Below are 55998 nucleotides of genomic sequence, written 5' to 3'. Positions count from 1 at the left end.
GCTGGGGACGATATTCGACTCGTCCGGCAGCAGCAGCACATCGTCGAAGGTCAGGCCAACCAGGGCCACCTTGTTCGGATCATCGCCACCGGTGGACACTCGCTGATCGGTCATGCTGACTCCTTCTACATATAGATCATTACCGCGGTGACAAACACTTTAGTGTGTTCCTCCCTAAATCCCTATCCAACCCCGGTACAGCTCCCCGAGGGCATACTGTTGCCACTCGGTAGGGCGGAGCAATATGGTTACCGGTGTGAACTTCGATGCTCAAATGCCCCGCGACCCTTTCGCCGACGACCCGAATGATCCTGCATCATTCCTGGACGCCGATGAACCGATGCCGCCGCTGACGGAGGAAGAGCGCGAAGGAATTATCCAGGACCTCTCCCTCGTCAAGCGTTTCAAGGAGATTCTCAGCCCCCGTGGGATCCGGGGAATCTTCTTCCTCTGTGAGGACTGCGCAGTCAACCACTACTACGACTGGGAGATCCTGGCGGCGAATATGCGCGCCACCCTCGCCGATGAACTCAGCCCCGTGCATGAGCCCGGGGCTGAGCCGGAGGTTACGGCGTATGTCCCCTGGGACTACTGCCTCGGTTACCTCGACGGTATGGAACAGCGTTAAAGCAGCGGCTTACTCGCCGCCCGGCGCCCCGGCATTCCCCTCGGTGGGAGCCGGGGTGCCCGGCTCTGCGGTGGCGGTCGGCGCAGGCTGAACTGAGGTCGGCTCGACCGGTGCCTGCGGGTAGACGGTCACGGTGACGGTCTGGACCGCGGTCTCGGTGAGGGTCTGCTCCTCGACGATGGTCTCCCGGACGGTGGTGGTCGTCGGCTCACCAGGCTCAGGTTCCGGGGCCGGGGCCGGGGCGGTGCTACGCGGCTCCAGATCGACGGTGACGGTGGTGGTCGCGGTTTCGGTCAGCGGGGTTGCGGCGACGGCACGGCCATCGCTGGACAGCTGGGCGCGGGCGTCGGCAAGCAGGGCACGCATCCCCTCAACATCACCGGTTTCGGCGAAACCATCCATCTCATCCAGGGTGCTGGCCAGCTCCACAACGGAGGCGCGTTCACTGAACATGGTCTTGGACATGCCCCAGAGCGGGGAGCCCGGCTCCGCGTTGTAGACGGCCGCGCCACCACCGGCGATCACCAGGGTTGCGGCTGCCGCCCCGACCAGACCGCTGACCAGGCTGCGGCCGAAACCACCCCGACGGCGCATGGGGAGCACCTGGGCACCACGCTCGGGTTCCTCCTCGGGACCCAAACCCAGCTCTGCCAGGGTCGGCGCAGCTGGCATGGGTGCCTCAACGATCTCCTTCCGGAATCCCAGGAGAAGGTCAGACAGTTCGTCTTCCTCCGCCCGCACCCCTCGCGAGATGGCGGTGAGGAAGGCATCGTCAGCTACCACCGCAGGAAACTGGTAGGTGAAGTCACCGTTGCCGGTTTCATCTTCGCGACGCTTCGTCACTGTGTGTCCTCTTTCTCCAAAGCCTTACGCAGACTCGCCAATGCACGATGCTGTGCCACACGCACCGCACCCGGGGTACTCCCCACGACAGCGGCCGTCTCATCAGCCGAGAGACCAACGAACACTCTCAGAATCACAATGTCGCGGGCCTTGTCACTTAATGAATCGAGCAGGACGCGCACTCTGTTACTTCCATCGGCGATGAGCGCATACTCTTCGGGGGTGTCAACCTCATTCACCGATTCCGGAACCTCATCGGTGGGATTCGTCTTGTCCCGGGCCATGCTCCGATGAGCATCCGCGACCTTGTTGAAGGCGATGCCGTAGACGAAGGCCATGAAGGGACGACCCTGTTCCTTATAACGGCCGATGGAGGTGGCCACCGCCAGACAGATCTCCTGGGCGATGTCCTCCGGGGTGGGGGTCCTGCCCCCACTGACCCGGGCACGTGCATAGCGCAGCACCTGTGGGTGGATGATCTCAATGATCCGCTGCAGCGCCCGACGGTCACCCCGGACGGCCGAAGGCACCAATTCGGCCAATTCACTCTCGGAATCGGTCACGCCGCAAGCCTCCACTCAACAACTGCAATAAGGACACATTTTCAGATACCCGGATAAAGGAATCCTATTGGATAAGTATGGAACAAAGTCGGAGTATCACCCTACCCTTCGGCCCCGTTTTCTCCATGTCACGAAAATTCATTCACCTTTAACCTTCGCAATCCCCGCAGGTAGGGGGCATGAAAACTGAAGCAGAGCTAAGGTTTCCACCTTCCTGCCACTAATTGGCAACCAATTGTTCACTAAAGCAGATAACACTGCGAAGTGCACCGAATCAAAGGTGTGATCTGTTTGCTCTTGCCTTGAAGGAGAAATTTCACATGTCACAGCCCCACCTGCTTCCGGGACCGAACGCAGATTTCTGGGATTGGCAGCTCCACGGCTCCTGCCGCGGAAAAGAGTCTGATGTGTTCTACCACCCGGACGGCGAGCGAGGTCGTGCCCGCGCCCAGCGTGAGAACCGCGCCAAGGCCATCTGCAACGCCTGCCCCGTGTTGGCCTCCTGCCGGGAACACGCCCTCAAGGTCGCGGAGCCCTATGGCATCTGGGGCGGTCTGAGTGAATCGGAGCGTCAGCTGGTGCTGCGCAACAATAAACGCCCCAAGGTCAAGAAGGTACAGAAGGTCAACGCCTGATCATTCCCCTGGCCCAGCCACCGCGCTACCTCTCCCCCACCCCAGGGGGTTGCCTGTCAATGAAGCCGAGGAAGAACACACCGCCCCCAGTGGGCGATTTTTGCATTTCAGGGGCCGGGGAATGAAAACGGGGCCCAGATAACCACTTCTGGCTATCTGGGCCCCGTCAGCACCTCCGACTAGATCAAAAGTTCAGACCTAGTGGTGGTGACCGTGGACGCCCTGTCCGGCGGAGGCCGGCTCAGCCGGCTTCTCAACCACGGATGCCTCGGTGGTCAGCACCATGCGTGCCACAGAGGAGGCATTGATGACCGCGGAGAGGGTGACCTTCACCGGGTCGATGATGCCCTGCTCAATGAGGTTGCCGTACTCGAGGGTGGCGGCGTTGAAACCTTCACCATTCGGCAGCTCAGTGATCTTGGAGACCACCACGGCGCCATCCAGACCGGCGTTATCGGCGATCCAGTAGGCCGGCTTCACCAGTGCGCGGGACAGTGCCAGCACACCGGTGCGGGCCTCGCCCTCGAACTCCTCAGCGTAGGACTTCAGTCCCTCGGCGATCTGGACCAGCACGGATCCACCACCGGCGATGATGCCCTCCTGGGCGGCAGCCCGGGCAGCGTTGATGGCGTCCTCGACGCGCAGCTTACGCTCTCCGACCTCGGTCTCGGTGGGGGCACCGACCTTGATCACGGCGACACCACCGGAGAGCTTGGCCAGACGTTCCTCGGCCTTCTCCTTGTCCCAGGTGGAGTCGGTGTTCTCGATCTCGCGGCGGATCTGCTCGCGACGCTCCTCGACGGCCTCGGCGGTGCCGGCACCGTCAACGATGATGGTCTCATCCTTGGTGACGGTGACACGGCGGGCGGTACCGAAGTGCTCCGGACCGGCCTCGGTGAGGTTGTAGCCAACCTCCGGGTCGATCACGGTGGCACCGGTGACCACTGCCAGGTCATCCATGAAGGCCTTGCGGCGATCACCGAAGTACGGGGACTTCACGGCGACGGCCCGCAGGGTCTTGCGGATGGAGTTGACCACGAGGGTCTGCAGCGGCTCGCCCTCGATGTCCTCGGCGATGATCAGCACCGGCTTACCGGATTCGACGACCTTCTCCAGCACCGGAAGGAAATCCGGGAGGGAGGAGATCTTGTTGCGGACCAGCAGGATCTGCGGATCCTCGAGGACCGCCTGCTGAACGTCGGTGTCGGTGATGAAATAAGGAGAGAGGAAGCCCTTGTCGAAGGACACACCCTCGGTGATCTCCAGGGAGGACTCGATGGACTGGGACTCCTCGACGGTGAGGACACCGTCCTTGCCCACCTTGTCCATCGCACCGGAAACCATCTCGCCGACGATCTCATCGCGGGAGGAGACGGTTGCCACGTTGGCGATCTCCTTCGCGGAGGAAACCGGGGTGGCGCGAGCCTTGAGCTCCTCGATGACCTTCTCGGTACCGGCGGCAATACCGCGGTTGAGTTCGATCGGGTTGGCACCGGCGGCCACGTTGCGCAGACCCTCAAAGATGATGGCCTGGGCGAGCAGGGTCGCGGTGGTGGTGCCGTCGCCGGCGATGTCGTTGGTCTTGACGGCCACGGACTTCACCAGCTGGGCACCGAGATTCTCGAAGGGATCCTCGAGGTCGATGTCGCGGGCGATGGTGACACCGTCATTGGTGACGGTGGGGCCACCGAAGGCCTTGTCCAGGACGACGTTGCGGCCGCGGGGGCCGAGGGTGACCTTCACGGCGTCGGAAAGCGTATCGACGCCGCGGAGGAGACCTTCGCGGGCCTCCTGGTCAAATGCAATGAGCTTTGCCATGGAGGTGTCGCCTACTTCTCGACGATGGCGAGGATGTCACGAGCGTTGAGCAGCAGGTACTCGACACCGTCGTACTTCAGCTCGGTGCCACCGTACTTGGAGAAGACGACGGTGTCGCCCTCCTTGATGTCCATCGGGACGCGCTCGTTGTCATCGCCGAAACGGCCCGGGCCAGCGGCCACGACGGTGCCCTCCTGCGGCTTCTCCTTGGCGGAGTCCGGGATGACCAGACCAGAAGCGGTGGTGGTCTCTGCCTCGTTGATCTGGACCAGGACGCGATCCTCGAGCGGCTTGATGTTGACGTTCGCCACGATATTCCTCCGTGTGTTCAGTGAAAAGAATGATGATTGTGCCGGTTGCGATTAGGGCACAGTCGTCGTCGCGGGTGAACAACTGTGTGTCAGACAACCAATTGGCACTCTACCCCCGAGAGTGCCAGCACTCAACCTCTGCGGGTGCCAAAGTGAACTTTTTGGGGTGCCCTTCCCCCGCCTGAGGTCGAGAGCTGAGGCAGACTGAAGGGCATGAAAACTCTCTTCCTGGATGTCGACGGCACCCTCATTGATTCTTTCCCCGGAATCCGGGCGTCCTTTCTCCACGGGCTGGAGACCGTCGGCTGGCCCAGACCCAGCGAGGAACGCATCGCCCTGATCGCCGGGCCCCCGATGGAACAGACCCTGCAGTCCCTGGGCATGTCCCCGGCGCAGGTCAAGGCCGCCTTCGCCGCCTACATGGACCACCATGCCCGGGAAGGCAGGGCGAATTCCCAACCCTATGAAGGCATGCGGGAACTACTGGCCGAATGGAAAGAGCAGGGGTTCCGGCTGTGCACCGCCACCAGCAAGGGTGAGGGATTCGCCCGCATCTCCCTCAGCGAATTCGGGATGATCGAGTACTTCGACTTCATCGGCGCCGCCCAGGAGGCGGGCCCTCGCCGCACCAAGTCCGCGGTGATCTCCCACGTCCTGGATTCAGTGGGGCTGCACGACCAGAAGGATAAGATCCTGATGATCGGGGACCGCAGCCACGACATCGACGGGGCCGCCGGATTCGGCATCGACACCGTCGCCGTCACCTGGGGTTATGGCACCCCAGCGGAACATGCCACCGCACGCTACACGGCCACCGACCCGGGCGACCTGGATGCCGTGGTGCAGCGCTGGGCCGGCAGGGGCGCTAATCTCTGACCTCGCCGGAGATGTCCGGCCTGGGTTCCGCGGAGATGAAGCGGTAGGTCGCACCGGCGATCAGCGCGCCGATGATCGGGGCCAGCCAGAAGAGCCAGAGCTGCCCCGGGGCGCCATCCCCATTGAAGAACGCCACCGCGGTGGAACGGGCGGGGTTCACCGAGGTATTGGTCACCGGGATGGAGATCAGGTGGATCAGGGTCAGCGTCAGACCGATCGAGATGCCGGCGAATCCCTTGGGTGCGCGACCATCGGTGGACCCGAGAATGACATAGAGGAAGATGGCGGTGAGCACGATCTCGATCACCGCGGCGGTCATCAGGGTATATCCACCCGGGGAGTTGTCCCCGAAGCCATTGGCAGCCATGTTGCCGGCCGCCTCGAAGCCCGTTTTTCCGCTGGCCACGAAATAGATAACGGCACCGGCGATCAGTCCGCCGACAACCTGGACAAGGATATAAGGAACAACGTCCTTCCACTCGAAACGTCGACCCATGGCCAGTCCGATGGTGACCGCCGGATTGAAGTGCCCGCCGGAGATATGCCCGAACGCGTAGATGCCGGTCAGAACGCTCAAACCAAAAGCGAGGGCCACTCCGAGGAATCCGATTCCCATCTGAGTGCCCTCGCTATTGAGGAAGAGTGCGGCAAATACCGCGGAGCCACAGCCGCCGAGAACGAGCCAGAAAGTGCCTATCGCCTCAGCGCCGAGACGTGAAGCCAGGGGTGGAGTATGCATGGGTGGTTCCTCTCAGGAAAAAGGTTTTCAGAGATGGGAAACTTTCATGATCTATCTCAGAGACACTCTAACCTGGGAGCATCAGTGTTGGCCCCCACCTAAATAAGGGCCCCCGATTCTCAGGGGAACAGGTGCTGGAGCTCAGCGGATTTAGAACTGGCGGGCACCCAGGTTAAGGACGGCCGCCCGCCAATAGCGGTAGTCCTCCTCATTGTCCTTGATGTAGTTGCGGGCCGCCCGAATGCCATCCTTGATCTCGTTGACCTCATCGAGGGCGATGTCCTCCCCCTCCGAGCCGACGAAGATGACCGGACCGGAGATGGCGCGGGTCGGATCGGAGATGAAGGCGGAGTTTCCGGTGTCAGCCTCATTACGCCCCAGTGAAGCCACCGGGTTCGGTTCCGCGGCATTCACCTTGGCTTCGGCGTTGAAGAGGGCGACGTAGGTCTTGTTGTTTTCCGAGAACGCCACTGAAACACGGTCATCGATGACCCCACCGAGGAACTGCGCAGCCTGGTCAAGCTCGAATTCGATGATGCGGGAGGTCAGATCGGGGCTGACGAGGAATCCAGTAGTCATATGAGATCACTTCCATGGATCAGAAATCTGCCTGGGACAGATTTACCGTACGTCAGCTTCCCCACCTTCGCTGGATGAGAATGGTGCCCCCGAAAGTGGAGACCGCATGGGTACACCCCTGGGGAAGGGATCCGCTCAATCCATGCATGGCTGCATCACTAACGTTCTTGTCTTAGGGAACATGAAAGAAAGTTATCCAAGATCACATGGCCACGATACCGCTGAGAGAATTCACCGGGTGCTGGAGAACCTAGAGCTGCGGCACCTCAGCCGGCAGGGAGGGATCGGTGGCCACCCCGAGGTCGGAGGCACCGGCTCCTTCGGCGATACGTTGGGCAGCCAGGGCTGCGATCATCACGCCATTATCGGTACAGAGGTTGAAGCGGGGGACCCGCAGCTCGATGCCCGCGGCCTCGCAACGCTGCCGGGTCAGTTCGCGGAGCCGGGAGTTCGCGGCCACACCCCCGCCGAGCAGCAGCACCTTCGCCCCGGTGTCCTCGCAGGCGCGCACCGCCTTGAAGCTGAGTACATCGCAGACCGCTTCCTGGAAGCTGGCGCAGACATCCTCCACGGAGATGACTCGGCTTTCCCGCTCGGCGGCCTCCACATAGCGGGCCACGGAGGTCTTGAGTCCGGAGAAAGAGAAGTTGTGGCGGTGGCCGCGTTCCTCATCCACCCGTTTCATCAGGCCGCGGGGGAATTTGATTGCGGTGGCATCTCCCCTGACAGCCAGGCGGTCAATGACCGGGCCGCCGGGGTAGCCGAGGCCCAGCAGGCGGGAGACCTTGTCGTAGGCTTCGCCCGCGGCGTCGTCAAGCGTGGCTCCGAGTTCGCGCATCGGTTTGCCCACGGCATCGACCTCAAGCAGCTGGGTGTGTCCCCCGGAGACCAGCAGTGCCACGGAATGCGGCAGGGTCTCACCTTCGAGGTTGGCCACGGCGACGTGCCCCCCGAGGTGATTGACGGCGTAGAAGGGCACCCCCCAGGCGGCTGCGTAGGCCTTGGCCGCGGCGGCACCGACCAGCAGGGCGCCGGCAAGCCCGGGGCCGATGGTGGCCGCCACCGCATCGGGCTTCTCGATGCCCGCCTCAGCCAGCGCGGCACGCATCACCGGGCCCATGGACTCCAGGTGGGCGCGGCTGGCGATCTCGGGGACGACGCCCCCGAAGCGGGCGTGCTGGGTCATGGAGGAGGCCAGGGAGTCCGCCAGCACCTCCATCTCCGCACCGTTTTCACCCTGGCGCAAGCGGATGATGCCCACCCCGGTTTCATCGCAGGAGGTCTCAACCCCCAGCACAATAATGTCGCGTTCCTGACTCATCTCTCGCTCCTGCTGGGTCGGCTCATGGTGTAGGCGTCCGCTCCGGACGGCTGATAGTAGTTGCGGCGGATCCCCTGGTTTGTGAAGCCATAGCGTTCGTACATGGCGATCGCCGGCTCATTGTCGGTGCGCACCTCCAGGAAGACCTGGGCGTCGAAGTTATCCGCCACCAGCATCAGGTTGTCCATCAGCAGCCTGGCGATGCCACGGCGCTGGTGTCCGGGGTCCACGCCGATGGTGTGAATCTCAAATTCGGGGTCATCCCGGGGGCCGAGCATCGCCATTCCGGCATAGCCGAGCAACTGGCCCTCCGCATCCCCGTCCTGCTCGAAGGCGCCCAGATAGAAGGTGTGTGGGTGGGCGAATTCCACCATGAACACATTCTCCGACCAGGGGTTCTCATCGGGGAAGAGGATCTTTTCCAATTCGGCGCATCTGGCGGCGTCACCGGGGCGCAGTTCCCGCATCTCCATCTAGAGCTCCACATCCGGGATTGCCGGGGACTTCGGTTTGGGGGCCGGCTCCTTGGCATCGGGGCGCCGCAGGTAGAGCGGCTCCAGGGGTTGAGGTTGAGCACTCAGGTCGGCGACCTCCACCAGGGAAGCGGCATTCGGGCCGAGGTGCCGCTTCTCCACATGCTGCAACTCGCTCAGCTGCTCGGCCAGATGCTCCGGAACCACGACCACCGCAACGGGATGGCTTGGGGTGAGGGTGCCCGGGGCCTGGACATTCGGGCCCTCGGTACGCGTGAGGTTGTGATAGGTGGCCCAGTAGACCTCCCGGCGGCGGGCATCGGTGGCCACCAGGACGGTGTCGGCAGGAACCCGCTGCGCAATGGCATCCAGGGAGCAGACCCCGTGTACCGGGATGCCGAGGGCATCACCGAAGGCGGCCGCGGAGGCCATGCCGACCCGCAGTCCGGTGAAGGGCCCTGGGCCACAGCCGACGACCACCGCATCCAGGTCCGCGAAGGTCTTGCCTGCGCCGGCCAGAACCTGCTGCACCGTGGGGGTGAGCAGTTCATTGTGGCGGCGGGTGTCGGGGATGATCTGCTCATGGAGCGTCCCGGCGGCGGGGTCGACCACGCCGACGACGAGATCCGGGGTTGAGGTGTCGATAGCTAGTACAAGCACATCTCCCAGGCTAGTCGTTGCACCTGAGGGGAAAGGAAAAGGCTGCCCAGGGGGCAGCCTCCGACTAGAACAGCAGTGCCCAGCCACCCTCGGCGTACTTGCCCAGGGGCATCAGATCATAGGTGTTGAAATAACCCTCCAACGGCTGCGAGCAGAAATCAACGGTGTCGATGTCGACCTCATCAAAGTGGGCGGCACCATCTGCGGTGCGCAGCAGCAGGTAGCTGCTGCCCGCCGGCACGCCCTCCGCACCCAGGTTCAGTTCACCGGCATCAACCTCCAGGGACTGGTTGATGGATTCGGTGGTGGCACCGGGGCAGATGAAACTACCGGCGACGTACTCCTCGCCGTAGATGTCCGCCATGGACAGTGCAGAGAGCTGCAGACCCTGCTCATCGAGGGCGGTGACATTACGCTCCAGTGCGCCCTTGGCCGGGAAGTCGACATCATTCTTGCCGGCGGCGTTGATCACCAGTGCCGCAAGGCAGATGATCCAGATGACGATGACTGCGGCGATGATGCCCTGACTGATCTTTGAGAGACGCACTCGCGTTCCCCACCTTCCCACTGCGGTTTACTGACCTGTTCAGCGTAGCCGCCTCCCCTGGGTTCCCGCGCCCCCGGTCCCTGCCAGTTTACTGCGAATCTTCATACCAGCAGGAGATAAAGCATCTGGGCGACCAGGATCTTGCCGATCATCGCCGCCGGATAGGCGGTGGCATAACCCCGGCTCGCCAGCTCCGTGCCGGTCTGCCCATTGAGGTAGGTCAGCACCGCCGGGTTGGTGGTGGTGCCCGCCGCCACACCCATCGCCTCATCCCAGCGAAGCTTGAACAGGCTGCGCCCCACCAGCCCACAGACCAGTGCCGAAGTGAGGGTGATCAGCAGTCCACCACCCAGGTAGACCAGGGAGAAGGGGTCGGTCAGTGCCTGGCGGAAACCCGCCCCGGCTGAGGTCCCTACCCCGGCCAGGAAGAGGGTGAGCCCCAGGGTGGAGATGGTCCGGTTGGCGTGGAAGGGCAGTTGCCAGGTCACCGGCCCACTGCGTTTGAGCGCCCCCAGGATCAGGCCCATCACGATCGGGCCGCCACCGAAACCCAGGGAGAGGGTGACGCCACCGGGCAGTGGAATCGGGATCGCCCCCAGCAGCAGCCCCAGGGAAAGTCCCAGGGCGAAGGGCAGCAGGTCCACATCACCCAGTTTTTTCTCGGAGTCCCCCATGAAGCGTCGTACCTCAGCCATCCGGCCGGGTGCGGCGATCACCCGGATGCGGTCCGAGTAGTTGATCACGGTGTCCCCGCGCGGCACCTCCTCGGAGTCACCCTGTCGGATCCGGGCGATCATGAAGCCGTGTCCCACGGTGTCCAGGTCCTCGACCCTGCGGCCGACGATCTCCGGGTTGGAGACGGTGAAACGGGAGTAGACCAGGTCGGTGTCATCAAGCCCGATGTGGCGTTCCTCCCCCAGTTCCGCGATGGCCGCCGCCACGGCCTCCGCCGTGCCGTTGATGACCAGTTCCATCCCCTCGGTGATGGGTAATCCGGGATCCGCCAGCTTGTGGGCGTGGGCATCGATGACGATGCGGGTGGCGATGATCTGCTGGCCGGAGAACCGGGGCAGATCACCGACCTTGCCGCTGAGACCGGGGCGTAGTTTCACACCCTTCCACACCAGGGGCGCGGTGATCAGTCCCTCGGCCTCCGCATCGGCGTGGTGGTTGACCTTGAGAAGTTTCGCGCCGAGGGCGGCCACCAGGATGGAACCGATCACCGCTCCCGGGTAGGCCAGGGAGTAACCGACCACGGGTTCACTGGCGATGTCCGGGTTCAGCTGGGTGAGCATCTCGACGACCGCGGCCATGCCCGGGGTGGAGCTGAGCGCCCCGGTGAACATACCGACACCGGTGGTGGCCGCGAGATCAAGGCCCCGGATCAGGAGCATCGCCAGCAGTGCCAGCCCGACCAGTAGGAGCAGGACGAAGAGGGTGATCTTCCAGCCCCGGGTGCGGAATTCACGGAAGAAGAGGGGGCCTGCGGAAAGCCCGATGACGTAGACGAACATCGCCAGGCCCAGCTGGTAGATCAGCGCCGGGATCTGAATCTCGGGGTTGACGGTGGCCAGGCCCAGGGCGACGAAAAGCACCGCTGCGGCACCGAGGGAGATCCCCAGCAGTCTGATCTTTCCCAGGGCCAGGCCCAGGGCGAGGATCACCACCAGGGCGATCAGGGGATTGTCGGCGAGAAAATCAAGCACGGCGGGGCCTTTCCCAAGAAGGATGACAACGTCACCTCATGGTTGTCCCATGCTCGGGTTCCGGCAAACCCAGGGGGGCGCCTTTAGTTTCGGCGTATTTCCCAGCTGAAGATGCGGGCCTCGGATTCCGGGTCCTCGAGCACCGCGCTTTCCCGGTCAATCTGGATGAGCAGGTAGCGTTCACTGATCTGCTCCACCAGGTCACCACCCCATTCCGCGATGACCACCGCCTCAGTCAGATCGGTGTCCAGGTCGAGGGCATCGAGCTCACCGAGGGGATCTCCGGAGCTGCCCTCCCCCAGCAGGCGGTAGGCGTCGACGTGCACCAGGCCGGGGCCGTCGGTGGCGGAGCGGTGTTCCCGGGCGATGACGAAGGTCGGCGAGGTCACCCTGCCGCGGACCCCCATGCCGGCGGCAATACCCTGGGTGAAGGTGGTTTTTCCCGCCCCCAGGGGGCCGTCGAGAATGACCAGGTCACCGGCTTCGAGGGCGGCCCCGAGCTCGGCTCCGAAGGCGCGGGTCTCCTCGGGGTCCTCAAGGCGGCGGGTTCCAGTGGCCGGGAAGCTGTTCTTCATCGCTTAATTCTCCTCCAGGATGGTGCGGACGGTGCGGCCGGTGGGCCGGCACACCACTTCATAGTTGATGGTGCCCAACCCATCGGCAAGCTCGGTGGCGGACATGCCGCCCTCGCCGAAGATGGTGACGGTGTCCCCGGGGCTCACCTCCTGTGGATTCTCCCCCAGGTCCACCACGAACTGGTCCATGCAGACCCGGCCGACCTGCGGGTAACGCTGGCCGTTAATTCCCACTTCCAGGTGCCCCTGGGCGGCCCGGGGCAGACCATCGGCATAACCGCAGGGCACCAGCGCCAGCTGCCCATCCTGTGCGGCACGCCAGGTCAGGCCGTAGCTGCTGCCTTCTCCTGCGGCGATGGGTTTGATGGCGGCGACGCTCGCCTCCCAGCTCATCGCCGGTTTCAGACCGTGGGCGAGGCCGGGAACAGGTTCCAGGCCGTAGCAGGCAAGGCCCACCCGCACCTGCTGGAAGTGCAGGTCAGGACGGGTCAGGGTGGCTGGTGAATTACAGAGATGGTTGCAGGGGGTCTCGAGTCCGATATCCCGGGCCAGGTTGAGGGCGCTGCGGAAACGTTCGGCCTGGCGGTCGGTTTCCGGATCAGCCGGGTCATCAGCGCTGGCCAGGTGGGAGAAGAGGCCGGTGACCTCAAGATGTTCCGCGGTCTTCAGGGCCCGGAACACCGGTTCCCATTCGGTTTCATCCAGGCCGGAGCGGTGCAGGCCGGTGTCGAGCTTGAGGGCGACGCGGGCGGGGGCCGCGGCATCGATAAGCGCCTTCGCGTGGGCGGTGGTGGGGATGCCGAGTTCGATGTCGGCGGCGATGGCTGCCCGGAAGTCCTGTTCCGGGGACCAGATCCAGGCCAGCAGGGGTGCCCTGATGCCGGCTTCGCGGAGGGCGTGGGCTTCGGCGAGGGTGGCTACGCCGAGGGCGTCGGCACCGTTGGCGAGCATGGTGCGGGCGACGTCGACGGCTCCATGGTTGTAGCCGTCGGCTTTGACCACCGCCATGAGACGCACAGCACCCACCAGCTCCTTGAGCAGGCGGGTGTTGTGGGCGATGGCCCCCAGGTCAATGCGGGTTCTCAACAGGTCCATGACAGATATTCTGCCATTGCCCGGGGTCAGGCTGTCGCGGGGACCTCTGCGGTGACGATGTCGAGGACCTCGATGGTGGCCAGGGGGCGGGTGAAGTTGTTCAGTCGCTGGGTGACTTCACCGATGCGGAAGCTTTCGACGTGGCGGATCAGAGCCTCGAGGAGGCCGTTGATCTCCAGCTTGGCCAGGCCCTGGCCAGCGCAGGCGTGGATGCCGTAGCCGAAGCCGAGATGGTCGACCGGGTTGCGGGTGATGTCGAAGATCTCCGGGTTCTCGAACTTACGGGGATCCATGTTGCCGGAGCCGTACAGCAGGGCGATCTGGGCACCGGCGGGGATGGTCTGGCCGGCCACCTCGACCTCGCGAGTGGTGACGCGGCCGAAAACCGGGGCGGGGGTCTTGGTGCGCAGGACCTCGGCCAGGGCGGCGGCCGCCAGGGAGGGATTCTCACGCAGCTGGGCGTACTGCTCGGGGTGGTTGCCCAGCTGGACCAGGAGGTTGCCGATGGTGGTGATGGTGGTGTCCATGCCGGCGGCGAGGATCTGGTGGACGATATAACCGAAGGATTCGTGGGAGATCTCGCCGCGTTCGGCGGCCTCCCAGATGTTGCGGCCGATACTGCCCTCGGCGAGGTCCTCGCCCTTCATCTCCTCGTGGGTCCACTTGAAGAGCTCCCCGGCGATCGGGAAGCTGGCCTGGGCACGCTCATTGAGGGGACCGAGCAGGTTGAAGGCGGCTTCACCCCAGGGCAGGATCTTGGCGCGGAGTTCACCCTGGACGCCGATGAGGTCGAGGACGATCTGCACCGGGAAGGCGACGGCCATGTCGGTCATGCCCTCGAAGCTGCCGCGGCCGGCAAGCTCGCGGACCAGGGCATCGGCCTTGGCGTAGATTTCACCCTTCATTTTGCGCATCGCCCGGGGGGAGAGATTGTCGGTGAGGACGGCGCGCAGGTCACCGTGCTGCGGCGGGTCGGCGGCCAGGCTGGTGCCGGAGAGGATCTGGTTCATCTGCGGGTTGAAGGCGACCTGCTTGGATGAGAAGGTGGCGGGGTCACCGAGGGCTTCGCGGACATCCTCGTAGCGGGTGATGGCCCAGGCGTCATTGGCCGGGAGGTGAACCACCGGGGCGGTTTCGCGGAGTTCGGCGAAGACCGCTTCGGTGTTCTGGAGGGTGTGGTCGGAGAAGAGGTCGATCGGAGAGGTGATGGGGCTGGTGACGGTGGTCATGTTTGGCCTTCCTGGGTGAGCGAGCCGTGACTGTTCTTTGATCTGCGTCACAGTTAAGCCCATGCCTAGACATCACACAAATGAATACTGCTAATTATCTCCATTCACAAACTGAATATCGCAGGCCCGGAAGAGCAGCTCCCGGAACCAGCCACGGAATTTCTCCTCCCGCAGCCAGGGGTTCCAGACCATGTCCACCCCCAGCCCCAGGATCGGGAAGGGAAACTCCCGCCAGTAGAGCGGTTCCCCGTGCTCCATCACCTCCATCACCCGCCGGCGGTGCAGCGCAATCTTGCGCATCCCGGAGACATACTGGGGCAGCAGCAGATAGTCATTGACCCGCACCTGGACCTTCGCCGCCACCCCGCGGTGACGCAGCACCTCATAGCCCCGGGACATCCGCTCCGATTCCAGCGCCACATGTGGCCAGTCCTGCAGCTTGGAAATGGCATCACCCTCCAGCAGTTCCGGAACACCGCCGATGACCACCCACTCATCATCAAAGAGCCTTTCCCGGGGATGGGAGGTGGGATAACCCTCGGCCAGCAGAAGCAGGTCCACCCCATGGTCGGTGAATACGGCATCACCGATCTCATCGGTGGTGATGATCTCCAACTCCATGTGCGGAGCAGATTCCTCCAGCAGCTTCAGGATCACCCTCCCCAGCAGGAAGGCCATGGAGGTCGACATGGCGATGGTCACCGCACGCCGACTGTGTTCCGGGATGAATTCCTCCTCGCCCAGCAGCCGGGAGGTCTGGCGCAGCAACTCACGCAGGGGGCCGAGCAGCTCCCTGGCCCGCGGGGTGAGCACGCTCCCCCCGCCCTGCCGCACCAGGATCTGGTCGTCGAAAAGCTTGCGGATGCGACGGAGGGCATGACTCATCGCGGGCTGGGAGAGTCCCACCCGCCGCGCCGCCGACGTCACCGACTCCTCCTCCAGAAGGGCATGGAGGGAGACCAGCAGGTTCAGGTCCACATTGGCCAGGTTCGCCCCCAGCGGGCGGCGCGGCGAGATGGACTGAACCCCAGGGAGCGAAAAAGTTTCATTCATACTATGAATATAGATCATTTTCATTATTCATTAGACAGATTCCCTCAAGTCTGAAAAGCTCAGGCACATCAGAACATGACTCGGATCACAATGATGGCCAAATCTCCTCCACCTCTCAGGGAGGGGCCGTCGCCGGGATCCGAAGAGCAGAAGGAGAACTCCCATGAGCAGCAACCCGACCCTCATCGAACTCGACCGCCCGCGCTGCGAAGGTCACGGCCTCTGCGAGGAAGCCGCCCCGGCGCTGATGCACCTCGATGACGAGGGCGAGCTCATCCTCGACAAGGTCGAGATCGGCCCCGAGGACCTCGATGCCGCCCGCGACGCCGTCCGCGTCTGCCCCGTCGCCGCCCTGAAGCTGGTTTAAGCATGGACAACATCCTCATCCTCGGCAATGGTGTGGCCGGACTGACCGCCGGGGACACCCTCCGCCGTCTCGGCTACACCGGTGCCATCACCATCGTCGGTGATGAAAAGCACGCCACCTACTCCCGCCCCGCACTCTCCAAGGCGGCCCTGGCACCCGGGCCGGAGATGGAACTGAACTTCCTCCCCGAGGCCACCCACGGCGGCACCGAACTCCTCGGCCGGAGCGCCACCACAGTGGACCCCGAAGCCCGGCGCGTCACCCTCGACGATGGCACCGTCCTGGACTATGAGGGGCTGGTCATCGCCACCGGCACCCACGCGCGCCGCTTCACCGATTCGGAGCGGGAGTACACGCTGCGTTCCCTGGATGATGCCACCGCCCTGCGGGAGCGTCTCAGCTCAGCACCCAAGGTGGCGATCATCGGTGGCGGCCCACTGGGCATGGAGGTCGCCTCCGGTGCCATCGGCCTGGGTTGCGAGGTCACTCTCATCCACCCAGGGACCCCCATGGAGCCCCATATCGGACCGCAGCTCGCCGGTATCCTCACTGAGGTTGCCCTTGAAAATGGTCTGGACATCGTGGATGATTTTGTCGCTGCGGTGGCGGAAACCCCCGGGGGCATGTGTGTGCGGCTGAGTTCTGGCCAGGAGATCACCGCCGATGTGGTGGTTTCCGCGGCCGGTGACATTCCCAATGATTCCTGGCTAGCGGATTCCGGTCTGCTTATCGACGGCCGTCTCATCGCCGATGAGCGCTGCCGGGTCCGCCCCGAGATCGTCGCCGCCGGTGACGTGGTGTGGCAGCAGGGTGCGCGGGGGCTGCGCCGCACCCCGATCTGGACTGCTGCCATCGAGCAGGCCAAGACTGCGGCCGCCGCCCTCCTCCAGGGTGATGAGGCGGCACCGCTGAGCTACCACTCCTATTTCTGGACCGATCAGTGGGGCATGAACCTCAAGGTTTCCGGCCCCATCCCGGATGGTTCCGAGGAGCCGCTGGTGGTCAAGGGGTCCCTGGCGGAGCGCTCCGCTGTGCTGCACTGGCCCGGTCAGGGTTGCGCGGCTTCCCTCAACATGCGGATGCCGATTCCCCGGCTGCACAAGCTGGCGGCCTCGGTTCCGGCGGAGGTTTAGAGACCGCGGCATTCTAGAGTGGGGAAAACGGCCCTTAAGGTCCCCACCTCACGTGCTTAAGTGCCCTTTTCCCCACTCTAGAATGCAAGAGCTCCCGCTCCCCCTGTTATCTCTCAGGGGGATGCGGGAGCTGTTGTCATTGAGGGCGACTTATTCCACGGTCACGGACTTCGCCAGGTTACGGGGCTTGTCGATGTCATCATTACCGCAGTTGCGTGCGATCGCCGCAGAGAGGAACTGCAGCGGCACCGTCGCCAGCAGGGGCTGCATGATCGACGCGGACTCCGGGATCCGGATCAGCCAGTTGGCGTAGGGCTCCACCGAGGTGTCGCCCTCTTCGGCGATGACGATGGTCTTCGCACCACGGGCCCGGATCTCCTGGATATTGGAGACGATCTTGGAGTGCAGCTGCTTCACACCCTTCGGGGAGGGCACCACGATCACCACCGGAAGATCATCCTCGATCAGGGCGATGGGGCCGTGCTTGAGCTCACCGGCGGCGAAACCCTCGGCGTGGATATAGGCCAGTTCCTTCAGCTTCAATGCCCCCTCCAGGGCGACCGGGAACCCGACCCCACGGCCCAGGAAGAGCATGGTCTTGACCGTGCCCAGGTAGTCGGCGATCTCCTTGACCTGGGTGTTGACCTCAAGCAGTTGCTCGATCTTGGCGGGGATCTCCTCCAGGCTGGCGTAGATCTCGGCGATCTCATCCGGGTATTTGGTGCCGTGTGCCTGAGCGAGGGCCAGGCCGACAATGTAGTTCGCGGCGACCTGTGCCAGGAAAGCCTTCGTGGAGGCCACCCCGATCTCAGGACCGGCGTGGGTGTAGAGCACCGCATCCGACTCGCGCGGGATCTGGGAGCCGTTGGTGTTGCACACCGCCAGGACCTTCGCACCCTGGGACTTGGCGTGACGCACCGCTTCAAGGGTGTCGGCGGTTTCACCGGACTGGGAGATGGCCAGCACGAGGGTGCGCTCATCGAGCACCGGGTCGCGGTAACGGAACTCGGAGGCCACCTCGATCTGCACCGGGATGCGCACCCAGTGTTCGATGGCGTACTTGGCCAGCAGACCGGAATGGTAGGCCGAGCCACAGGCGACGACGAAGACCTGGTTGACGTATTTCAGATCCTGCTCGCTGAGGTGCTGCTCATCCAGGATGATCTTGCCGTCCTGGAAATGACCGGCCAGGGTGTCACGAACGGCCGCGGGCTGCTCGTGGATCTCCTTCATCATGAAGGAGTCGAAGCCACCCTTCTCTGCGGCGGCGAGATCCCAGTCGATGGTGAAGGGCTTGCCCTCGGAGGTCGAGCCATCAAAGTTGAGGACCTCATAGCCTTCCCTGGTGATGACCACGACATTGTCCTGGCCCAGTTCCACCGCGTTGCGGGTGTGCTCGATGAAGGCGGCGACATCGGAGCCGAGGAACATCTCATCCTCACCGACACCGATGATCAGCGGGGTGGAGCGACGCGCCGCGATGATCTGGCCGGGATGTTCGGCATGCATGAACAGCAGGGTGAAGGCACCCTCCAGACGGTTCAGCACCTTCAGCGCACTGGCGCGGAAATCCCCGGCGGTATCACCCTCGTTGTAGGCCAGTGCCAGCAGATGGGCGGCCACCTCGGAGTCGGTCTCTGAAGCGAACTCGATGCCGTGGCCCTCAACCTCCTTGCGCAGGGCCGCGAAGTTCTCGATGATGCCGTTGTGGACGATGGCCACTTTCTCGTCGAAGGAACGGTGCGGGTGGGCATTTTCATCGGTGGGACGGCCATGGGTGGCCCAGCGGGTGTGGCCGATGGCGGTGCCACCGGTGAACTGATCAGCACCGATCTCGGTGATCCGGTCCTCCAGGTTCTTCAGCTTTCCAGCCCGCTTGACCAACTTGATGCCGGCACCCAGGGGATCGTCGGGAGCCGTCACTGCGATACCCGAGGAGTCATATCCCCGGTATTCCATCCTGCGGAGTGCCTCAAGCGAGACCTCCAGGCCCTGTCGGTTTCCGACATATCCAACGATTCCACACATGCAGAAAAGAATAAACGTCGAAGTCCCCTCATGCACATTGATCCCAGAATCTCTTCCGATGGCCTTCTTCGACCCACCCTGGGGCGGCTTCGATTATCCTTGAGGTTGTGTCTGAGAATCTGAAGAAGCATCTGGCAAAACTCTCCAAACGTGGCCCCCACCGGGTCTTGGTCGGTTCCCTCGATTACGCGGGAATTCAAGGCAAGGTGTACACCCCTGCGGAGGGCAACGGCAGGCCCGGCATCGCCTTTGGACACGACTGGATGAAGGGTGTTGAGAAGTACCACGCCACGCTGCGTCACCTGGCCAGCTGGGGCATCGTCGTAGCCGCCCCGGACACCGAAAAAGGTTTCCTGCCGGATCACCGCGGTCTCGCCAGCGACTTGGAGAGCTGCCTGCAAATCCTCGCCGGGGTGAAATTGGGGCAGGGCAATGTCACCGTAGCCCCCGGCCGCCTCGGCATCGCCGGCCATGGCATGGGCGCCGGGGCCGCTATCCTGGCCGCCACCGACAGCCCCAAGGTCAAGGCCGTCGCTGCGCTCTACCCTGCTGTCACCTCCCCCTCTGCGGAGGAAGCCGCCAAACACATCACCCGTCCCGGTCTGATCATCGGTTCTGGGCAGAGCGGGATTGTCGACGCCGGGAACCCCGCCCGCGTCGCCACGAACTGGGCAGGACCGGTGACCTACCGGGAACTGAGCAACGGCAACCAGCAGGGATTCACCGAGGACCTCATCTTCAAGCTGACCCTGGGCATCGGCCGCCCCCAGTTCGCCGGCCAGGAACTGGCCCGCGGTCTGCTCACCGGTTTCCTGCTGCACCGCCTCGCCGATGAGAACAAGTACTCCGGTTTCTCTGACCCGGAGGCAACCGCCAAGAACGTCACCTCCTATACCGGCCCCGAGCTGGCTGAGCGGGCGAAAGAAATACCCACCACCCGCTAACTAGAACTTCTTCAGCACCCCCTGGATCGGGCCGGCACCACGCCGCCCCCGACCAGGGGTTTTCCTTGTCTGGGACATCATCAGGTTCGGCGGAAGGGGTGCGGAATGTCCCTTCCGGTGCCCCGACACAGATTTCCCTTCCTGACGTTCCATCTCAGCCTGAGCCTTGGCCAATGCCTTCTCGAACTCCACCATCCGCTGCGCGGTGCGCTCCCGGAACTGCTTCACGAACTCATCAAACTCCATGCTCACCAGACACCCGCCTTCCGTGCCGATCCGGCCGTCATGGGTGCTGGCTCAGGAGTCGGGACCGGAGCGGGGGCCGGAGGTGCCAGTGGTGCAGCAACAGGTGCAGGGGCTGGCGGTGGGGCAGACATCTGCTGGGCTTGAACATGCGCCACCTTCTGTGCCGGTGGCGTGGGCTCCGGCACCTGGGAGAGATCAGGTTCCGGGGCAGGGGCAGGTTTCGGTGCTGGTTCCGGTTCGGGTTCTGGCAGCGGACCTGGTTCCGGAATCGGCATCTCATATTCGGAGATGTACTCCACCAGGAAACTGATCGTCAGGATTGCGACACCGATACCGACCAGACCGAGCACACCGCAGCAGATATCGCCGCAATCATCCGAGTCCACGACTTCCATATCGTCGACCGGCTCAACCACAGGTTCCTCGGGTTCTTCCGGTTCGGGTTCCTCAACATCCTCAGGTTCAGCAGGTTCCTCGGGTTCTTCCGGGATTTCCGGGATTTCCGGGGTCTCTGGGGTCTCCACCTGGTCCAGTCCATTCGGGGTGGTCACCGGATCCTCCGGCGGGCACTCCCTCTCAGTAGGCTCCGGAACAGGCTCAACCTCCGGCGGACACTCGCCCTTCGGCTCCGGCACCGGCTTCTCCACCGGCTCCGGTTCAGGCTCCGGTACCGGTTCGGGCTCCTTAACAGTAGGCACCGTCACCGGATCCTCCGGCGGACACTCACTCTCCGTAGGTTCCGGAACAGGCTTAACCTCCGGCGGACACTCACCCTTCGGCTCCGGCCCCGGCTCCTCCACCGGTTCAGGTACCGGCTCTGGTTCAGGAGCAGGCTCCTTAACAGTAGGCACCGTCACTGGATCCTCCGGCGGACACTCATCCTTCGGCTCGGGCTCAGGATCCTTCACAGTAGGTACCGGCTCCGGTTCAGGGGCAGGCGGCAGGACTGGCTTCTCTACGGGAGGTGTACTGCTGCCACCGCCGATAGGTGTGCTGCTGCCCCCACCAATGGGTTTGCTGACCGGTGGGACTTCCTTGGCGCACTCCTCCACCTCCGGGGGCAGCTCCGGGGCGGGTTCTCCACAGATCTGCTCCGCCTCGCAGATCAACTGCTCATAGCAGCTCTCGATGATCTCATCACGCTGCCCGCAGGTGCCGATGATCATCTTCGCGGCGTTATCGATGATCTCGGCGGCGCAGCGCACCGCGCTGAGGAACTCATTCGGGTACTGCGAAGGGTCAAGGGAATTTATGTACTTGAGCAGCGTATCCAGCAGCTGCAAGGCCTGAGTGAGCACCGCATCCATGGCGGTGTCGGCGTCCTCCACCACCGTTTCCACCGCCTCTGCGGCATCCTTGGCGTGTTCCTCCAGCTGTTCAGTCTTGTTCTTGCCGGAGAACCAGTTGCCGACCACATCCCCGAGCAGGTCACTGATCAGCCCGAGTGCGACATCTCTCAGGATCCCGATCACCAGGGGGCCCAGGCGTTCCACCAGTCCCCCGCTCTGACTGCTTCCCTTCGCTACCGCGAAACCACTGCTCAGGAGATTGGTGTCCAACCCTTCGACGGTCTGCAGGGCAGCATTGACCGCCTGCTCCGGGATTGCGGGCCCGCCATAGACACCGCGGGAGGCGCTGGAGAGTGCGCGGACCGCGGAGCCGTAGGAGGAGGCGTCGATAAGCGCGCTACTCATGCCTGCGCCCCCAGCTCCACACCGAAATCCTCATCCGTGACGTGATAGACCTCCACCTGCCGGGAAGCGGCGATGGTGGTCACTGCAACGGCGTCGAGGCGCTCACTGCCGAGGTCATGCAACCTGGTGAGCATATCCCGCAGGCGCACCCCATGAGAGGCAAAACCGGCACCTGCGGCGGACACCGGGAAATCCGGTGTCCGGGCAGCATGCCGGTGTCTTTGAATATCAGTTTCCTCAGACATCTCCCGCAACGCAGAACGTGCCGCGGTGATGTCCAATGAGATCTCGGACAAGATTTCCCCCTGTGTTTTCAGTCTTGGCATTCACCAGCTTTGACTGAATACAGTGGGAAATGGTTCCCCCGGGGATTTAGACCGCAGCCACCACAGCCGCCAACTTCCCGGCGATACGACGTGCCTCCTCGCCATCGGCGGCCTCCACCATGACGCGGAAAAGTTCCTCGGTGCCGGAGGCACGCAGCAGCACGCGGCCCTGGTCACCCAGCTCGGTTTCCGCCTCGGCGATGGCCTGCTGCACAGCCTCCGACTTCAGGATCATGGCTTTGTCAGAGACCGGGACATTGATCAGGACCTGCGGCAGGACCTCCATGACGGCAGCCAGCTCAGCCAGGGATTTTCCGGTCTCAGCCATCCGGGACATCAGGAAGAGACCGGTCAGGGTGCCGTCACCGGTGGTGCCGTGCTCCGGGACCACGATGTGGCCGGACTGCTCGCCACCCAGGGAATAACCCCCGGCGTTGAGCTCCTCCAGCACATAGCGGTCCCCGACCTTGGTGGTCTCCAGCTTGATGCCCTCACGCTTCATCGCCAACTTCAGGCCAAGGTTGCTCATCACGGTGGCGACCAGGGTGTTGTGGCGCAGGGAGTTGTGGTCCTTCTTGCCCACCGCCAGGATCGCCATGATCTGATCGCCATCAACCACATTGCCCTGGGAGTCAACCGCCAGGCAACGGTCCGCATCACCATCATGAGCCAGCCCCAGGTCGGCACCGTGCTCCACGACGGCGGCCTGAACCTGGTCAATGTGGGTGGAACCGCAGTTGTCGTTGATGTTGTAGGAGTTCGGCGCATTATGGATCGCGATGACCTCGGCCCCAGCGGCGGCATAGGCCCGCGGGGCAACCTCAGAGGCCGCACCATTGGCGGCATCCACCACCACCTTGATGCCCTTCAGGTCGGTCCCGACAGCTTCGCGCAGGTGCATCAGGTAGCGGTCCTGGGCGTCAGGGGACTCCTCGATGACCCGGCCGATGCCGTGGCCGGTGGGGCCGGTCTCGGGGAGGTTCTCCATGACAGCCTCGATCTCATCCTCGATCGCGTCGGGCAGCTTGCGGCCACCGGCGGAGAAGAACTTGATGCCGTTATCGGGCATCGGGTTGTGGCTGGCCGAGATCATGACACCCATGTCGGCACCATAGTCATCAGTCAGGAAGGCAACAGCCGGGGTGGGGATCACCCCGACCCGGAGCACATCCACCCCCCGGCTGGCCATCCCGGCGGCCAGGGCGGCGGCGAGCATCTCACCGGAAACACGGGGGTCACGGCCGACAATAGCGGTGGGGCGACGGCCGTCGCTGCGGTTGTCAGCGGTCAGGACATGCGCTGCCGCGGCGCCCAGACGCAGCGCCAGGGAAGCGGTCAGGTTCTTATTCGCTAGTCCGCGGACGCCATCAGTGCCAAAAAGTCGAGTCATGCCGTTCATTATGCCTGTTGTGGCGGCGGGAAACCTGATGTGAAACCCGGACGGACCCAGATCACACCCCCTTGTTATGGGGGCAGAGGTTTCAGAGGGGGATCATTCGAGCCCCGGCGGCGTGGAAAACAGTGTTCCGGCAGCCTCCCGGTGGGCAATCTCACCCCAGAAACGGCGAATGCCGCCCCACCGGAAGGTAAGACGGCATAAGCGTGAAGCGGAGAAGAATCAACGCTTGGAGTACTGCGGGGCACGACGTGCCTTGTGCAGACCAGCCTTCTTGCGCTCAACTGCACGAGCGTCACGGGTCAGGTAGCCGGCCTTCTTCAGGGCGGCGCGGTCTGCCGGGTTGTACACGTTCAGTGCACGGGCGATAGCCAGGCGGAATGCACCAGCCTGACCGGTCGGGCCACCACCGGAGAGGGTGGCCTGGATGTCGAACTGGCCCTCGCGCTCAAGCAGGGTCAGCGGCTCCTTGATGAGCTGCTGGTGAAGCTTGTTCGGGAAGTAGTCCTCCAGGTCGCGGCCATTGCACTTGAACTCGCCGGTGCCGGGCACCAGGCGAATACGCACGATGGCGCGCTTACGACGACCGACGGTCTGGATCGGACCTTCGTGCTGGATCGGGGCCTCATCGACCTCGTCCTCAGCGGATTCGACAGCGATGGAGTCACCGATGGTGTTGGTGAATTCCTCGGTCGCAGCAGCAGCGGCAGCGATGTCGGCGGCGTCAGCTGCCTCGAACTCTGCGTTGTTCTCGATGTTGTTCTCGGTCACTGGGACACCTGCTTGATCTCGTAGGTCTCGGGCTTCTGGCCAGCGTAGGGGTGCTCGGCGCCAGCGAAGACGTGAAGCTTCTTGGCGGAGGCAGCGGAGAGCTTGTTGTGCGGCATCATGCCGACGATGGACTCTTCGATCACGCGAGCCGGGTGGATCTCGAGGGAGCGACCCAGGGTCATGCTCTTCAGACCACCCGGGTAACCGGAGTGGCGGTAACGCATTTCACGATCACGCTTGTTGGAGGAGACGTGAACCTTGTCGGCGTTGATGATGACGACGTGGTCGCCGCAGTCAACGTTCGGGGCGTAGATCGGCTTGCCCTTGCCGCGCAGCAGATCAGCTGCGTGGGTCGCCAGGCGACCCAGGACCACATCAGTGGCGTCGATGACGTACCACTTACGGGTAAGGTCACCGCTCTTCGGGTGGAAAGTAGACAAAATGACTCCTTAAAAGTCTGTCTAGGACTGCCGGCCAAAGCACTTCAGGGTGAAAATGTCCCTACGGCGGCCGGTGGAGACCCGCAGGGAATTGCTGTCCGGGAATTAACCCGGACTTCACACAAGACCATTCAATGCTAGAGCATGACCGTCTAATACACCAAAACGTCTGTGGGTACATATTCAAAACAGAAAGAGCTTCCGCCACTGTGGTGGGGGATCATCAGAGATCCCCCCGTTGCAGTGACGGAAGCTTCATATCCATAAGGTGCCGGGGCGCACTAGCCCCGGTGTGCGCAGCCTGCTGGCCAGGGGGTGCTCTGCCCCATCATTGCCCTGCCAGCGGCCCCTGGTGAACCGGCACCTTCCGGGCTTGTCAGGGTGGTTTATCCCCAGCTGGCGGCAGCCATCCGGTTGACGTCACTCATCCTGTCATTGCCTTGAGAGACGGTGCGGGAGATGGTGGCGAGGATGGTGTTCAGTTCAGCTGCGGCATTGTCCCACTTTGCCTGCGCCTCGTTGTAGGCAATGGCGGAATCGCCTTCCCAGGCGGCGACCATCGGCTGAATCAGGGTCTTGAGGTCTTCCAGCAGCTGGTTGATGCGGCCGGAGGTGGAGTTGATGTCGGCGGCTGCGGTCTCGATCGCGCCGAACTGATATTTGATCTGGCTCATGTCAGTGTGTTCCCTTTCCCGATCTGGTGTTTTAAAGGCTCAGGCCCTGGCCGCCGACTGCGGCGAAGGACTGGGCGTTCTGGGCTTCCACGCCTTCGAAGTTCTTGGCGTTGCTGCGGATATTGCCTCCGATGCTGTCCAGCGCCTCCTGGAGCTGACGTGCGGAGGTGTCCCAGCGCTGCATCAGCGCGTCAAAACTGACCTGTGCAGAACCGACCCAGCTGCCGCGGATACCGTCCACGGTGTTGCGGAGTCGTCCCAGTTCCCCCTGGACCTGGGTGTTGGTGTCATCGACGCGGCCTGCCGTAGCGACCATGACGTCGGCTTCTGTCCGGAACATGTTGCTGGACATTGTGTATTCGCCCCTCCCCGAGTGTGGCGTTGTTCTCTGCAATGGAAGAAAAGGCCGATGTTCCGGCCCTCTCACCCATCTATGACTGCGCCCGGTGGCAGAAGGTTCCCCCGTCCCCCAGGATTTTTCCGGGGCCCCGGTACGCTCACTCCCCCAGCCCCAGGGATTCCACCGCCATGCGGCAGGCCGCCTGCTGGGGCAGGTTCGGGCTCTGCCTGGTGTGACAACCCACGCTGAACTGATGTTCCGGGGTCACCCAGGTGCTCCAGCCCACCTCGGAACCATCCCCTGGTTCCTCTCGGTAGAAGAGACGTCCCTCCCCGTCCCCGCCCCCGTGGTGCAGGGCCGGATCATCATTGATCATCCGTTCAATCTCCTGGTAGACGGCATCGGCTGGCACGGAGTGCACCGGGTCAGCGGAGATGAGGATCCGCAGGTCCGGATCCGGGCCCACCACCATCACCATGTCCTCCCGGGCCTCGGCGCGGAATCCCTGCGGCACCGAAACCCGCAGGCCGGAGTGTTCCAGCACCACTCCCGGGGCACTGCTCGGGGTGCTGGCGGGAGTGGTGGCCGAGGAGCTGGCAGAAGCCGGGGTGGAGGTCGGGGCGCCACTTGATACCGGGGTGGCCACCGCGGCCGTGTCTCGGGGGTCGGATGCTGCCCTGGTGGTGGCGCTGTCAATCGCCCACCAGGCCACCCCCGCCACCACCAGGATGACGGCGGCGATCACCACATGCAGGGGGTGTATTCCCAGGCTGCGGTGCGTGGATCCGGAGGTGGGTCTTTCGATCTCCAATTCCTCAGCCACCGGCAGCGGAGTCTCCCGCATCGCCTCCTTCGGGTAGGCGGCCACCCCCTTGTTCAACAGGGTGCGGGTCAGAATGTCGGTGGCGGCTTCATCAGCATCGACGATCACCTCGATCTCGGGCCAGTAGAGGGAAGTCAGCTGTTTGATCTGGTCCACCACCGCGGCCAGGGCCCAGCCCTCCGTAACCCCGGAACCGGGGAGGTCATAACGGTAGACGGTGTCCGGCCCCTCGAAGATGGTGGCGTTCTCCCCCACCGTCACGGTGACCTCGGTGGCATCGAGCACCTCCTTGACGCTCGATATTTTCTGCGGTGTACCCATCACTGCTCCCCCTCGTTATCTGAACCACCTGAATTAGCTGAACCCGCCGAAGCACCTGTTTCCATTTCACTTCTCGCCACCTGACAGATGCCCACCTCTGAGCCACGGAGCTGCCAGATTCCCCTTCCTGGTGGCTGCGGGCTGGGCCTGATGCCCAGCACCGCGCCCTCCTCCCGGTCCGCATCCAGCAGGAGCACCGCCGGCTGCTGATCCTTCAGGGTGCTCAGGAAGGGGGCGAAAAGGGCCCGGCCCATCCCACCGGCCTTCCGCGCCAGCACCACATGCAACCCGATGTCACGGGCATGGGGCAGCAGCTCCACAAGCTCCTGCAACGAACCCTCCGGGATGAGGTCGAAATCATCGATGAGCAGATAGAGTTCCGGCCCGGACCACCAGGAACGGGAGGCCAGTTCCGCGGCGGTGATCTCCGGACCAGGCAGCCGGGACCGCAGGGTGGCCACCAGATCCGCCACCACCACCGCCGTGCTGGCGGCCGCAGCGGAATAGGCAGCCACCAGATCTTCGGGGAATACCCCCAGGTGGGTGCGACGATGGTCGATGATCACCAGCCGGGCGGATTCCCTACCCAGGTGTGCGATACCCAGCCCCAGGGTGCGGATCAGGCCGGACTTACCGGAACCCTGACTCCCCAGGCAGATCAGGTGGGGGTGGTGACCCGGATCCCAGCACAGCGTGGCCAGCCGGGGCCCACCCACCGCGAAGGGGATGCCGGGATCATCGCTAAGCGCCAAGTCCCCCACCGCGATATTCGCGGGCAGCATCTTCAGGGCCGGCACCGGCGACTCCCCGGCCTGCTCCGCGGTGGTGGTGATGTGTGCAATGTCCTGGTTGGCGGTCAAGGCCAGCAACATGTGCTCGGCATCCGCTGTCAGACCCCGGCCCGGCGCGGCGGGCAGTTTCTGCTGGGCTTTCCGGTCGATGAGGGAGTCCATGGCTTCGCCGAGGCGCAGTTCGATGCGGTGGTGGATCAGGTCGCGGATGGAGGGTCGCAGTACGGTCCAGCGGGGCACGCTGAGCAGGAGGTGCACCCGGGCGGAGAGGCCGTCGGCGGCGATGGCGCCGATCCTCTCCACCAGCTCTTCATGTTCGGTGGCGAGGCTGTGCCAACCGTCGATGACGAGAAAGGTGTGGTATTCCTCGGGTTCCGCCACGAAGCCGCTGACCTCGTCGATGATGCGGTTGATTTTCTCGGTGTCACCCCGCCCGGCGACTCCGGCGACATGTGGGAGGCGGGCCAGGGTGGCTAGTTCCCGGGCGCCGAGGTCGAGGATGTAGAAGCGGATCCGGGTGGTGGAGTGGGTGGCGGCGAGGGCGGCGACGATGGTGCGGAGCCCATTGGATTTTCCGGATTGTGGGCCACCACAGATGGCGGCGTGCCCCCCGGCCCCGGAAAGGTCCAGGACATAGGGGTCCTGGCGTTGCTGGTAGGGGCGGTCGATGATGCCGACCGCCACCGCCAGGTCCCGTTGTTTCTCCGCCACCCCGGCCAGTTCAACCACCGGGGGCAGGGGTGGCAGCCAGATGCGGTGGGCCTGTTGGCCACGTTTTTCCCCGGCTTCGGTGGCGACGTCCACCACCGCGTCCAGCAGGCTCAGGGATTCATCGAGGATGGTGTCCACCTCCTCGGTGGGGGTGTCGATGTCCTCCCAGCTGTTGAAGGCCCGCACCTGGTGTCCGGCGGGGAGTTCGGTGCTGACCCGGCGCGGCAGGGGCCCGGAGACGTAGGAGGCCTGAAAGGCGGTGAGGGTTTCGGCGTCGGATTTGAGGAAACCTGCGCCGGGGCTGGCGGGCAGGTGGTGGGCGTCGACCACACCGAGGACCTGCCGGGATTCCGCAGCGGAGAAGGTTTTTAAGCCGATGCGGTAGGAGAGGTGGGAATCCAGGCCCCGCAGGCGACCCTCCTCCAGGCGTTGGCTGGCCAGCAGCAGGTGTACCTGCAGGGAGCGGCCGAGGCGGCCGACGGCGGCGAAGAGTTCGGCGAAGTCGGGGTGTTGGCCAAGGAGTTCGGAGAACTCATCCACCACGATGAACAGGGCCGGGAGGGGTGGTAGTTCGGGTCTGTCCTGCCGGGCGGCGGTGTAGTCGCTGACATTGGCGAAGTTGCCGGCCTGGCGGAGTTGTTCCTGGCGGCGGTTCATTTCCCCGCTGATGGCCTGCTGCATCCTTTCGACCAGCACCGCCTCCTCCTCGAGGTTGGTGATCAGAGCGGAGGTGTGGGGCAGGGATTCCAGACCGAGGAAGGTGGCCCCACCCTTGAAGTCGACGAGCACGAGGTTCAGGTCATCGGGAGAGTGGGTGGCGATCAGGGAGAGCACCAGAGTTCTCAGGAGTTCTGATTTTCCTGATCCCGTCGCCCCGATGCACAACCCGTGGGGGCCCATCCCACCATGGGCTGATTCCTTCAGGTCGATGAGCAGCGGGGTGCCGTTGTCACTCAACCCCACCGGTACCGCCAGGCGTCGAGCCCCACGTGGGGCCCACATGGTGTCCGGGGTGAGTTCGGTGATGTCCCGGTAGCCCAGCAGGCTGAGCAGGTCACCACTGCTGGTGCCCTGGGTGCCGGCGGGCCGTCGATAAGCGCTCAGTGAGCGGGCGAGCAGCACCGCCTGCTCGGTCCCCATCTGCTCGGGGATCCCGAGAATTTCCGGGCCACCGGCGGTGTGAACCACCAGCTCAGGGTCCGCACTCAAGGCCAGCCCCTCCTGCTCCGCACGTTCCGCCAGGGCGGTGTTCCCACCCGGGGAAATGTCGATGATCACACTCCAAAAACCATCCTCGATGAACTCCTCCACCCCGGTGGTGGGCTGATCAACCACAAAGAGCACCCGGTGTGCCGCGACCTCCGGGTTGCGGGTGTGCGGCAACCATTTGCCCCACTCCCAACCCGAACCCAGCACCTGCACACCCACGGTTTCCGGGCCATGGTGGAACACCAGCTGGGCCAGGATGGCACGGCCCAGCGCCTCCGCCCCGGGCCCGGAGAGACTCAGGAAACGAAAAGCCTGCAGGGCCACCACCACCGGCATCCCCGGCACCGTCCCCACCGCCGCAACGGTATGCCGCAGCGAGACCGCACACACCGGATCCAGGTCTTCGGTGGCACCCGAATCCGGCACCACCACCGGAGTGCACAGCGTGGTGGTGCCGGTGCCGATGCGCACCTCCAGCACATCCGGATCCCCGGTGCCACGTTCCCACATGCGGCGGGAACCACAGAGCTGCAGCAGGCGCGCCGGGTCCGGGTGGCGGTGGAATTCATGGGCGCGTTGGGCGGCGGCATGGGCCAGGGCCTTCTCCCGCAGCAACGCCAGGTGGCGGAGGAAGGTGCGTCGGGTTTCATCGGTGTCCTCCCCCTGTGGTGGGGCGAACATCATCAGAAATCCCATGGCCATCATCAGGGGAAAAACGAGCATCATCGGCGAGATGGGACCATCCCCCGAGTTCAGGAACATCATCGCCACCAGGGCGATCATGGCCGAGATCATCACCACCGGCATGAGGATGCGCAGCAGCGGGGTCGGCCCCGGTCGGCTGGCGGCCGGCACGGATTCGGCGTTGAGTTGCCCGCTGGGCAAGGGTGGTGCCGGTTCCCTTTCGGTGGTGCTCAATGGTTCAACGACATGATTTTCTGCCACGGCAAGCACGTGGATCTCCCCCTGAAAATTCCCCTGAAAACTTCCCCGTCCGATGAGTCGGCCCCATCCCCGGTCCCCCGACCGGGGTGTGCCACCCCACCATGTCCCACAACTGTGGACACAGCGCAGAGCATAGGCCATGATGTGGACATCGGACAGTGGGGGCTGTCCGGCGCTGAGGATTTCCGCCCCGGGAACACTGCCCGGGGAGTCAGCGTCCTTCGATTCAAGCGACAAAGATCCGGGGGGATCAATTCCGTGCTCATCAACCATGCGCTGCGGCTCTGCGTGCGCGTCCATGTCGGCACCTTCCACCGTGAGATGGATGTGGCGGTGCCGAACAGTTCCTCCCTGGCGGAGATCCTGACGGAGGTGCTCGAATTATGTGGCGCCCCGATGATCTCCCTGCCCTGGCAGGCCACCACCGCGGCCGGCCAACCCCTCGACCAGAGCCTGCCGCTGGGGGAATCCGGCCTGGAGCAGGGCTCCGTGCTGGTGCTCCAACCCGAAACCGAAAGTGCTGCACCGGTGGTCCGGGATGCCGCCGAAGCCCTGGTGGAGGGGACCGCCGCCCGCCCCGCCCAGGGCTTATCGACGCTCGCCGCAACCATCGGGGCCATCCTCCTCGCCCTGGTGTTGCTCAGCTCCCCGCTGCGCGGTCCACTGCCCGCCGCACTGCTCTCCGGAGTGGTCGCCCTGGTCTGTGTGACGGTGTTGACCTGGCACCGGAGATTGCCCTCCCTGGCGATCATGGTGGTGCTGCTCAGTGCCCTGAGTGGGGTACTGGCGGTGGCCGAGGGGCTGGCCTGGACCCCGGAGGTCGCGGCCTGGGCCTTCGGGGCCGGTGCCTGTGGGGCCGTGGTCGCCATCGCCGGACTGAGTTTCCTCAGGGTGCTGCCCCTACGCAGTGCCGCCACCCTCTACACCCTGGTGGTGCTGGCACTGGGGGCCGCCTCCGCCTTAAGCTTCGGCATCACCCCGGAAGGGACAGCCGCCGCGGTGGTGGCCGCGGTGCTGCTGATCCTGCTGGCCGCCCCGGCAGCCGGCAGCCAACTCGCCGGACTGAAGGTCCCCGCGCTGCCCTCCGCCGGGCAGGACCTCAAAGCCAGCGACCGCCCCGACCCGGACATCATGGACCGGGCACACCGCGCAGTCCACATCCATGAAGGAATCATCTTAGGTGCACTCCTCGGACTGCTCCCCGCGGTCCTGATGGTCGGGCTGAGTGGAGGTGGTTTCGCCCAGGCCCTGGGAGTGTCCACCGCCGGTGCCCTGCTGTTGCACTCCGCCCGGCACCGCAGCCCGCTGGCCACCTGGGCCCTGTTCCTCGGCGCCCTCGGCGGGTTGGCCGCGGTGGTCCTCGCCGCAGTCCAGGGCCCCGGGCATCCCACCCAACTGGGAGTGGCCATGGTGGCTGCGCTGGCCACCCTCAGCGCTCCACTGTGGGCCGGGAAGATCCCGGAACTGGAACCCACCACGGTGGTGTGGCTGGAAAGGGCCGAATCCCTGGCAATCATCACCCTCTTCCCGCTGGCCGCCCAGCTGATGGGCATCTTCGCCATGATCCGGGGGTTGGGATGAAATTGAAAAAAGTCCTCCTGTTTCCCGCACTCAGCCTGCTCCTGCTGATCCCACCACCGCCACCCGCTGAAGCCCAACAGCCGGTCCGCTGCTCCCAACCCGTGGCAGCCACCCCGGAACTACTCGCCGAAATGCCCGCCCCCACCCTCGATCTGGCCCCCTCCCATGCCCTGGCCACCGGAAAGGGAATAAGAGTGGCGGTCATCGACACCGGAGTCAGCCCCCACCCCAGACTGGGCGGGGTCATCGACGGCGGGGACCTGATCGACATTCCGGCAACCGACCACCCCGAAGACCCCGGCGGTGCCCTACAGGACTGCGATGGCCACGGCACCGTCGTCGCCGGGGTGATCGCCACCCGCCCCGACCCCCGGGATGACTTCATCGGGGTGGCCCCGGACGCCGAAATCCTCAGCATCCGCCAAAGCAGTGCCCGCTACCGCGCGGCCGATGACTCCCCGGTGGGAACCCTGGGCACCCTGGCCACCGCAATCCACCGCGCGGTGGAACAACAGGCCCAGATCATCTCCATCTCAGTGGTGGCCTGCGTCCCCACCGACATCGCAGCCGGACTAGACACCAGCACCCTGGATGCGGCACTACACCGCGCCGAAGCAACCGGGATCGTGGTCGTTGCCGCCGCCGGCAACCACGGCTCCGGCTGCGAACCCGGCGCCGTGGTCTACCCCGCACATTCCCCCACCGTACTGGCGGTTTCCGGCTACCGGGATCCCCACCAGATCGCCGAATACTCACTCCCCGTTCCGGAACAGGCGCTGCTCTCCGCGCCGGGACTGGTGCCCGCCGCACTCTCCCCCGATGGGGAGGGGCTGGCCCTGGGGTTGGCGGGAGAGCAGGGGGCGGTGCCCTTTGAGGGGACCAGTTTCGCGGCCCCGGTGGTGGCCGGCACCGTGGCATTGCTCAAAGAGCACCAGCCAGAGCTGAGTTCCGCTGAGATCCGGGAGTGGATACTGGCCACCGCGGATCCGGCTTCCGGGGCGGTTGATCCCCTCCGGGTGCTCAGCCATCTGCCTCCGGAGAACAGCACCTCGGCCCGGGTGCTGGAGGTACCGGCCCTACTACCCACCCGCCCGGTGGCCGCCCAGCGGACCCTGGGGCTGCTGACCGCCCTGGGGGTGGGGGTGCTGCTGACGCTGACCTTCCTGGGTGGACGCCGCTAACCTGGGGAACCGGCTCAGCGGCTCATCCCCAGCTCTAAGGCCACCGGGGAAAGAAAGTCCAGGCCACCGGCATGCCACCAGCCGATGGCGATGGCGGTGAAGATCCCCCAGATCACCAGGATCAGGCTGGACACCATGAGTATCCGGCGGGTCAGGGGCTGACGGTGGAACCAGGCGAAGAAACGGTCATAGAGGTGCACTCCCCAGCCCAGCAGGTCATGGGCCCATTTCTGTTCCAGGGAGAGGACGCCGACACCGACGAAGGTGGTCAACCAGCCCTGCCCGGGCAGGGGGATGGTGATCAGACCGATGATCAGCACCGTCCACCCCAGGATCAGGGTGAGGGGGCGGACCAGGAAACCATATCTGGCTTCCTTGGATTTCTGATGGGTCTCGGAGAGCCGATGGACTCGATCGCTGACCATCTCGCGCATCGTTGTCATACCGTTATAACTCCGCTCTTTCCAGGGAAGTTCCCGTACCTTCCCCTGCGTTCCGTGTCAGCTACCTAGACACTCCACCACATTCTTTCCGGCAAGTCCCCCCGGGAGCCATCTTCCAGCAGTTTTACCCCCAGCACCTGGTGCAGCTGGACCACATTGTGCTCAAAACCCCATTCCGAACCAGCCATGTACAGCCCCCAGAGGCGGGCCGTCGGCTCCCCGGCCAGCTGGACCGCCGCCTCCCAGTTCTGCTTGAGGTTCACACACCACTGGTGCAGGGTGCGCTGGTAGTCGAAGCGGAGGTTCTCGGCGTGGAGGACCTCGAAACCGGCGTCCTGCATGTGCTTCTGCACGGTGCCGGAACCACTGAGCTCACCATCCGGGAAGATATAGCGGTCGATGAAGGCACCGGCCTTGCGGGGGTTATTGTCCGGGTAGGTGATGCAGTGATTGAGCATCCGGCCACCCGGCTTCAGCTTCTCATGGAGGCTTCCGAAGTAAAGGGAATAGTTGTCCACCCCGATGTGCTCCAGGATGCCGATCGCGGAGATACCGTCGAAACCGGATTCGGCCACATCACGGTAATCCATGCAGCGGACCTCCGCCAGATCCTGCAGCCCCTCCGCCGCGATCTTGTCCCGCCCCCATTCATACTGCTCCTGGGAGAGGGTGACACCGATGGCCTTCACCCCGCGGCGGGCGGCGTAGCGGACCATCCCACCCCAGCCACAGCCGACGTCGAGAAGCGTGTCGCCGCTCTTCAACCGCAGTTTCTCGAAGATCAGACGGTACTTGTTCTCCTGGGCCTCCTCTAAGGTTGCCTCCGGGCTGGGATAGTAGGCGCAGGTGTAGGTCATGGAATCGCCCAGGAAGAGCTCATAGAACTCATTGGAGATGTCATAGTGCGCGGACACCGACTCCTTGTCCCGCTCCTTGGAGTGCCGTGTCAGGCCCTGCACCAGGCGTTTTCGCCACCAGCTGGTCTGTTCGACATCCGGGATCGGCTGGATCCGCAGGGCGCCCAAGTGCCGCAGGGAACGCACCAGGTCCACCATCTCGGCCGCCTCCGGGCGGCGGACACAGTCGTAGAGGTCACGCAGGGAATCAAAGAGTTCATAAGGGTGCCCGGGGTGCTCCCCATGCGCCTTCAGCCCACCCGATATATAGGCCCGGGCCAACCCCAGGTCACCGGGGGCCGTCGCAATATAGCTCAGCCCCTCCAGGGAGGTCACCTCGAGGGAGTACTCCGCATCCTCCGGCCCGGTGGCACTGCCGTCGAAGGCGGTGATCCGGAAGGGGATGGGTGCTTCGGTGACGGCCTCCACCATCTCCGCGACAGTCATGGGGATAAAATTCTCTGCCATTATTTCCTCTGATTCCTGATTTTTCCTGAGGAGCTCCACTGCTCCTCTTTTTTCTGACCACCGGGGTGAAGCTGACGCTAGGCACCCCGCACGGTTTTTTCGTAGAGCCCCGGGAAACGGCCCGCCGGGTCAAATTTCTCCTTCAGCAGGGCGGGGATCTTCCCCCCGTAAAGCGCCTCGAACTGTTCCGGGGTGTAGAAGGCCTCCGAATAAAGGGACTTGTGGCCACCCAACTCGGCAACGCGGGACTCGATGAGTTTATTGAAGGCCCCCTCCCCCGCATCCTGGCCCAACTGATCCACGGGCACCGAGGACCAGAAACCAAGGTTGATCCAGGTGGTGTCGGCACTCAAGGGGTACAGCGGCCAGGGATGCTCCCCCGCCCCATCACGCAGCGCCTGCTCACTCTGCAGCAGTTCCCCCTCCGCGGTGAGATCAGCCACCCCGGAACGCAGCCGGATCGGGCACAGCCACACCGGTTCAATATCGCTGGCCCCGAAGAACCATTCCAAGAACTCCGGCACCTTGTCCACGGTGACCTCAACGTCCTGGACCACCCGTTCCCGGGCGGCTTCCCCCTGCCGGGCGTTGATCCGGTCGGCGATATCATATTTCCGGTCCAACCCGATCAGCTTCCAGTAGAAACTGGAGCGCAGCAGGTGGCGGGGCCAGAGCTGACGGATCACGGGGTGCTGGGCGCCGAAAGCCCGGGAGCACCAGAACCAGTCGATGTCCCAGCGCCAGATATAGTCCCGGATATTCAACCGGTCCCGGAGAATGCCCTCGGGGTGCTGGAGGGAGCGGTAGTAGATCAGGTCCCGGCTGTAGTCACTGACCGGGCCGGGCTCATCGGTCTGCCGCCCCAGCACCAGATAGGACTCACCGGGGCTGAAGGAGACACCATCCAGATAGTCAACCCGCTCCCCTTCGTATTCCCGCGAGATGGCGACCTCCGCCAGGGTCCGGGACATGGATTCCAGATCGTGGAAGCGCACATGGCGTAGCGCCACGACAGGTTTGACCTCCTCCAGCTCGATCTTCAACCGCACCGCATAACCCAGGGAACCGTAGGAGTTCGGGAAAGCACGGAAGAGATCCGGGTTGTGGGTGGCCGAGCAGTTCAGGATCTCCCCGGTACCGGTGAGCACATCCATCTCCAGGACCGACTCATGGGGCAGGCCATTGCGGAAACTACTGGACTCCACCCCCATGCCGGTGACCGCACCCCCCAAGGTGATGGTCTTCAGCTGCGGCACCACAAAAGGCATCAGGCCATAGGGCAGGGTGGCATCCACCAGGTCCTCATAGGTGCACATCCCCTGCACCTGGGCGGTACGGGTGAGCGGATCAACCTCGATCACCCCACCCAACTGGGCCACATCCAGGCCGGGGACCTGGCTATTCTGCCGGCCCCGGAAGAGGTTGGAGGTCTTTTTCGCCAGTCTCACCCGCTCCCCGGCCGGCACCGCCGCAAAACTTTCCAGCAGTGTCTTGACCGCCTGCTCATGGCGGTACCAGCCCACCGGCTGGACCCGAACCGCATCGAGTCCACGCCCCGGTTTAATCAGGTTTGTCGCGCGCCCGGCCACAGCCAGGGCGGTGTCAAGGAAGCTCATGAAAGTCCAGCTTAACCCCAAATTCCCACTTCTGCCCAGGGAGCCCTGCACCAAAACCCCTGCCCCTGGCCCTGTGGGCGCTGTCTCAGGGGGTTGCTGAGCTGTGAGGATCAAGCCGAATAATCACGGCATCAAGACTCCCCCACCCCCTCCGCGGAAGGTCCGGGAAACTGAATTCGGCGGGCCGCCACCGGATCCAACACCGTCCCCTGCGGCAATAACTTCAGGATCGGCCAGGGCGCGGACACCTGCTCCGGGGACAACCCCAACACCCCGAACACCTCCGGGTCAGGAACGGGGTGCACCAACCCGCTCTCGGACACCACCCGGTATCCCGAGCCGGTGTCCACCGCGAGGGTCCCCGTCACCGGCCCCGCATAGAACTGCGCCACCGAGACCCCGGGGAGCTCCACTGCCCCCGGTAGTTCCGCCAACCTGCCGGGATGCCCTCTCTCCCCGCTCAGACACAAGGGGCCCGCCGCCGGATCAACCCAGGTGTACCGCCGTTCCGGGAGGTTCAGGGGCGGTGGGTCCGGGGCATCCGGATGATCCGCCACCAACTCCCGGGGCACCTCCTCCACCGGGGTCCCCAGATCACCCAGGATCCGGGACTGCACCTCACTCAGCTGCACCAGACCCGACGGAGTTTCCAACCAGGCCAGCTCCGCCGCCAACAGCACCCTGCGGGCCTCCGCCGGAACGGCGAAGTCGGGTCCCGCAACCGCCACCTCCAGGACCTCCGGCCGGGGTTCCCAGCGTGGGGTGTCGCTGGTGATCCCCAGGGCCCGGCGGATCACCCGGCCCTCCCGGGAATCCGGATCCGGCAACCGGAACCTGCCCTCGGTGTTCAGCAGATAGCTGGCCCCGGAACTCTCCACCAGCACCGCCTCCTCCTCACCCAGGTTCTCAGGCCGCACTCCGGCCACCACCCCGAGTCGCTGGGCGGACACGTCCTCGCAGACCGCCCAGCCCACCTCCCCGGGAGGAGCGGCGGGGAGGACCGCAGGGGCGTCGATAAGCCCCACCGGGGCACCCAACTGGTGGCTGAGCAGCACCTCATCAGAGATTTTCGCCGGGTCGGCGGCCTCCCCCGCCACCAGGCGGGCAGAGGCGAGATTGTGCACCGGATGAAGCCGCTCCTCCACCCGCACGAACAACGCCCCGGAATCAGCCCGCAGGATCGCCGCCTGCCCTGGGTCCGCAGCTGGGCGCACCAATGCCAACAGTCCCGCCCCCAGGCCGATCATCACCATCGCCACCACCCCGAAGAGCAGGGCACGCTGCCGTCGGGCCAGGGGGTCATGGATCATCCGCAGATCCCCCAACACCAGGGCATGCTCCACCCGACGCCTGAGGAAACGGTGACCCGACACCTGCGCCCGAGTGGTGGGCAGCAACACCTCCGACATTCCTGCACTTCCCCTTCCAGCCGGACCCCGATCACACCAGGGGGAGGGGGTGCACAAAACCCTCCCACCATCTCCTTGGACTGTGGGAGGGCTGAAAGGGTTCCCCTGGCGCGACGAGCCCCGAGGAACAGCGACGAGCACCAGGGGGTGTGTCCCTGAAACAACAACCGCAGCTACTGGTTCACCGGGACCTCGACGATCGGATAGCGGATCGGCTCAACATAACCCTCATTGACCGGATCATCCGGATCCGGGCCACCCAGATCCGGCTTCGTGGGACGGTGGAAGAAAGGCTCATCCTCCTCCGTCGGGGTCTCCGCCCGGTCCAGCTCCCCCTTGGTGGGAACCGGGCCCAGCGGCATCGGGGAATTACCCGGCGCCCGCATCTGCGCCAGTTCCGCATCAGTGAAAGCCTCATTGACCGCGAAGATCGAGACATTCTGATCCTGGTACACCGCGGTCAGACCCGGGGCGTTCCACAGTCCCTCATTCAGTGCCCGGTTGATGCCCTGGAAATGCCAGAAGTTGCTCGGGGAGATGAAGAAGTAGTTCACCCCGAGATCCGCCGCAGCATCATCAACATAGTTGCGCTGATCCGGGTCACCATGGTTACCCGCACCGATCAGATTCCCATGCCAGTAGAGCAGGTTGGTGTTGTCATCCGGACCGGTCGTCGGCCACTGGTAATGGCGGTTCAGGGAGGGCAACCCGTTGTAGGCGTACATCCAGCCATGGCCATCCGCCGGCTCACCCATGATCACACCCTCATAGGCACTGGGCTGCTGTGCCAACCAGTCAAAGGCACGCAGATCAACAGCAGAAACCATGCGGTCATCGCGGGGAGCCGCAATCGACCATTCCGCACCCTCACCGAGGTTGTGCTCGGAGTAGACGGCGGTCCCCCAACCCAGCAGCAGCGCCAGCACCACCGAAGCGATGGTGGAGGGCAACGCCCACTTCTTCACCGGCCCCAGGGTGATCAGACGGATGATCACCGCCACCCCCACCGCAGCCGCCGCGAAGAGAAACATCGCCGCCGGCATCACCAGCCGGTGGGCGGTGGAGTAATGCAGGCTGCCGATGGTGTTCAACCAGCTTCCCCAGGGTTCCTCGAAGGGCTGCAGCGCATTGGCGGTCAACCACACACTCAGGAAGTAGAACACCGGGGCCCAGATATTACGGCGCCACACCAGCACCGCGACCGCACCAACCACCGCCAGGACAATCACCCAGGTCGGGTTGAAGTCCTCGAAGGCATCGGTGTGACGGGTCATCATGGTGAAGGCCTTCGTCCAGGCCTCCGCATGGGTGACGTTCTCCTCCGCGGAGAAGGACGCCACTTCCTCGGTCTGTTCCGCACCGGAGAGAATCTGCGGCAACAGTGCCACCGCACCCAGGAGCCCGGCGCCACCCAGCAGCACCAGATCCCGCAGGCGGGTAGCCACCGCACCCTTGACGCTGCGTGCCCTGCGGGCCGGGGACCAGAGCAGGTGGAAAAGCCACCAGAAGCCCAATCCCAGCACCACGATGGTGGCGGCGGAGGGGTGCAGCTGGGTCATGCCCATCAGGGCCATGGCTGCGGCAAAAGCCGCGACCGGACGATAGGGCACCGCCATGAACAGGGCAAGCACGATGCCTGAGACTCCCACGGCCGCCAGGTAGGGCCAGGCGCCCACATAGTGGCCGATCCAGAAGAGGACCGGGGAGCCGAAGGCGGCGACACCTGCCAGACCCGCGGCGATCTGGGCGGTCAGTCCCCGCTTATTCACCAGTCGCCAGGCGATCAGGGCCGTGGAGAGGGGCAGTGCCAGGGCGGTCAGCACGATATAGGTGAGGTTGACCGCGGCGATCACGGAGACCCCGGAGAGCTCGGCGAACAACCAGGTACCGGCGTGCCAGGCGGTGGGATAGTACATCTCGGCCTGGGTCTCCAGGTTCTGGAGTTCACCCATCCGGGTAGCGGAGGCGATGCCCTCGCGTTCGATGAACTGCACCACGCTGGCGTGCCAGTGAACATCCCAGCCCTGGAAGATGTGGTTCACCCCCTGGGCGGTTCCCTCCAGGTATTCCAGGCTGCGGGAGATCAGCAACCAGGCGCCCAGCAGGGAACCGGCGGCTGGCAACAGCCACACCGGGTCCAGGAAACTTCCCGTCCGCCAGTCCTGCAGCCACCAGCGGCGCCGCTGTCTGAGGACCGGGGCGGAGCCACCCCCGGCATGCTCCCCCGGCAGGGTGAGCACCACTCCGGAAGCCGGGGAAAGGTCCAGGGCGGCATCCCCGGCCACCCGGCCGCTCTCGGCAGCCGGGGTAAACTCCACCGGAGTGGGAGGACTGGTCCGCGGGGTGTCCGGCTCAGCGGATTCAACCCGGCGACTGCCCTTTTCCCGCCATCCCCGGAAGGTGAGGAAAGCGCCCCGCCACACCAGGGCGAGCAGGAGCAGAATCGCCCACACCACAGACACCGTGCCCACGCTGAAGCGGGCATCCGTCAACCCGATCAGCCAGGCGGCCAGCCCGTAGAGACCGAAGGTGCTGGGAATGGCGGCCGCGATGGCCCAGGGGCCCTTGAGCCCGGAGATCCAGTTGAGGACCAGACCCGGCACCGTAAACACGAGTGCCGCAATGATAATGGTCTGATAGGTATCCATGGCCCGTTACGGTTACCTTCCTTTTGCGTCATCCGGGGTTTGAGAACGCCTAAGAGTGTAACCGCCCCACCCCAGCCGACTGGGCTGCGCCCCGCAAAGCGCGGGAATTAATTAAGTGGCTATGATCTGGAACACAGCGGTAGCAGGATGTGCTAACCCTGCTCGGGGAGTACCCTGCGGTCCCGGGTTTCCGCCGCCCGGGCGGCCAGCTCCGCAGGCTCCGGATAGTCCACCCCCACCAGACTGAGTCCGCAGGCCGGTGCCACCGGAACCCGGGAGGAACGGCTGCGTTCCGTCAGCAACGCTTCCGTGAAACCAGTGTGACGACGCCCCTCCCCCACCACTAGGCAGGAACCCACCAGGGAGCGCACCATGGACCAGCAGAAAGCATCGGCGGTCACATGCGCCTCATAGAGCTGGGGTTCGGCTGCGGTGGAGACATCATGCCACTCGAAGGCCTGCAGCTCACGGACAGTGGTGGCATGGGGTTTGGCCTTGCAGAAGGCGGCAAAATCATGCAGCCCCAGCAGAACCTCGGCGGCTTCCTGCATATCCGCCAGGTGCACCGTCTTCGGCCAGACCGCGGTGTCCCGCACCCTGGTCGGCAACGCCCCGGAAGGGTGGGTGGTCACCCGGTAGACGTAGTGGCGGCGCAGCGCCGAGAAACGGGCGTCGAAACCCGCCGGAGCCAGCTCGCAGCTGCTGATCCGGATATCGGGCGGCAACAACCGGGAAAGCCGCCGCGCCAGGCGGGCCGGGTCCCCGTCAATGCTGCGGGTGTCGAGTGATTCCGGGGGCACATCCACATGGGCGACCTGCCCACTGGCGTGCACCCCCGCATCGGTGCGGCCCGCCACCGTCAACTCCGCCGGGACCCGCAGCACCAGATTCAGCGCCTCCTCGATGGAGCGCTGCACGGTCCGCAGATCCGAGTTCCCCTGCTTGGCCCAGCCATGGAAATCAGTGCCGTCATAGGCCAGATCCAGGCGGATACGCACCAGCCCGCTAGTTTCCCTCAAGGTTCTCCACTGCCTTTCTCACGGCTTCATCACGTTCCTGCTGGGCGGCCCGGAACTGTTCCCGCTGCCGCCGCTTCTTCTCTTCCCGCTGCCCCCGGCCCGGCACCCGATAGAGCACCGCCCCCAGCAGGATGGTCCACACCGAGAGCACCTCAAAGCTCAAACGCTGATAAAACCCCGGTGTGCTCCCACCACCGCTGAACAGCAGGGCGAAAGCTCCCACCGAAACCAGCAGCAGGATGAGGCTGAGGATGCGGCTGCTTCCGTGCAGGATGGGCATCTGCTGCTTTGCGACGGCCCCGCCGACCACCCAGGTGGCGGTGACCATGGCCACCCAGGTGGCCAGCACCCGGGTGGTGGCCGCGGCGTCGTGAAGCGGGGCATTGACATCACTGGGGAAGAACCCGACCACGCTCATCGTGATACCGGAGATGATCAGGGCGACGCCCACCGGATAAAAGCCGGCCACCTTTTCCGCAGGGCCGGTTTCCCTTCCCGCGGCCACCAGCACCACGGCGCCGATGAGCAGCAGAATGCCGGAAAGGGCGGTGCCATAATTGAACCAGTCATGGCCGGGACTGCAGATATAACGCGGCCCGGAATCATCCCGGATCTGTTCGCAGGCAGAGACCCCCAGATCGCCGATGAGGTGATGGCCGAAAAGGTAGTAACCCTCCCACAGCGCCAGGGCGAAAATCTGGCCGAGGAAACCGAGAAGTGAACTCAAGATCAGGAGTATTCCGGAGATGCGGTAGAGCATGGCTGCCATTCTTCCAGTTCCAGGGTGGAGAAAGGAAAACACCCCGCACCTTGACCGAGATGAACTCGGTGGTGCGGGGTGGATACTTCAGCAGGTGAAGATATCGGGGAGAATTACTTCTCCTCGGCCGGAGCCTCAGTTGCCTCAGCAGCAGCTTCCTCGGCCGGAGCCTCGGTTGCCTCAGCCTCTGCAGCTTCGGTGTTCTCCTCCTCGGCCGGAGCCTCAGCAGCAGTTTCCTCAGCGGCCTTCTTGGAGGCGGCAGCGCGGGTTGCGCGGCTGGCCTCGGTGGAGACGGTCTCCTCCAGAACCAGGGAAATCTGGCTCATCGGAGCGTTGTCGCCCTTGCGGTTCTCGAGCTTGACGATGCGGGTGTAACCACCCTCACGGCCCTCGAACTTCGGAGCGAGCTCGTTGAACAGGTAAGCCACGACATCCTTGTGCGGGATCTGCGCGAGCACCAGGCGACGGTCGGCAACGGAGCCGGACTTGGCCTTGGTGATCAGCTTCTCCGCGTAGGGACGCAGGGTCTTGGCCTTGGCATCGGTGGTCTTGATGGCACCGTGCTCAAAAAGCTGGGCAGCAAGATTCGAGAGAATCTTCTTCTGGTTGGACGCGGAGCCGCCGAGACGGGCGCCCTTCTTCGGGGTAGGCATTGTGTACTCCTCGTGTACGGATAGTTAAGCGCGGGGAGGACCCAGCGTGCTGGGCCACTCTCCTAGAAGCGTTTTACTCGGAGCCTTCAGCCTCGAGGTCGATGTAGTCACCGGTGGCGGCGTCATAGCCCTCCAGGGAGGAGGGATCAAAGTCCTCGGGTGCATCCTTCAGGGTCAGATCCAGGCCAGCCAGCTTGATCTTCACTTCGTTGATCGACTTCTGACCGAAGTTGCGGATATCCAGCAGATCCGACTCGGTGCACTCTGCGAGCTCACCGACGGTGTGGATTTCCTGACGCTTCAGGCAGTTGTAGGAACGAACGGAGAAGTTCAGGTCCTCGATCGGCATGCTGTAGGCGGCGATGTACTCGGTCTCCTGGGGGGAGGGTCCGATCTCGATGCCTTCAGCAGCGGTGTTCAGCTCGCGGGCGAGGCCGAACAGTTCGACGAGGGTCTTGCCAGCAGATGCGATCGCATCGCGTGCCGTGATGGAGTTCTTGGTCTCGACATCGATGATCAGCTTGTCAAAGTCGGTGCGCTGCTCAACACGAGTGGCCTCGACCTTATAGCTGACCTTCAGCACCGGGGAGTAGATCTGATCGACCGGGATCCGGCCGACATCTCCCGAGGTGTTCGCCAGGGCTGCCGGAACGTAACCGCGGCCACGCTCGACAACTAGCTCGATGTCCAGACGACCCTGCTCATTCAGGGAGGCGATGTGCAGATCCGGGTTGTGGATCTCCACACCTGCCGGCGGCTGAATGTCGCCGGCGGTGACCTCTCCCGGGCCTTCCTTGCTGAGGTACATGACGACCGGCTCATCGGAGTCGGAGGACAGGACCAGACCCTTGATGTTCAGGACGATGTCGGAGACATCCTCCTTCACACCGTTGATGGTGGTGAACTCGTGGAGCACACCATCCACCTTGATGCTGGTCACTGCTGCACCCGGAATGGAGGACAGCAGGGTACGGCGCAGCGAGTTACCGAGGGTGTAACCGAAACCCGGCTCGAGCGGCTCGATGACGAACTTCGAACGCGCAGAGTCGATGTACTCCTCGGTAATGGTGGGGCGCTGGGAAATGAGCATGGAACTCTCCTTGGGTGACGACCGTTATTTGACGTCTTAGACGGAAAGGATGATGAAGGCTACTGATTTCCGGCCGGAGCCGGAACCCAGTGTTACTTCGAGTAGAACTCGACGATGAGCTGCTCCTGCAGCGGAACGTCGATCTGAGCGCGCTCGGGCAGCTGGTGCACGAGGATGCGCAGGGTGGACGGAACGACCTGCAGCCAAGCCGGAACAATGGCGTTGACCAGGTTTTCCTGAGCCTCTTCGAACCAGTTCATCTTCTGAGACTTCGCACGGACATCGATGATGTCGTACTGCGAGACCTGGTAGGACGGGACGTTGACGCGCTTGCCGTTCACGGTGAAGTGACCGTGGGAAACCAGCTGACGAGCCTGACGACGGGTGTTGGCCAGACCAGAGCGGTAGACCACGTTGTCGAGACGGGACTCGAGCAGGATGACCAGGTTGTCACCGGTCTTGCCGGAGCGACGGTTAGCCTCGGCGTAGTAACGACGGAACTGCTTCTCCATCACACCGTAGGTGAAACGAGCCTTCTGCTTCTCCTGCAGCTGCAGGAGGTACTCAGACTCCTTGATGCGGGCGCGGCCAGCCTGACCCGGAGGGTAGGGGCGACGCTCGAAGGACATGTCTCCGCCGATAAGGTCTACGCGCAGACGACGGGACTTGCGGGTTGCGGGGCCGGTATAACGAGCCATTTTTGGTTACCTCTTCCTATTCCCTGTATTAAACCCGACGGCGCTTCGGCGGACGGCAGCCGTTGTGCGGCTGCGGAGTCACGTCGGAGATCGAGTTGACCTCCAGGCCGGCAGCCTGAAGGGAACGGATAGCGGTTTCGCGGCCCGAGCCCGGACCCTTGACGAAAACGTCAACCTTCTTCATGCCGTGATCCATTGCCTTGCGGGCAGCGTTCTCAGCAGCCATCTGAGCGGCGAAGGGGGTCGACTTACGTGAACCCTTGAAACCGACGTGGCCGGAGGAAGCCCAGGAGATCACAGCACCGGTGGTGTCGGTGATCGACACGATGGTGTTGTTGAAGGTGGACTTGATGTAGGCGTGGCCCTGGGCCACGTTCTTCTTTACAACGCGACGGCGCGCGCTAGAGCGAGTCTTCGGGGGCATTACTTCTTCTTTCCGGCGATGGTCTTCTTCGGACCCTTACGCGTACGTGCGTTGGTCTTGGTGCGCTGGCCGCGGACCGGGAGGCCACGACGGTGGCGCAGACCCTGGTAGCTGCCAATCTCAATCTTGCGACGGATATCAGCCTGGACTTCGCGGCGAAGATCACCCTCGACCTTCCAGGAGTTTTCAATCACGTCACGCAGAGCAGCGATCTGCTCATCAGTGAGGTTGTCGGTACGCAGGTCAGGAGAGACGCCGGTCTGCTCCAGAAGCTGCTCAGCACGGGCGGGGCCGATGCCGTAGATGTAGGTGAGAGCGACTTCCATGCGCTTGTTGCGCGGGAGGTCAACTCCAGCAAGACGTGCCATGTGGCATAACCTTTCCGGTTTTGTACGGTGGTTTTCTCCCAGCTCGCCCTCATCAAAGCAATACTTTGCCCGGTCGGAATCCGGACGATGGATTGTGATTCATGAGGCTGTAGCCACCGTGGCTGCAGGTGTGTTAAGCACGCCCGGCAATATTTCAGCCATATGGGCGTGCTCAGAGAAGGGAGGCGGTTTGCTTTACTTGTAGCGGTAGACGATGCGTCCGCGAGTCAAATCGTAGGGAGAAAGCTCCACGACGACGCGATCCTCGGGGAGGATACGGATGTAGTGCTGGCGCATCTTGCCACTGATGTGAGCGAGAACCTTGTGCCCATTGTCGAGCTCGACACGGAACATTGCATTCGGTAGAGGTTCGACGATGCGACCCTCAACCTCGATTGCGCCTTCCTTAGCCATATCCTCCGCATTCCCGAAACTGGGCGACGGGGTGATTCCCCGCAGCTGAACCAGCTTCATATTTTCCACAGCTTGTATCGGTGCATGAGATACATATACACCGGAGGTAAACTCTACCTGCCGCGCTGCGAGAATGCAAAGAATCCACTATATAACGCTCATCACTTCCCCGCAGGACAGCAACTCCGGATCCCCCCCTGCCCCTACGCTCCTCTTCCCCACTGTTCCACTCCACCCCCGGGGAAAGAGAAAAGGAAAAGCCTGTCCGGGGATCGCCGGTGAGTTTCAGGCGATTCGAACAGGCTCAGGACACCGGCGGGATGCCACTGTCCGGGGGATCAGTAGATGTAGACCATGTCACCGATCTGGAGGTTGCTGAAGTAATGGACCGCATCATTGTGGTTGAGGCGGACGCAACCGGCGGAGGTGGTGTTCACATTGCCCTCATGGAAGGCGTGGCCGTTGTAGGTGAAGTAGATCGCGTAGGGCATCGGCGCATTGTTGAACTCGTAGCTGATCTCGTCCTTGACCTTGCGGTTGACGTAGAAGGTGCCACGCGGGGTTGCAGTGGTCGGTCCGGCAGCTCCGGAGGACACCGGAACCGCACCATAGACGACCTGGCCATTCTCCTGCAGCCAGGAACGGCCGCCATCAATGTCGATGCAGGCATCAGCATGGGTCGGGCAGGAACCACGGTCGAAGGCTGGTGCCGGAGCCGGAGCTGGTGCAGGGGCAGGAGCCACGCGGGGGGCCGGTGCGGGCGCCGGTGCCGGTGCGGTGCGGGCGGCGATCAGTCCCGGAAACACGGCGTTCACGGCATTGTCGACGGCCTGCTGGGCCGCCCGGGAGGCATCCCCGGGCAGGTTTTCTGCCTGAGCATGCAGATCCTGGCGGGTACGCCAGGCAGCATCACGTGCGGCCTGGTCAGTGGAGCTGCCGAACTCACGCAGCTGAGATTCGATGTCTTCGATGTTGAGGAAGTCGGAGGATCCGTTCACCGGCAGCTGCGGGGCTGCGCTCGCGCTGATCGGAGTGCTGAGCAGGGCGAGTGCCGTGACGCCAGCAGAGGCGAACACGGCCAGGCGCCGCTTGATCGATGTCGGCTGGGCGTGGGAAGGCTTATGGAACATAGTGTGGAGTATAAACCCTTCTGACTGAACTCACGGCTTTCACGACCATTAAGGGGATGGGAAAGGCAGGATACTCCCCCACAAACCCCAGGAGGAATCTCCATCACAGCTGCTCAGCGGTTTTTGAAAATATTACCTGAGCTCAACCTCAACACGCTCAGTTCCCCCGGGGAATGACCCCAAGGATCTGAGGGTTCCTAGTATCGCGGGGTCAGGATGCGGGGTCCTTCAGCGGTGGCGGCCACGGTGTGTTCCCAGTGGGCGGACCAGGAACCGTCAAGGGTGACCACGGTCCACTCATCCTCGAGAACCGCACTGTCCACCGTGCCCAGGGTCAGCATCGGCTCAATCGCCAACACCGACCCCTCCTGGATCATCGGACCCCGGCCAGCCTTGCCCTCATTGGCCAGGTAGGGGTCCTCATGCATTTCACGGCCGATACCATGCCCGCCGTAGCCGTCGACGATCCCCAGGAGAACATCGAACTTCTGCTCCGCGCGGCGGGTGGCCATCTCCAGGGCATGGGAGACATCGGTCAACCGGTTGCCCGGGACCATGGCCTTAAGGCCTTCCATCAGCACCCATTCGGTGGCCTGGTTCAATTTCTCGACATCTTCATCGAGTTCACCGATCCCGAAGGACCAGGCCGAATCACCGACCCAGCCGTCCAGGGTGGCACCACAGTCGACGGAGAGCAGGTCACCGGGCTGCAGGATGGTCTCGCTATTGGGGATGCCGTGAACGACGACCTCATTGAGTGAGGCACAGATCGAACCGGTGAAACCGTGGTAACCGAGGAAGCTGGGGATTGCCCCACCCTCCCGGATGGTGGTTTCCGCGATCTGATCGAGTTCGAGGGTGCTCACCCCGGGCTTGGCGGCTGCCTTCACCGCCTGGAGGGTACGGCCGACGAGTTCACCGGCAGCCTGCATGGCCTCGAGTTCACCGGGGGTTTTAGCCGGTATCTGGCGCTTCTTTGATCGAAATCCCATGTTTTCAGGGCTCCTTGACTGATTCTTCTGGTTCTGGTTTTCAGGTTCCGGGGTTGAGCACCCCGCACCCCTCCGGGGAAAGGCCCCGGAAATGGAAAACCGGGACCGCAGCCAGCTTTCAGGTCGCAGTCCCGATTATCTCGGAGGTTAGAGCTCCGTCTTACTTGCCCAGGGAGTTCAACGCGCGGGCGTTGATCTCCTCGACGGTGCCTTCGGCCTCGACGTTGATGATCTTCTCACCGTAGTGGTCGATCAGCGGGGAGGTCTCATCACGGTAGACGGCCAGGCGGGTGCGGATGGTCTCCTCGTTGTCATCGGCGCGGCCGCGGGCCAGCATGCGCTCAACCACGACGTCCTCGGACACCTTGAAGTTCAGCACGCCATCGAGCTGCTGGGAGTTCTCCTCCAGCAGAGTCTTCAGGATCTCGGCCTGCTCCACGGTGCGGGGGAAGCCATCCAGCAGGAAGCCCTGGGCGGCATCAGCCTCAGCCAGACGGGACTTGACCATGCGGGCGGTGACATCGGTCGGCACGAGCTTGCCAGCGTCGATGTACTGCTTGGCCTCCACACCGAGCGGGGTTCCCTCGCCGATGTTGGCGCGGAAGAGATCGCCGGTGGAGATATGCGGCACATTCAGCTTTTCGGAAAGAAGTGCGGCCTGGGTGCCCTTGCCGGCACCGGGAGGTCCGAGGAGTACGAGTCTCATTTGAGTAGTCCTTCGTAGTTGCTTTGCAGAAGCTGGCTTTCAATCTGCTTGACGGTGGTCAGCGCCACCGACACCAGAATGAGGATCGCCGTACCACCGAATGCGGTCATACCCGCGCTGGAGGCATTGCCCACGCCAAGATCCATCGCAATATTCGGCAGCACCGCAATGAGTCCAAGATACAGGGCGCCGACGAAAAGCAGTCGGTTCATGACGTAGCCCAGGTACTGGGCAGTCGGTCGACCCGGGCGGATACCCGGGATGAATCCACCGTACTTCTTCATGTTGTCCGCCTGCTCGTTCGGGTCATACTGCACCGAAACGTAGAAGTAGGAGAAGAAGATGATCAGTGCGAAGTAGAGAACGATGTACTGCCAGGACGAAGGGGTCTGCAGGTACTGGATGACATTGCGCTGCCACCAGTTGTCGGTGACCTCCACCGAACCGGAGTTGACGATCTGGGTGATCAGCACCGGCATGTAGATCAGGGAGGAAGCGAAGATCACGGGGATCACGCCTGCCTGGTTGACCTTCAGCGGCAGGTAGGTGGAGGAACCACCGTACTGGCGACGACCCACCATGCGCTTGGCGTACTGGACCGGGATGCGGCGTTGACCCTGCTCCACGAAGACCACGCCGACCACCAGGATGATCACGGCAACCACGACAGCGGCGAATACCAGACCACCGGAACCGGTGAGGATATTCATGCCATCGGTCGGGATACGGGTGGCGATACCGGCGAAGATGAGCAGGGACATACCGTTGCCCACGCCCTTCTCGGTGATCAACTCACCGAGCCACATCACCAGGATGGCACCGGAGGTCATGACGATGACCAGCAGAAGCAGGTCAAAGATGGTGCGGTCAGCATTGAGCACCTGAATGCCGGCGCCGAGCAGCTGCTCCCGATCCGCCAGGGCGACGATGCCCGCGGACTGCAGCAGCGCCAGGCCGAGGGTCAGGTAGCGGGTGTACTGCATCATCTTGGACTGCCCCGACTGCCCCTCCTTCTTCAGCTGCTCGAAGTGCGGGATGACCACGGTCAGCAACTGCACGATGATGGACGCCGTGATGTACGGCATGATGCCGATCGCAAAGATCGACAACTGCAGCAGCGCTCCACCGGAGAAGAGGTTGATCAGTGAGTAGACACTGCCCTCTTCCTGGGTGAGGTCACGCAACCGACCGCTGATCGAGGCATAGTCCACGCCGGGAGACGGGATCTGTGCGCCGACGCGGTACAGAATGATCATCGCAATGGTGAAGAGAATCTTCTTGCGAAGATCAGCGTCCTTGAATGCCGAGATAATGGCAGACACATATCCTCCTGGATCTCGCCCTCCCCCAGAGCAACCCATGAAGATGGGCCCGTGAGGTCGAGAAGATGTGTTTTCTGATACTGGCCCAATTGGGCAATGGGCACATTTGACCTACCCAGTCTACCAGCCACCCCAGGAGCCGCCCACTTAAGCACCCGAATGTAAGGCATGCCATACTTCAGCCACCCCCTCCACCACCCGAGACGCGCGCCCCCATAAGAACTTAAGGACGCCCACCCACGCCGCCGCGCCCCCTTGCAGCACACCCCCTGGTTCACCACGCACCAGCCTGGCGGCACCCAAGAGTCCAACCTGCCCCCGGAATCCCGATCAGCATCAGCCTGAAACCAATTTTTCACCTCACCAATTTCGATCAGGTGCGGCTCGATGCAGATGAGTGTCATCCTGAAGCATGGCAAGCCCCCAGGGGAGTGCAGGAGGACATTTCCCTCTTTAGCTTATTTTCCGGCACTCCCCTGCAGCAGCGACTCCGGCTTTGGTTCCGGTTTGGGTATCTGCTCGATGCGGACCACCGGGTAAAAGAAGCGCGCCTGACGCCGTGCCTTGTTCGCCTCCCCCCGCTTTGTCTCGGTGGCGATGGTCTCCCACCGACATTGCCTGAGAACCTGGATTTCAAAGGTGGGTTTCACGATATTCCTCTTGAGCTGGACATTGGTCGGCGCACATCCGGCGCCGCAGGTTGGGATTTCTCCCTGATCGGGGAGATTCTTCCTTCCGGGGCGGTCATTAATACCCAGTTATAGCACAGAGTTTCGAAAACTCAGATATCGATGACCACCGGCCTTTATGCATCCCCCACCTGAACCGGTGATGCCCCAGGAGTCTTCCCGGACCGGGGACACAAAAATCCCCCGGCTCAGCACAGTGACGTACTGATTCCGGGGGATTGTGCAGGACCAGATGGTCCTTATTTCAAGTCTCGGAGACTAAGCCTCGGTGACCGAGCCGCCAGCGGCCTCGATCTTTTCCTTGGCGGAGCTGGAGAACTTGGTGGCGGTGATGTTCAGCTTGACGCCGAGGTCACCGTTGCCCAGCACCTTCACCGGCTGCTTGGCGCGCACGAGGCCCGCTGCAACGATGTCGGCGATGGCAATGTCGCCACCCTGCGGGAAGGCCTTCTCGAGGTCAGCAACGTTGACGACCTGGAAAACAACCTTGTTCGGGTTCTTGAAGCCCTTGAGCTTCGGCAGACGCATGTGAAGCGGCATCTGGCCACCCTCGAAAGCGGCCGAAACCTGCTTGCGAGCCTTGGTGCCCTTGGTACCACGGCCGGCGGTCTTGCCGCCCTTGCCTGCTTCACCGCGACCAACGCGGTGCTTCTGCTTGTTAGCGCCCTTGGCCGGGCGCAGATCGTGGAGCTTGATGGGATCGCTCATGTTTTACTCTCCCGCCACTTCTTCGACGACGACCAGGTGGCGCACCACGTTGATCATACCGCGCACCGAATCGGTGTCAGGCTGAACAACGCTGTGGCCGATGCGCTTAAGGCCGAGGCTCTGCATGTTAGAGCGGTGCTGCGGCTTGGTGCCGACGAGCCCCTTCTTCTGGGTAATCTTCAGAGCCATGATTATGCCTCCTGCCCTGCGCGAATGCGCAGCATACGAGCCGGAGCAACTTCCTCCAGGGTCTTACCGCGACGTGCGGCGACCTCTTCGGGACGGACCAGCTGCTTCAGGCCGGCCACGGTAGCGTGGACGACGTTGATGGCGTTGTCGGAGCCCAGGGACTTCGACAGGATGTCCTGGACACCGGCGCACTCAAGTACCGGACGGGCAGCGCCGCCGGCGATGACACCGGTACCCGGAGCGGCCGGACGCAGCATGACAACGCCAGCTGCAGCCTCGCCCTGGACCGGGTGGGTGATGGTGCCGCCGACCATCGGGACGCGGAAGAAGTTCTTGCGAGCCTCTTCTGCACCCTTCTGGATGGCTGCCGGAACTTCCTTGGCCTTGCCGTAACCGACACCGACCATACCCTTGCCGTCGCCCACGATCACGAGAGCGGTGAAGCTGAAGCGACGACCACCCTTGACGACCTTGGACACGCGGTTGATGGTGACAACGCGCTCAATGTACTGCGAGCGCTCGTCATCCTGCTTGTTGCGACGATCGCGGTCGTTGCGACGCCCGCCACCGCGCTCGTTCTTGTTCTTGTTCTGGCTCTGGTTCTCGTCGGCGGAGCGTCCGCCGTCACGCCGTTCACGTCCCGGCATTACGCGTTCCTTCCGTAGATGTTCTTGGTGCTGGTGATCTTCATTAGAACTTCAGACCACCTTCGCGAGCAGCATCGGCCAGCGCGGCAACGCGGCCGTGGTACTTGTAGCCCGCACGGTCGAAGACGACCGTCTCGAAGCCGGCTGCCTTGGCACGCTCAGCGATGAGCTGACCAACCTTGGTTGCCTTGGCCTTCTTGTCGCCCTCGAGTGCACGAACCTCAGCCTCAATGGAGGAAGCTGCGGCAACAGTGTGACCGGCGAGATCGTCGATCAGCTGCGCGTGCATGTGACGGGAGCTGCGGTGGATGACCAGACGCGGCGCCTCGGGGGTGCCACGCAGGGTCTTGCGGATGCGGAAGTGACGGCGGGAGCGAGCGACACGACGACGAGTCGAGATGTCCTTGCCGACCGGAGTGCGCTTCTTAGTGGTTTCTGCGGAATTACTCATGCTTACTTACCCGTCTTTCCGACCTTGCGACGGATCTGCTCGCCCTCGTAGCGGATGCCCTTACCCTTGTAGGGATCGTCCTTCCGCAGACGACGGATGTTGGCGGCGATCTGTCCGACCTGCTGCTTGTCAATACCGGTGATGGAGAACTTGGTGTTTCCGTCAACGGCGAAGGAGACGCCCTCCGGAGCCTCAATGAGGACCGGGTGGCTGTAGCCCAGGGCGAACTCGAGGTTCTTTCCCTTGGCCTGGACACGGTAGCCGACACCGAAGATTTCCATCTTGATGGTGTAGCCCTCGGTTACGCCGACAACCATGTTGTTGACGAGGGAGCGGGCAAGTCCGTGCAGTGCACGGTTCTTGCGGTGGTCATCCGGACGGATGACCTTGATCTCGTTCTCGACGACCTCAACGGTGATCGGGGCCGGGAGCTCGAAGGACAGGGACCCCTTGGGGCCCTTGACCTCAACGAGCTGGCCGTCAATCTTGGTTTCGACGCCGGACGGGATGGCAATCGGGTTTTTACCGATACGCGACATAGTGTTTCAATCCTCCCTTACCAGACGTAGGCGAGAACTTCTCCGCCTACACCCTTCTCGGTAGCCTGGCGATCGGTCAGCAGACCCTGAGACGTGGAGATGATCGCCACGCCCAGGCCGCCGAGGACCTGCGGCAGGTTGGTGGACTTGGTGTACACGCGCAGACCGGGCTTGGAAACACGACGCACGCCGGCGATGGAACGCTGGCGGGAAGGGCCGTACTTCAGCTCGAGGGAGAGGGTCTTGCCGACCTTCTCGTCCTCAACGGTGTAGGAAGCGATGTAGCCCTCCTGCTTGAGGATCTCCGCGATGTTGACCTTCAGCTTGGAAGAGGGCATCGACACGGTGTCATGGTGCGCATGGTTAGCGTTGCGCACGCGCGACAGCATGTCGGCAATGGGGTCAGTCATGGTCATAGAGGTGACCGGTGCCTTTCTCGTTAGGGTTCCCTACCCACCTGAACGTTTGCCGTGTGATCTCGGGCCACTTTACGCTCCCCAGGCTCAATAGTCTGGGGTGCTCGCTGCTCTTGTCCCACACGGTCCGCATAGTGGCGGGGGGCCTGTAACAAAGTTGGGTTCAATGTTCTTGTTGGTCCAGGGCGACTTATATCGATAATTCAAAATGCACACGAGTCCGTTGGCCAACCTTACTCGCCCGAACCTGCAGAACAAAATCCCTGTTTAAACCCCTAAAGCCCTGGGCTCATCTACCCCGTGGGGAGGCCTTAATGCACCCATTCGATTCCGATATGCTAAAGACCCGCGCTTATCGACGCCCCGCGCACCCCCCCCAGCCGATCCGGGGAGTGCTCTGACCCCGGGGACACAACCTTCAGGGATAGCCTGGGGCAACGCACTTCAAGAGATATATAGGGAACAGGAAAACATGAGTGAAAATAAATCTGAGCAGGATTTGAGCAGCGCCCACCATTGGCTGGCCGCGGTCTCCACCGAGCTCGACCAGGATCCGGCGGTGATCCAGGCATTGGTGAAGGAATTGCTCGACCTCACCAGGGATGTCGCCCACGGACCTTCCCGCCCCGCGGCACCACTGACCGCCTTCCTGGTGGGCCTGGCCAGCGGCCGGGCCCTGGACACTGAGGCAGGGGCCGCGGGGGCCGTCGATAAGTCCCGGGAGAACATCACCAAGGTGCTGGCACTGCTGGAGCAGACGAAGTGAAGAATTCACAAAAACCCTAGACCTGATTTTCAGGACAGCTAAAGTAGAGCCCATGACTACCCCTCCCGCTGAAGTCTCCGCCGTCAACCCTCTAGCCAATGAATTCGACAAGCCGAAGATCACGAAGCCGTCGAAGTCCGCTGCCGGTATCCCCGGAGTGCTGCACGCCATGGCGCATGCTATTCCGGCGCATGGTGTGATGCCACTGCTGGACATGAACAAGCACGGCGGCGTCGACTGCCCGGGCTGTGCCTGGCCCGAGCCGGAGCAGGGTGACCTGGGCATCGTGGAGTTCTGCGAGAACGGTGCCAAGGCTATCGCCGAGGAAACCACCCCGGATCGTGCGGACGTGGATTTCTGGGCCCAGCACTCCGTGCAGGATCTGCGGGCCAAGACCGATCACTGGTTGGGCAAGCAGGGCCGGATCACCACTCCCCTGCTCTATGACCGTTCCTCCGGGGATGAGCATTATCGCCCGGTGAGCTGGGATGAGGCCTACCGGATCATCGCCGCCCAGTTGAAGGAGACCCCACCGGAAGAAGCCATCTGGTACACCTCGGGGCGCGCCTCCAATGAGGCTGCATATATGTTCGGCCTGCTGGCCCGCCGTCACGGCAGCAATAATCTTCCGGACTGCGGCAACATGTGCCATGAGTCCACCGGTACCGCCCTGTCTGAGACCCTGGGTCTTGGCAAGGGTTCGGTGACGATGAATGATTTCTACACCACTGATCTGTTGATTTCGGTGGGTCAGAACCCGGGAACCAACCATCCCCGCGCGCTGACGGCCTTCCACAAGTGCAAGGCCAATGGTGGCAAGATCCTGGCGATCAACCCCATCCCGGAGACCGGCCTGATGGCTTTCTCCGAGCCGCAGTCCCTCAAGGGCGCGCTGGGTATGTCCGAAAAATTAGCCGATGAGTACCTGCAGATCCGGCTCGATGGTGACCGTGCCTTCTTCCAGG

61 protein-coding genes (2 of these 61 running past the window's edge) are annotated in these 55998 nt (G+C 63.5%); 11 read left to right on the top strand and 50 right to left on the bottom strand.

The window, feature by feature from the left end:
• A protein-coding gene (gene guaB / locus COCCU_RS02700; protein ID WP_156230096.1) for an IMP dehydrogenase crosses the window boundary here: on the bottom strand, positions 1-114 show its start. The gene continues 1404 nt to the left of window position 1, outside the view; 114 of the gene's 1518 nt are visible here — the first part of the coding sequence; the start codon lies at positions 112-114; its stop codon lies beyond the left edge, outside the window.
• 142 nt (positions 115-256) lie between these two features.
• On the opposite strand from guaB, the gene COCCU_RS02695 reads away from it, so the two are divergent.
• Complete coding sequence (locus tag COCCU_RS02695; RefSeq protein ID WP_156230095.1) at positions 257-628, top strand: DUF5319 domain-containing protein; 372 nt, start codon at positions 257-259, stop codon at positions 626-628.
• Positions 629-637: 9 nt separating this feature from the next.
• Here the strand turns inward: COCCU_RS02695 and COCCU_RS02690 are convergent, their stop codons facing one another.
• On the bottom strand, positions 638-1471 hold the full coding sequence (locus COCCU_RS02690) for a hypothetical protein (protein WP_156230094.1): 834 nt from the start codon (positions 1469-1471) through the stop codon (positions 638-640).
• On the bottom strand, positions 1468-2034 hold the full coding sequence (locus COCCU_RS02685; protein WP_156230093.1) for a sigma-70 family RNA polymerase sigma factor: 567 nt from the start codon (positions 2032-2034) through the stop codon (positions 1468-1470). The genes COCCU_RS02690 and COCCU_RS02685 overlap by 4 nt, the downstream gene beginning before the upstream one ends.
• Before the next feature lie 320 nt (positions 2035-2354).
• Here COCCU_RS02685 and COCCU_RS02680 point away from each other — a divergent pair, with 320 nt between their 5' ends.
• A complete protein-coding gene (locus COCCU_RS02680) occupies positions 2355-2669 on the top strand; it encodes a WhiB family transcriptional regulator (RefSeq protein WP_156230092.1) in 315 nt (104 codons plus the stop codon).
• Between the two features lie 198 nt (positions 2670-2867).
• Here the strand turns inward: COCCU_RS02680 and groL are convergent, their stop codons facing one another.
• Together groL and groES are read right to left on the bottom strand one after the other, a co-directional pair.
• Positions 2868-4487, bottom strand: a complete 1620-nt coding sequence (gene groL / locus COCCU_RS02675) for a chaperonin GroEL (protein ID WP_156230091.1) — start codon at positions 4485-4487, stop codon at positions 2868-2870.
• An 11-nt stretch (positions 4488-4498) separates the two neighbouring features.
• Positions 4499-4798, bottom strand: coding sequence for a co-chaperone GroES (gene groES / locus COCCU_RS02670; RefSeq protein WP_156230090.1), 300 nt, complete (start codon positions 4796-4798; stop codon positions 4499-4501).
• A 213-nt stretch (positions 4799-5011) separates the two neighbouring features.
• Between groES and COCCU_RS02665 the strand changes: the two genes are divergently transcribed.
• On the top strand, positions 5012-5674 hold the full coding sequence (locus tag COCCU_RS02665; RefSeq protein WP_156230089.1) for an HAD-IA family hydrolase: 663 nt from the start codon (positions 5012-5014) through the stop codon (positions 5672-5674).
• Here COCCU_RS02665 and aqpZ read toward each other — a convergent pair.
• The 11 genes from aqpZ to COCCU_RS02610 form a co-directional block, all read right to left on the bottom strand.
• Positions 5664-6413 (bottom strand): aquaporin Z, encoded by a 750-nt coding sequence (aqpZ, locus tag COCCU_RS02660; protein ID WP_156230088.1) that lies wholly within the window; start codon positions 6411-6413, stop codon positions 5664-5666. The genes COCCU_RS02665 and aqpZ overlap by 11 nt on opposite strands.
• Before the next feature lie 150 nt (positions 6414-6563).
• Positions 6564-6992, bottom strand: a complete 429-nt coding sequence (locus COCCU_RS02655) for a hypothetical protein (protein WP_156230087.1) — start codon at positions 6990-6992, stop codon at positions 6564-6566.
• A gap of 250 nt (positions 6993-7242) precedes the next feature.
• Entirely contained in the window at positions 7243-8295 is a 1053-nt protein-coding gene (gene tsaD / locus COCCU_RS02650; RefSeq protein ID WP_156232526.1) for a tRNA (adenosine(37)-N6)-threonylcarbamoyltransferase complex transferase subunit TsaD, read from the bottom strand.
• Between the two features lie 14 nt (positions 8296-8309).
• Complete coding sequence (gene rimI / locus COCCU_RS02645; RefSeq protein WP_156230086.1) at positions 8310-8786, bottom strand: ribosomal protein S18-alanine N-acetyltransferase; 477 nt, start codon at positions 8784-8786, stop codon at positions 8310-8312.
• Positions 8787-9446 carry a tRNA (adenosine(37)-N6)-threonylcarbamoyltransferase complex dimerization subunit type 1 TsaB gene (gene tsaB, locus COCCU_RS02640; RefSeq protein ID WP_156230085.1) on the bottom strand — a complete coding sequence of 220 codons (660 nt, stop codon included), beginning with the start codon at positions 9444-9446 and terminating at the stop codon, positions 8787-8789.
• Positions 9447-9510: 64 nt separating this feature from the next.
• Positions 9511-9993, bottom strand: a complete 483-nt coding sequence (locus COCCU_RS02635; protein ID WP_156230084.1) for a hypothetical protein — start codon at positions 9991-9993, stop codon at positions 9511-9513.
• A gap of 101 nt (positions 9994-10094) precedes the next feature.
• Positions 10095-11699 (bottom strand): aspartate:alanine exchanger family transporter, encoded by a 1605-nt coding sequence (locus tag COCCU_RS02630; RefSeq protein WP_156230082.1) that lies wholly within the window; start codon positions 11697-11699, stop codon positions 10095-10097.
• An 83-nt stretch (positions 11700-11782) separates the two neighbouring features.
• Positions 11783-12274 carry a tRNA (adenosine(37)-N6)-threonylcarbamoyltransferase complex ATPase subunit type 1 TsaE gene (gene tsaE / locus COCCU_RS02625; protein ID WP_156230081.1) on the bottom strand — a complete coding sequence of 164 codons (492 nt, stop codon included), beginning with the start codon at positions 12272-12274 and terminating at the stop codon, positions 11783-11785.
• Positions 12275-12277: 3 nt separating this feature from the next.
• The gene (alr, locus tag COCCU_RS02620) at positions 12278-13369 is read right to left on the bottom strand and encodes an alanine racemase (protein WP_156230079.1); all 1092 of its coding nucleotides are present in this window, start codon (positions 13367-13369) and stop codon (positions 12278-12280) included.
• A gap of 26 nt (positions 13370-13395) precedes the next feature.
• On the bottom strand, positions 13396-14598 hold the full coding sequence (locus COCCU_RS02615; RefSeq protein WP_156230077.1) for a cytochrome P450: 1203 nt from the start codon (positions 14596-14598) through the stop codon (positions 13396-13398).
• Positions 14599-14688: 90 nt separating this feature from the next.
• Entirely contained in the window at positions 14689-15651 is a 963-nt protein-coding gene (locus COCCU_RS02610) for a LysR family transcriptional regulator (RefSeq protein WP_156230075.1), read from the bottom strand.
• A gap of 163 nt (positions 15652-15814) precedes the next feature.
• Between COCCU_RS02610 and COCCU_RS02605 the strand changes: the two genes are divergently transcribed.
• Together COCCU_RS02605 and COCCU_RS02600 are read left to right on the top strand one after the other, a co-directional pair.
• Entirely contained in the window at positions 15815-16018 is a 204-nt protein-coding gene (locus COCCU_RS02605) for a ferredoxin (RefSeq protein ID WP_156230074.1), read from the top strand.
• A 2-nt stretch (positions 16019-16020) separates the two neighbouring features.
• Complete coding sequence (locus COCCU_RS02600; protein WP_156230072.1) at positions 16021-17151, top strand: NAD(P)/FAD-dependent oxidoreductase; 1131 nt, start codon at positions 16021-16023, stop codon at positions 17149-17151.
• Positions 17152-17301: 150 nt separating this feature from the next.
• Here the strand turns inward: COCCU_RS02600 and glmS are convergent, their stop codons facing one another.
• Positions 17302-19179, bottom strand: a complete 1878-nt coding sequence (gene glmS / locus COCCU_RS02595; protein ID WP_156230070.1) for a glutamine--fructose-6-phosphate transaminase (isomerizing) — start codon at positions 19177-19179, stop codon at positions 17302-17304.
• 107 nt (positions 19180-19286) lie between these two features.
• Here glmS and COCCU_RS02590 point away from each other — a divergent pair, with 107 nt between their 5' ends.
• On the top strand, positions 19287-20123 hold the full coding sequence (locus tag COCCU_RS02590; RefSeq protein ID WP_156230069.1) for a dienelactone hydrolase family protein: 837 nt from the start codon (positions 19287-19289) through the stop codon (positions 20121-20123).
• On the opposite strand, the gene COCCU_RS02585 is transcribed toward COCCU_RS02590, so the two are convergent.
• The 10 genes from COCCU_RS02585 to eccCa all read right to left on the bottom strand — a co-directional run bounded on the left by COCCU_RS02585 (position 20124) and on the right by eccCa (position 30819).
• Positions 20124-20369 carry a hypothetical protein gene (locus COCCU_RS02585; protein ID WP_231598911.1) on the bottom strand — a complete coding sequence of 82 codons (246 nt, stop codon included), beginning with the start codon at positions 20367-20369 and terminating at the stop codon, positions 20124-20126.
• Between the two features lie 2 nt (positions 20370-20371).
• Positions 20372-22063 carry a hypothetical protein gene (locus COCCU_RS02580; RefSeq protein WP_156230065.1) on the bottom strand — a complete coding sequence of 564 codons (1692 nt, stop codon included), beginning with the start codon at positions 22061-22063 and terminating at the stop codon, positions 20372-20374.
• Complete coding sequence (locus COCCU_RS02575) at positions 22060-22359, bottom strand: hypothetical protein (protein ID WP_156230064.1); 300 nt, start codon at positions 22357-22359, stop codon at positions 22060-22062. Before COCCU_RS02575 ends, COCCU_RS02580 begins: the two co-directional genes overlap by 4 nt.
• A 76-nt stretch (positions 22360-22435) precedes the next feature.
• A complete protein-coding gene (glmM, locus tag COCCU_RS02570) occupies positions 22436-23779 on the bottom strand; it encodes a phosphoglucosamine mutase (RefSeq protein ID WP_156230062.1) in 1344 nt (447 codons plus the stop codon).
• Between the two features lie 228 nt (positions 23780-24007).
• The gene (gene rpsI / locus COCCU_RS02565) at positions 24008-24556 is read right to left on the bottom strand and encodes a 30S ribosomal protein S9 (RefSeq protein ID WP_156230060.1); all 549 of its coding nucleotides are present in this window, start codon (positions 24554-24556) and stop codon (positions 24008-24010) included.
• Positions 24553-24996, bottom strand: a complete 444-nt coding sequence (gene rplM, locus COCCU_RS02560) for a 50S ribosomal protein L13 (RefSeq protein ID WP_156230058.1) — start codon at positions 24994-24996, stop codon at positions 24553-24555. The genes rpsI and rplM overlap by 4 nt, the downstream gene beginning before the upstream one ends.
• Positions 24997-25382: 386 nt before the next feature.
• Complete coding sequence (locus tag COCCU_RS02555; RefSeq protein WP_156230057.1) at positions 25383-25670, bottom strand: WXG100 family type VII secretion target; 288 nt, start codon at positions 25668-25670, stop codon at positions 25383-25385.
• 31 nt (positions 25671-25701) lie between these two features.
• Positions 25702-26022, bottom strand: coding sequence for a WXG100 family type VII secretion target (locus COCCU_RS02550; protein WP_156230055.1), 321 nt, complete (start codon positions 26020-26022; stop codon positions 25702-25704).
• Between the two features lie 145 nt (positions 26023-26167).
• Positions 26168-27154 (bottom strand): type VII secretion-associated protein, encoded by a 987-nt coding sequence (locus COCCU_RS02545; RefSeq protein ID WP_156230053.1) that lies wholly within the window; start codon positions 27152-27154, stop codon positions 26168-26170.
• Entirely contained in the window at positions 27154-30819 is a 3666-nt protein-coding gene (gene eccCa, locus COCCU_RS02540; protein ID WP_231598837.1) for a type VII secretion protein EccCa, read from the bottom strand. The genes COCCU_RS02545 and eccCa overlap by 1 nt, the downstream gene beginning before the upstream one ends.
• A 249-nt stretch (positions 30820-31068) precedes the next feature.
• Between eccCa and eccD the strand changes: the two genes are divergently transcribed.
• Together eccD and mycP are read left to right on the top strand one after the other, a co-directional pair.
• Positions 31069-32391 (top strand): type VII secretion integral membrane protein EccD, encoded by a 1323-nt coding sequence (gene eccD, locus COCCU_RS02535; RefSeq protein ID WP_197088417.1) that lies wholly within the window; start codon positions 31069-31071, stop codon positions 32389-32391.
• Positions 32388-33572, top strand: a complete 1185-nt coding sequence (gene mycP, locus COCCU_RS02530) for a type VII secretion-associated serine protease mycosin (protein WP_231598836.1) — start codon at positions 32388-32390, stop codon at positions 33570-33572. The genes eccD and mycP overlap by 4 nt, the downstream gene beginning before the upstream one ends.
• 14 nt (positions 33573-33586) lie before the next feature.
• Here mycP and COCCU_RS02525 read toward each other — a convergent pair whose 3' ends face one another.
• The 17 genes from COCCU_RS02525 to secY all read right to left on the bottom strand — a co-directional run bounded on the left by COCCU_RS02525 (position 33587) and on the right by secY (position 50628).
• Positions 33587-34015 carry a TIGR02611 family protein gene (locus COCCU_RS02525; protein WP_156230048.1) on the bottom strand — a complete coding sequence of 143 codons (429 nt, stop codon included), beginning with the start codon at positions 34013-34015 and terminating at the stop codon, positions 33587-33589.
• Positions 34016-34080: 65 nt separating this feature from the next.
• A complete protein-coding gene (locus COCCU_RS02520) occupies positions 34081-35379 on the bottom strand; it encodes an SAM-dependent methyltransferase (protein WP_197088416.1) in 1299 nt (432 codons plus the stop codon).
• A gap of 77 nt (positions 35380-35456) precedes the next feature.
• Positions 35457-36995, bottom strand: coding sequence for an FAD-binding oxidoreductase (locus COCCU_RS02515; protein ID WP_156230046.1), 1539 nt, complete (start codon positions 36993-36995; stop codon positions 35457-35459).
• Positions 36996-37126: 131 nt separating this feature from the next.
• Entirely contained in the window at positions 37127-38404 is a 1278-nt protein-coding gene (gene eccB, locus COCCU_RS02510) for a type VII secretion protein EccB (protein ID WP_156230045.1), read from the bottom strand.
• A 173-nt stretch (positions 38405-38577) separates the two neighbouring features.
• A complete protein-coding gene (locus COCCU_RS02505) occupies positions 38578-41052 on the bottom strand; it encodes a DUF6541 family protein (protein WP_156230043.1) in 2475 nt (824 codons plus the stop codon).
• Between the two features lie 152 nt (positions 41053-41204).
• Positions 41205-42071, bottom strand: a complete 867-nt coding sequence (gene truA / locus COCCU_RS02500; RefSeq protein ID WP_231598835.1) for a tRNA pseudouridine(38-40) synthase TruA — start codon at positions 42069-42071, stop codon at positions 41205-41207.
• The gene (locus COCCU_RS02495; RefSeq protein ID WP_231598834.1) at positions 42058-42831 is read right to left on the bottom strand and encodes a DUF998 domain-containing protein; all 774 of its coding nucleotides are present in this window, start codon (positions 42829-42831) and stop codon (positions 42058-42060) included. Before COCCU_RS02495 ends, truA begins: the two co-directional genes overlap by 14 nt.
• Positions 42832-42944: 113 nt before the next feature.
• Positions 42945-43484 carry a 50S ribosomal protein L17 gene (rplQ, locus tag COCCU_RS02490; protein ID WP_156230040.1) on the bottom strand — a complete coding sequence of 180 codons (540 nt, stop codon included), beginning with the start codon at positions 43482-43484 and terminating at the stop codon, positions 42945-42947.
• Positions 43485-43557: 73 nt separating this feature from the next.
• Positions 43558-44574, bottom strand: a complete 1017-nt coding sequence (locus COCCU_RS02485) for a DNA-directed RNA polymerase subunit alpha (protein ID WP_156230039.1) — start codon at positions 44572-44574, stop codon at positions 43558-43560.
• Positions 44575-44666: 92 nt separating this feature from the next.
• Positions 44667-45272, bottom strand: a complete 606-nt coding sequence (gene rpsD / locus COCCU_RS02480) for a 30S ribosomal protein S4 (RefSeq protein ID WP_156230037.1) — start codon at positions 45270-45272, stop codon at positions 44667-44669.
• Between the two features lie 28 nt (positions 45273-45300).
• Entirely contained in the window at positions 45301-45696 is a 396-nt protein-coding gene (gene rpsK / locus COCCU_RS02475) for a 30S ribosomal protein S11 (RefSeq protein ID WP_156230036.1), read from the bottom strand.
• Positions 45696-46064, bottom strand: coding sequence for a 30S ribosomal protein S13 (rpsM, locus tag COCCU_RS02470; protein WP_156230034.1), 369 nt, complete (start codon positions 46062-46064; stop codon positions 45696-45698). The genes rpsK and rpsM overlap by 1 nt, the downstream gene beginning before the upstream one ends.
• A 195-nt stretch (positions 46065-46259) precedes the next feature.
• Positions 46260-46478: a translation initiation factor IF-1 gene (gene infA, locus COCCU_RS02465; protein WP_003854422.1), complete on the bottom strand. Its 219-nt coding sequence runs from the start codon at positions 46476-46478 to the stop codon at positions 46260-46262.
• 338 nt (positions 46479-46816) lie between these two features.
• A complete protein-coding gene (locus COCCU_RS02460) occupies positions 46817-47608 on the bottom strand; it encodes a L,D-transpeptidase (RefSeq protein WP_156230033.1) in 792 nt (263 codons plus the stop codon).
• 197 nt (positions 47609-47805) lie between these two features.
• The gene (gene map / locus COCCU_RS02455; RefSeq protein WP_156230031.1) at positions 47806-48600 is read right to left on the bottom strand and encodes a type I methionyl aminopeptidase; all 795 of its coding nucleotides are present in this window, start codon (positions 48598-48600) and stop codon (positions 47806-47808) included.
• 160 nt (positions 48601-48760) lie between these two features.
• The gene (locus COCCU_RS02450) at positions 48761-49306 is read right to left on the bottom strand and encodes an adenylate kinase (RefSeq protein WP_156230030.1); all 546 of its coding nucleotides are present in this window, start codon (positions 49304-49306) and stop codon (positions 48761-48763) included.
• Complete coding sequence (secY, locus tag COCCU_RS02445) at positions 49303-50628, bottom strand: preprotein translocase subunit SecY (RefSeq protein WP_156230028.1); 1326 nt, start codon at positions 50626-50628, stop codon at positions 49303-49305. Before secY ends, COCCU_RS02450 begins: the two co-directional genes overlap by 4 nt.
• Before the next feature lie 431 nt (positions 50629-51059).
• Between secY and COCCU_RS14515 the strand changes: the two genes are divergently transcribed.
• Positions 51060-51392, top strand: a complete 333-nt coding sequence (locus COCCU_RS14515; RefSeq protein WP_197088415.1) for a hypothetical protein — start codon at positions 51060-51062, stop codon at positions 51390-51392.
• Between the two features lie 183 nt (positions 51393-51575).
• On the opposite strand, the gene rplO is transcribed toward COCCU_RS14515, so the two are convergent.
• The 6 genes from rplO to rpsH are packed head-to-tail and all read right to left on the bottom strand — an operon-like array spanning position 51576 to position 54267.
• The gene (gene rplO, locus COCCU_RS02435; protein WP_156230025.1) at positions 51576-52025 is read right to left on the bottom strand and encodes a 50S ribosomal protein L15; all 450 of its coding nucleotides are present in this window, start codon (positions 52023-52025) and stop codon (positions 51576-51578) included.
• Between the two features lie 3 nt (positions 52026-52028).
• Positions 52029-52214 (bottom strand): 50S ribosomal protein L30, encoded by a 186-nt coding sequence (gene rpmD, locus COCCU_RS02430; RefSeq protein ID WP_156230023.1) that lies wholly within the window; start codon positions 52212-52214, stop codon positions 52029-52031.
• Positions 52215-52216: 2 nt separating this feature from the next.
• Entirely contained in the window at positions 52217-52861 is a 645-nt protein-coding gene (gene rpsE, locus COCCU_RS02425; RefSeq protein ID WP_156230022.1) for a 30S ribosomal protein S5, read from the bottom strand.
• A 43-nt stretch (positions 52862-52904) separates the two neighbouring features.
• A complete protein-coding gene (rplR, locus tag COCCU_RS02420) occupies positions 52905-53312 on the bottom strand; it encodes a 50S ribosomal protein L18 (RefSeq protein WP_156230021.1) in 408 nt (135 codons plus the stop codon).
• A gap of 2 nt (positions 53313-53314) precedes the next feature.
• Positions 53315-53851, bottom strand: a complete 537-nt coding sequence (gene rplF / locus COCCU_RS02415; RefSeq protein ID WP_156230020.1) for a 50S ribosomal protein L6 — start codon at positions 53849-53851, stop codon at positions 53315-53317.
• Positions 53852-53868: 17 nt separating this feature from the next.
• A complete protein-coding gene (gene rpsH / locus COCCU_RS02410) occupies positions 53869-54267 on the bottom strand; it encodes a 30S ribosomal protein S8 (RefSeq protein ID WP_156230019.1) in 399 nt (132 codons plus the stop codon).
• A 472-nt stretch (positions 54268-54739) separates the two neighbouring features.
• On the opposite strand from rpsH, the gene COCCU_RS02405 reads away from it, so the two are divergent.
• Together COCCU_RS02405 and COCCU_RS02400 are read left to right on the top strand one after the other, a co-directional pair.
• Positions 54740-55033 carry a DUF6457 domain-containing protein gene (locus COCCU_RS02405; RefSeq protein WP_156230017.1) on the top strand — a complete coding sequence of 98 codons (294 nt, stop codon included), beginning with the start codon at positions 54740-54742 and terminating at the stop codon, positions 55031-55033.
• Positions 55034-55085: 52 nt separating this feature from the next.
• A protein-coding gene (locus COCCU_RS02400; RefSeq protein ID WP_197088414.1) for an FdhF/YdeP family oxidoreductase crosses the window boundary here: on the top strand, positions 55086-55998 show its start. Its footprint extends 1400 nt past the window's final position; the window shows 913 of its 2313 coding nt (coding positions 1-913); its start codon is at positions 55086-55088; the stop codon falls past the right edge of the window.

It is taken from the genome of Corynebacterium occultum (genome assembly GCF_009734425.1).
In the GTDB taxonomy this organism is placed as follows: Bacteria; Actinomycetota; Actinomycetes; order Mycobacteriales; family Mycobacteriaceae; genus Corynebacterium; species Corynebacterium occultum.
The sequence above is the reverse complement of the archived record's forward strand: the minus strand, read 5'-3'. Positions and strand labels throughout refer to the sequence as shown.

What these genes read in the sequence shown, in the direction of transcription:
- COCCU_RS02680 (WP_156230092.1), top strand. Translation starts at nt 2,355, where the DNA reads ATGTCACAGCCCCACCTGCTTCCGGGACCGAACGCAGATTTCTGGGAT.
- groL (WP_156230091.1), bottom strand. Translation starts at nt 4,487, where the DNA reads ATGGCAAAGCTCATTGCATTTGACCAGGAGGCCCGCGAAGGTCTCCTC.
- COCCU_RS02665 (WP_156230089.1), top strand. Translation starts at nt 5,012, where the DNA reads ATGAAAACTCTCTTCCTGGATGTCGACGGCACCCTCATTGATTCTTTC.
- aqpZ (WP_156230088.1), bottom strand. Translation starts at nt 6,413, where the DNA reads ATGCATACTCCACCCCTGGCTTCACGTCTCGGCGCTGAGGCGATAGGC.
- COCCU_RS02655 (WP_156230087.1), bottom strand. Translation starts at nt 6,992, where the DNA reads ATGACTACTGGATTCCTCGTCAGCCCCGATCTGACCTCCCGCATCATC.
- rimI (WP_156230086.1), bottom strand. Translation starts at nt 8,786, where the DNA reads ATGGAGATGCGGGAACTGCGCCCCGGTGACGCCGCCAGATGCGCCGAA.
- tsaE (WP_156230081.1), bottom strand. Translation starts at nt 12,274, where the DNA reads ATGAAGAACAGCTTCCCGGCCACTGGAACCCGCCGCCTTGAGGACCCC.
- alr (WP_156230079.1), bottom strand. Translation starts at nt 13,369, where the DNA reads ATGGACCTGTTGAGAACCCGCATTGACCTGGGGGCCATCGCCCACAAC.
- COCCU_RS02615 (WP_156230077.1), bottom strand. Translation starts at nt 14,598, where the DNA reads ATGACCACCGTCACCAGCCCCATCACCTCTCCGATCGACCTCTTCTCC.
- COCCU_RS02610 (WP_156230075.1), bottom strand. Translation starts at nt 15,651, where the DNA reads ATGAATGAAACTTTTTCGCTCCCTGGGGTTCAGTCCATCTCGCCGCGC.
- COCCU_RS02605 (WP_156230074.1), top strand. Translation starts at nt 15,815, where the DNA reads ATGAGCAGCAACCCGACCCTCATCGAACTCGACCGCCCGCGCTGCGAA.
- COCCU_RS02600 (WP_156230072.1), top strand. Translation starts at nt 16,021, where the DNA reads ATGGACAACATCCTCATCCTCGGCAATGGTGTGGCCGGACTGACCGCC.
- glmS (WP_156230070.1), bottom strand. Translation starts at nt 19,179, where the DNA reads ATGTGTGGAATCGTTGGATATGTCGGAAACCGACAGGGCCTGGAGGTC.
- COCCU_RS02585 (WP_231598911.1), bottom strand. Translation starts at nt 20,369, where the DNA reads ATGGAGTTTGATGAGTTCGTGAAGCAGTTCCGGGAGCGCACCGCGCAG.
- COCCU_RS02580 (WP_156230065.1), bottom strand. Translation starts at nt 22,063, where the DNA reads ATGAGTAGCGCGCTTATCGACGCCTCCTCCTACGGCTCCGCGGTCCGC.
- glmM (WP_156230062.1), bottom strand. Translation starts at nt 23,779, where the DNA reads ATGACTCGACTTTTTGGCACTGATGGCGTCCGCGGACTAGCGAATAAG.
- COCCU_RS02555 (WP_156230057.1), bottom strand. Translation starts at nt 25,670, where the DNA reads ATGAGCCAGATCAAATATCAGTTCGGCGCGATCGAGACCGCAGCCGCC.
- COCCU_RS02550 (WP_156230055.1), bottom strand. Translation starts at nt 26,022, where the DNA reads ATGTCCAGCAACATGTTCCGGACAGAAGCCGACGTCATGGTCGCTACG.
- COCCU_RS02545 (WP_156230053.1), bottom strand. Translation starts at nt 27,154, where the DNA reads ATGGGTACACCGCAGAAAATATCGAGCGTCAAGGAGGTGCTCGATGCC.
- mycP (WP_231598836.1), top strand. Translation starts at nt 32,388, where the DNA reads ATGAAATTGAAAAAAGTCCTCCTGTTTCCCGCACTCAGCCTGCTCCTG.
- COCCU_RS02525 (WP_156230048.1), bottom strand. Translation starts at nt 34,015, where the DNA reads ATGACAACGATGCGCGAGATGGTCAGCGATCGAGTCCATCGGCTCTCC.
- COCCU_RS02520 (WP_197088416.1), bottom strand. Translation starts at nt 35,379, where the DNA reads ATGGCAGAGAATTTTATCCCCATGACTGTCGCGGAGATGGTGGAGGCC.
- COCCU_RS02515 (WP_156230046.1), bottom strand. Translation starts at nt 36,995, where the DNA reads ATGAGCTTCCTTGACACCGCCCTGGCTGTGGCCGGGCGCGCGACAAAC.
- eccB (WP_156230045.1), bottom strand. Translation starts at nt 38,404, where the DNA reads ATGTCGGAGGTGTTGCTGCCCACCACTCGGGCGCAGGTGTCGGGTCAC.
- COCCU_RS02505 (WP_156230043.1), bottom strand. Translation starts at nt 41,052, where the DNA reads ATGGATACCTATCAGACCATTATCATTGCGGCACTCGTGTTTACGGTG.
- COCCU_RS02495 (WP_231598834.1), bottom strand. Translation starts at nt 42,831, where the DNA reads ATGCTCTACCGCATCTCCGGAATACTCCTGATCTTGAGTTCACTTCTC.
- rplQ (WP_156230040.1), bottom strand. Translation starts at nt 43,484, where the DNA reads ATGCCTACCCCGAAGAAGGGCGCCCGTCTCGGCGGCTCCGCGTCCAAC.
- COCCU_RS02485 (WP_156230039.1), bottom strand. Translation starts at nt 44,574, where the DNA reads ATGCTCATTTCCCAGCGCCCCACCATTACCGAGGAGTACATCGACTCT.
- rpsD (WP_156230037.1), bottom strand. Translation starts at nt 45,272, where the DNA reads ATGGCTCGTTATACCGGCCCCGCAACCCGCAAGTCCCGTCGTCTGCGC.
- rpsK (WP_156230036.1), bottom strand. Translation starts at nt 45,696, where the DNA reads ATGCCCCCGAAGACTCGCTCTAGCGCGCGCCGTCGCGTTGTAAAGAAG.
- rpsM (WP_156230034.1), bottom strand. Translation starts at nt 46,064, where the DNA reads ATGGCACGTCTTGCTGGAGTTGACCTCCCGCGCAACAAGCGCATGGAA.
- infA (WP_003854422.1), bottom strand. Translation starts at nt 46,478, where the DNA reads ATGGCTAAGGAAGGCGCAATCGAGGTTGAGGGTCGCATCGTCGAACCT.
- COCCU_RS02460 (WP_156230033.1), bottom strand. Translation starts at nt 47,608, where the DNA reads ATGTTCCATAAGCCTTCCCACGCCCAGCCGACATCGATCAAGCGGCGC.
- map (WP_156230031.1), bottom strand. Translation starts at nt 48,600, where the DNA reads ATGGGATTTCGATCAAAGAAGCGCCAGATACCGGCTAAAACCCCCGGT.
- COCCU_RS02450 (WP_156230030.1), bottom strand. Translation starts at nt 49,306, where the DNA reads ATGAGACTCGTACTCCTCGGACCTCCCGGTGCCGGCAAGGGCACCCAG.
- rplO (WP_156230025.1), bottom strand. Translation starts at nt 52,025, where the DNA reads ATGAGCGATCCCATCAAGCTCCACGATCTGCGCCCGGCCAAGGGCGCT.
- rpmD (WP_156230023.1), bottom strand. Translation starts at nt 52,214, where the DNA reads ATGGCTCTGAAGATTACCCAGAAGAAGGGGCTCGTCGGCACCAAGCCG.
- rpsE (WP_156230022.1), bottom strand. Translation starts at nt 52,861, where the DNA reads ATGCCGGGACGTGAACGGCGTGACGGCGGACGCTCCGCCGACGAGAAC.
- rplR (WP_156230021.1), bottom strand. Translation starts at nt 53,312, where the DNA reads ATGAGTAATTCCGCAGAAACCACTAAGAAGCGCACTCCGGTCGGCAAG.
- rplF (WP_156230020.1), bottom strand. Translation starts at nt 53,851, where the DNA reads ATGTCGCGTATCGGTAAAAACCCGATTGCCATCCCGTCCGGCGTCGAA.
- rpsH (WP_156230019.1), bottom strand. Translation starts at nt 54,267, where the DNA reads ATGACCATGACTGACCCCATTGCCGACATGCTGTCGCGCGTGCGCAAC.
- COCCU_RS02405 (WP_156230017.1), top strand. Translation starts at nt 54,740, where the DNA reads ATGAGTGAAAATAAATCTGAGCAGGATTTGAGCAGCGCCCACCATTGG.